The organism is Chryseobacterium sp. SSA4.19 (assembly GCF_022601875.1).
Lineage (GTDB): Bacteria > Bacteroidota > Bacteroidia > Flavobacteriales > Weeksellaceae > Chryseobacterium.
The window spans coordinates 57,672-115,342 of sequence record NZ_JAKVIP010000015.1; the positions used below are offsets into that span (position 1 = coordinate 57,672).

Genomic DNA, 57,671 nt, shown 5'->3' on the forward strand with positions numbered 1-57,671 from the left:
CAGACCTCTAAGTTCTTTACCGTTTATTCCGCTGTTTCCTACCGGAAAAGCATATCCGCCGGTAAGATCCAGCAGACCGAAAAGGGTAAACCCTACTTTCGGAGCAATATATTTATTGGTAGCTTCCGCTCCCATCAGAAAATAATAAGAATGATAGAAGTCTACATTCTTCTGAAAATTCAACAGAATATCGGTTGAAACTTTCGGCATGATCGCAAATTCTGAATTCACTGAACCCATCATGGCTGAACCTCCCAAACGGTAAATCACGTTATCATTGCTCAGGAAAAGCAACTTCCCCCCCACTTCACCAAAACTCTGATTCTGATAGGTATAGCCTGCACTTATCATTTTGTGCATGGTGAGCTGCGCTTTGGTAAAATTTCCAAGGAAAAGCAGGATAAGAATGGTTATGGTGAATGTCGCGTTCTTCATCTTCTATTTATTTATATGTAAAATTAAAAAAAACTGCCTTACCAGAAAGATAAAGCAGCTAATATTATAATGGCAGACAAAATTAAATCCCGAAAGCGGTTTTAATTTCGTCTACTTTGTCCAGCTTTTCCCATGTGAAGAACTCAAGGTTTTTTAAGGTAAGCTCCTTTTTCTGACCTTTGTTAAAAGTTTTGTCAGCTATATAGCTTTCTCTGCCCATATGTCCGTAAGAAGCCGTTTCCTGATAGATCGGATTTCTCAGTTTCAGATTCTGCTCAATGGCATAAGGTCTCAAATCGAAAATAGAAGTTACTTTTCTGGCGATTTCCCCGTCATTAAGCTCAACTTTTGAAGTTCCATACGTGTTGATGTACAAGCCACATGGCTCGGCCACCCCGATTGCATAAGAAACCTGTACCAAAACTTCATCAGCCACTCCTGCAGCTACCAGGTTTTTAGCGATATGCCTTGTTGCATACGCCGCACTGCGGTCTACTTTTGACGGATCTTTTCCTGAAAATGCACCCCCTCCGTGAGCTCCTTTTCCTCCATAGGTATCTACGATAATTTTTCTTCCCGTAAGACCTGTATCTCCGTGAGGTCCACCGATAACAAATTTACCGGTTGGGTTGATATGATAGGTAATCTGATCATTAAACAATGCTTTAATCTCTTCAGGCTGCTTGGCAACAACTCTTGGGATTACGATATTCTTAATATCTTCACGGATTTTATTGAGCATTTCTTCCTCTGCACCAAAATCATCGTGCTGTGTAGAAACGACAATAGAATCGATTCTTACCGGCTTATGGTCGTCAGAATATTCAATAGTCACCTGGCTTTTTGCATCCGGACGAAGATATTTAATATCCGTATTTTCTCTTCTGATCGCAGAAAGCTCCTTAAGAATAGTATGGGCAAGGTCTAAAGCCAGCGGCATATAATTAGCCGTTTCATTAGTGGCATATCCAAACATCATTCCCTGGTCTCCTGCGCCCTGAGCATTTGCTTTCGCTTCAAAAGATTCGTCGGTTACTGCTCTGTCAACTCCCTGGTTGATATCCGGAGACTGCTCATGAATTGCAGAAATTACCCCACACGAATCACCATTGAACATATACTCTCCTTTGGTGTATCCAATCCCGTTGATCACTTCCCTTGCAATAGTCTGCACATCAAGATAAGCATCAGACTTCACTTCACCGGCCAATACCACCTGCCCGGTAGTAACCAAGGTTTCACAGGCTACTTTAGAAGACTGGTCATATGCTAAAAAATGATCGATTAATGCATCGGAAATCTGATCGGCAATTTTATCCGGATGTCCTTCTGAAACGGATTCAGATGTAAATAAATAAGACATATTATTCTATTTGTTTTAAATTAGAATTTACGAAGAAAGCGGAAATACTGCCGAAAGGTCTAAAAAAGAAATACTGTTTTAGCATTTTTTTATAGAGGTTGCAATCAGGTCAAATTTCCTCGTTCGTAAACGTCGACAAATTTAAGTACTATTTTTTTAATACTCAAAGTTTTTGTCTACTAATTATAATTTCCTGAAATTCGCTGCATATCAGCTTTTAACGTAAAAGAATTATTGTGGCTTTATGCTTACAAATTCTTTCGGGTTTTCATGATAATTTAATTTTTTCTCTAATGAAGCTCTGATAGAATGAGACAATTCATCAATAATTTTCTGCTTGAATGTCGGCTTATAATAAATGATGCTGATTTCCCGGTATGGAAAAGGTTTTTTAAACCTGAAAACATTTTTCTTCTGTATTTCAGAAAGCTGGCTTAAAGCAAGCTCTGGCAAGATACTTATTCCGCCCACTTTATCAACCATATGTACCAAAGTCTGGATATTGGACGCCAGAAAATCCAGGTTCTTAGGCTTCAGTGTGTTTTCTTTCAGGTGGCATATGTTTTCAAACTGATTTCTCAGGCAATTTCCTTCTTCAAGCAACCACACTTTTTCAACGTTCAGGTCTTCCGGAACAACGTACGAGTTCTTCTTATTCGCTTCTGTATCAGAGCTGTAAATCATAAGTTCTTCATTGAACAGGAAATCCTGATAAAACTCATCTGCAGAATCATAAGGTGTAGAAATGATTCCGGCATCTAATTCACCGGCTTTTAAAGCTTTGATAATATTATCGGTAGTCATTTCTTTCACATTCATCTGGATTTTCGGATTATCTTCCAGGAACTTAAAAATTTCAGTCGGTAAAATAAAAGATGAAACCGTAGGGATAATTCCTACATTGATGGTTCCTCCCAAAATATTATTTAACAGATTGGCTTTATTTCTCAATTCATTCACGGCCTCTATTATGACTTTAGCCTGATCAATAATCTGGAGCCCGACATCGGTAGTGCGTATCGGATGTGTTGTTCTGTCAAAAACTTTTACATCCAGTTCATCTTCGAATTTCTGTATCATTGCACTTAATGTAGGCTGGGTAATGAAGCAGGCCTGTGCAGCTTTACCAAAATGTTTGTACTTATCTACAGCGATAAGATATTCCAATTGCTGAATGTTCATCTGATTAATATTATCTATTACAAAGATATGATGTTTTTGCTTTCAGCAATTAAAATTTCAGGTAAATTTGATAATTAGTACCTTTACATGATTGAATATAATTAATACATCATTGACACAAATATAACCCTATGGATTCCAATAAATTAACATTAAGCAACGGAGCTCCCTACTTTGAACACCAGGACTCACAAACGGTTGGTCCCAGAGGACCGGTTTTGCTGCAGGATTTTATCTTACAGGAAAATCTCGCTCACTTCGTAAGGGAAAGAATACCGGAAAGAGTGGTACATGCCCATGGAAGCGGAGCGTACGGAACTTTTACTATAACTCACGATATCAGTCAGTACACAAAAGCTAAATTATTTTCAAAAATAGGGAATTCATGCAGGATGTTTGCCCGATTTTCTACTGTAGGCGGAGAAAGGGGAAGTGCAGATACGGCAAGAGATCCAAGGGGTTTTGCTTTAAAATTCTATACGGAAGACGGAAACTGGGATCTGGTAGGTAATAACACGCCTGTTTTTTTTATTAAAGATGCTAAAAAATTCCCGGATTTCATCCACACCCAGAAAAGAGTTCCGAAAACAAATCTTAAAAGCGCTACCATGATGTGGGATTTTTGGAGCTTTAATCCGGAATCACTTCATCAGGTGCTTATATTAATGTCAGACAGAGGGACGCCTTACGGCTACAGGCATATGCATGGTTTTGGCTCCCATACTTTCTCCATGATTAACGATAAAAATGAAAGGGTCTGGGTAAAATTCCATTTTAAAACAAAACAGGGAATCAGGAACTTTACCGATGAGGAAGCGACTAAAATGGCCGGTGAAAACCCTGATTTCGCACAGGAAGATCTCTGCAGTTCTATTGAAGAAGGCAATTTTCCGAAATGGACGATGTACATCCAGGTAATGACAGAAGATCAGGCCAGAGATTTCAGATGGAATCCTTTCGATATTACAAAAGTATGGTTCCAGGGAGATTTCCCGTTGATAGAGGTCGGGGAAATGGAACTTAATGAAATACCTGCCAATTATTTTGCGCATGTAGAGCAATCTATTTTTTCACCCAGCAACCTGATCAACGGAATTAGTTTTTCTCCGGATAAAATGCTTCAGGGAAGATTATTTTCGTATCCTGACGCTCACCGGTACAGGGTCGGCGTTAATGCTCACCTTCTTGAAGTCAACCGATGCCCTTTTGCAGTCAATAACTATCAGCGGGACGGCTTTATGGCAGACTCAAGCTACTATCAGGACAAGCCCAACTATCATCCGAACAGTTTTGACGATATCAAACCTGATCCTTCCTATAAAAGCTTTGAATATGAACTGGACAGTGCACATGTTGCCAGCTATAACAGGAATGAGAATGATGATGACCATTATACACAGCCCGGCCTGCTCTATTCAAAAGCCATGGGCCCTGAAGAAAGACAGCAGCTTGTAAAAAATATAGTAGGCAGCATGAATAAAATTACAGGACCGAAAAAAGATGAAATTATTAACCGGCAACTGTGCCATTTCTTCAGAGCTAACATTGAACTTGGTATGAAAGTGGCAACCCAGCTGAATGTAGTTATTGATGCCAATATGATGAATCATCCTAAATAATCATATCAATTCATAATTTCAGTTAAAAGGAAAAAAGATCACTATTTTTTCCTTTTTTATTGCAAAAAATTTATAATTTGCATGGAATAATATTTTAAAGTGGAAATGAGTTACGAAAATATATTATTAAACAGGGAAGATAAAATATCGACCATCACTATAAACAGGCCTGAAAGCTTAAATGCATTAAATGCAAAAACAATTCAGGAGATAAGTACCGCTTTAGACGAATTAAATTCTGATTCATCCTGCAAAGTCATTATTCTTACAGGAAGCGGAGAAAAGTCTTTTGTTGCCGGAGCAGACATTAAAGAATTCAGTGATTTTGGACAGGAAAAGGCAGAAGAACTTGCACGAAACGGACAAAATACCTTATTTAATAAGATAGAAAATATGGCTAAGCCTGTCATTGCAGCTGTTAACGGCTTTGCATTAGGCGGCGGTCTTGAACTGGCTATGGCATGCCACATCAGATATGCATCTGAAAACGCCAGGCTTGGTCTTCCAGAAGTAACATTGGGGCTCATCCCAGGCTACGGCGGGACGCAAAGGCTTCCAAAGCTTGTAGGAAAAGGAATGGCCAACGAAATGATCTTCTCTGCCAAAATGGTTCCTGCCCAACGGGCAAAAGAAATCGGATTGGTAAATGAAATCTATCCTATTGAAGAATTAATAACCAAGACAAAAGAACTTGCCAACACAATTGCCAACAACTCACCTATGGCCATTGCAAAAGCGATTAATGCTGTTAACCTATCAGATACGGATCAAGGTTTTGAAACCGAAATCAGATATTTCGGAGAGCTTTTTGATCTGGATGATAAAAAAGAAGGAGTTTCTGCGTTCTTAGAAAAAAGAAAGCCTAAATTCTAACTGTTACCTTAATACAAATTATTTCGAAAATCAATGCTGCGGTATGAATAAGTTTGACAAAGCTTATCTTAAAATGGCTCAGGAATGGGCAAAACTTTCCTACTGTAAACGAAAGCAGGTAGGAGCTCTTATCGTAAAAGATAGGATGATTATTTCAGATGGTTATAATGGTACTCCCTCAGGATTTGAAAACTGCTGTGAGGACAGTGAAGGCAAAACGCACTGGTATGTGCTGCATGCGGAAGCCAATGCTATTTTAAAGCTCTCGGCATCCACCCAGTCTGCCAAAGGTGCAACGCTGTATTTAACACTGTCGCCCTGCAAGGAATGCAGCAAACTTATTCTGCAGGCAGGAATTGCCCGGCTGGTCTATATCAATGAATATTCAGACGATGACGGAATATCCTTTTTAAAAAATCACCATATTGAAATAGTACAGATTTCGGATTGTGAACTAAAAAAATAACACACACCATGACATGGGATGAAAAAATTAAGGATTTTGAAATCTTTCTTCGTTTCGAAAGAAATTTTTCAGAAAACACTCTTGATGCCTATATCAGAGACATCAGAAAATTAAAGGAATATGCGGAAGAAGACCTGGGAAATATCGGCCCGGATACCATTGGATATGAAAACCTGCAGGAATACATCTTCAATCTTTCCAAACAAAAATTCAGCGAACGATCTCAAGCAAGATGGATTTCTTCCATCAAAGCCTTTTTCAGATACCTGATGGAGGATGAGTATCGCGAGGATAATCCGGCTGCCCTGCTTGAAGGTCCTAAGCTCGGACTTTATCTTCCGGATACTTTAAGCCTGCCTGACATCAACAAAATTATTGATGTTATCGAACTTGATACGGACCTTGGAAAAAGGAACCACTGTATTATTGAGGTTCTGTATGGCTGTGGTCTCCGGGTTTCAGAACTTATAGAGCTTAAAATCTCGAATATTAATTTCAATGAACATTATATTAAAGTGTTCGGAAAGGGAAACAAAACCCGTTTTGTTCCTTTGGCCGGCTACACAGCTGAATTGTTACAGAATTACATCCGGGATACCCGTTCCAAAAACAAGATTAATAAGAAACATGAAGACACGCTTTTTCTCAACAGCAGAGGAACATCAATGTCACGGGTGATCGTGTTTTTAATTATAAAAGAACTAACGGATAAAGCCGGGGTAAGCAAAAAAATTTCCCCGCACACTTTCAGGCACTCCTTTGCTACACATTTGCTGCAAAACGGAGCTGATCTGCGTTACATCCAGGAAATGCTGGGGCATTCAAGCATAACGACGACAGAAATTTACACGCATCTGAAAACGGAGGAGCTTCGGGATGTTATCCTGAGTTACCACCCGAGAAATATCAATGTATCACTCAATGAAAATACTGAAATACTGCCCTAACTGCGGCAAAGAGTCTTTACACTGGAACGGCGAAAAGAAATGGAGTTGTCCCATTTGTAATTTCAGTCTGTATAACAATGTTGCCGGTGCAGTAGCCGTAGTGATCAGACATCAAGAGGAAATTTATCTTACCCGTAGAGTGAAAGATCCTAAAAAAGGAAAACTTGATCTTGCAGGAGGATTTGTAGATCCGAAGGAGAGTGCTGAAGAAGCCTGTAAAAGAGAGCTTTTTGAAGAACTGCAGCTTACCGTTGATATTTCAAAATTAAAGTATCTGACCAGCCTCCCCAATGTATACGAATATAAAGAGATTGATTATAATACGATTGATCTTTTTTATGAGTACATCGTTCCGGAAAAATTTGAAGTCAGTCTTGAAGCATCTGAAATCTCAGAAACGGTGTGGATTGCTTTAAAAAATTTGAATTTGGAAGACCTCGCTTTTGATTCCCAGAAAACGTTTTTTGAAGCTTATCTCAAAAATATGTAATACTAAAAAAACCTGATGAAATCATCAGGTTTTTACTTGGAGTTAATATACCTTAGATTTCAGTAGTTCACCAAAATATTTTATTAATAATGCCCTTTCAGCATCAGAAAGATTCGCTTCCTTATGGTATACGATATATCCGGGAATCGGCATTGTTTTATTCTGCAGCGTCTGAATGGATTTATCCAGCATGCTTTCTTTAAGCTCTTTATTGTAGGTATTCCAGACAGAAAAATTCATATGCTCACGACCCTCATTAACATGGCTTTTTACGGACCAGGAAGCCGGCGCAACATATGCGTATTCCGGATAAACCGTTTCATCCGAATGGCAGTCATAACAGGCTCCTTTTAATAACTGAACAACTTTATCCGGTGTTTTGTTAACATCAATAAAGTTTACTTTATGATCAATGGGCTTATTCACTTTATCTGTAGGAATAAACTGTATCAAAGCAAAGCCTATCAAACTCCAGAAAAGTATTTTTTTAAACGTTTTCATAGGCTTACCTCGTAGGTGTCAGCAAAGCATTATTCCCGTTTACATTCAGATTCTTAGGCTGCTCATCTGTTGGCGTCGGATTGCTGTTTGTTTTCGGAACGCTGAGTTTTGAGGTATCGAGTACCCTTGTATCTTTGAGATCCCATTCTTCATTACTGTCCCAGAGCGGTCTTACGACAGTAACTTTATAATAGATATATGAATCTTCTGCAAAGATATCATTCTGAAAATCTGCTTCATCCCAGTATTTGTTTTCATTGTTATCCACCAGAATCTTTACGATATACTCTCCCGGTTTCAGGATATCAAACTTGACGTCGCTTCCTTTTGTATATTTCTGATATAAAACTTTATCTGAGCTGTCAACCAACTGAATCCAATAGCTTGAACTTGGGGCATTCTGCAGTTTAAATGTCAGGCTACCGTAATTCTCCACTCTATCTGCTTCAAAATCAAATCGCTTTGACTGATAATTTTTAGCATAGAAAGATGAAACCGTTTCTTTCGGAACAATCAGCTGATATTTTTTACCCGAAATATAATCTGCTTTCATCAGGATCTGATAAGGATTGGTTTCTGAAATTTTCGCTGTAAACGGCACTGTATTTAAAGTATCACCTGCTATCCTAAAGATCCATTTATCGGTATTGATTTTGTCCAGATAATAATTTGAGGTTATTTTAAAATCCTCTCTCGGAGGAAGCAGTCCGCCGCCATTATCACTATTGACATCCATTGTATTCTTCGCATTATAACGGTAAAATAAAGATGCGTTGTAGAGCGTATCTTTTTTATTGTCTGCATTATATCCGAATTTCAGGTTTTCAGCTCCGTTTTGACCCAGGTTGCTTTTTACCGCATCGAACCATATCCTTACCGTATCTGATTTGGGCGTATGAGTGACCTTATAATCATTCAGCTTCTCATTTTGTGACTGAACTTTTACCGTATTGGGTTTCCCTTCGAAAGTCATCATCACACCTCCGGCAGCCTCTTTCATTTCTAAATATTTCACCGGCCTTTTAGAAGAGTATAATTTTAAGTTCAATCCTGAAATTGATTTTTCAACTATCACAAGGTCTTTCTGAAACCCAACTTTCTCTTTGCCGGCATCGTATATTGAATTTCCATTCTCATCTTCAAAAGCAATAATCTTATACTCTCCCGGAGACAAGTAATTAAGTTCATAATAGCCGTCATCGTCCACCTTGGTCATATAGTAAGGTTTCTGTTTGTAATCGATAGTATCTTTTGCTTTGTATAATCCAACCACGAATTTATTTTCCCCGGCTTTTTTGATCGATAAGGCGTCCTTAACCTCTCCGCTTATATAGAGGTCATCAATCTTTTCTCCGGTAGAGAAGGCAAAATTGAAATACCGTAAAATATTCGTTTCGTTGTTATCTGCAATCGCGTTTCCGAAATTAAAGTTATAAGTGGTATTCGCCTGCAAAGTATCCGTCCATTGAATGAGAATAAATTTATTGGCGATATTGGCAGGAATAATCCGTTTGATATTCTTAATCGGCGGAGAAATATTCAGATTTTTATTGATGTCTTTTAATGTGATATATTCATCAAAATCAAGGCGTAACTCTTTAATGTCTCTCGGAACATTAATTCGGGTCGTATCAATATTGGACCCTAAAAATTTAGGTGCCAACGTATCTTTCGCGCCTCCTACAGGCGATCCGACTCTTGCGCAGGACTGCAGAAGGAAACCGATAACGATTAATAGAAGAAATCTTTTCATGAATAGGTTTACGCAAAAATAAACATTATTCTCCATAAACTTCACTATGTCCGCTCAATGTATCCTTGCCATCTTTCATGATGCTGTGAAGCTTGTCTGTCTGGGGAGGAAAATTTTCAAACAATCCGGATAAAGCCAGAGCTGTATATACTTTACCGGAATATCTGTTTCCGATAGCAACAATGGTTACTTTTGATTTCAGCAAGTGGGCAAAAACAGAATTGGTTCCATGCCACCAGCCGTTGTGATACGTTAATTTCTCACCATTGTCAAAAATTTTCATCCTGAAGCCTAATCCGTAATTATTCATTCCTGCTTTCTCATTGCTGTATGGTGTAAATACCATCTGCATCAATTCAGGCTTTAAAAAATCTTTCGAGAACATCGCTTTGGAAAAATTGTATAAATCTCTTGGTGTCGTATATACATTTTTGTCTCCGTAAATCAGATCCAATCTGTCTAAAGGATACAGCCTGTTGCCTCCGTAATAAAATGACTGGGAAGCAGTAGGAATATCTTTTTCCTGAAAAATAAAGGTATTTTTCATTTTCAGCGGTTCAAAAATCATTTCCTTCATCGCCTGAGGAAAAGGCACTTTGGTTACTTTTTCAATAAGCAGTCCCAACAGCGCAAAATTAGTGTTGCAGTACATAAACCCTGTATCCGTATCTCTTGCCAGATCAGGCTTATATTTAATGATCATGTTCAGAATATCTTGATTGGTAATGAACACTTTAGAAAGCTCTGCAGGTACCGGTTGTATTTTTGTAATAAAATATTCGTACTTCGGAAGGCCGCTTCTTTGATCAAGTAAAGTCTGAACCGTAACATTCGGATAAGGAAATCCTGGAAAATATTGTGTTAAATGATCAGACAACTTTACCTTTCCAGCTTCAACCAGCTTCATCATAGCCATTGCCGTTAACGTTTTGGAAACAGAAGCTACGTGGAGCGGTGTATTTTTATCAATTGGGTTCTGATGGCCTTCTCTGGCAAAGCCTCTGTAATTTTCGTATAGGATGTCATCTCCCTTTGCTACCAAAATGCCGCCACTCAGATCACTTCCTTCCCAAACTTTTTTATAGTACTGATCAATATAGCGTACCAATGATGCCTTATCAGGAATCTGACTCTCGCCTTTTGTAAATACTTTAGTTAAATCTACATTTCCATAATTCGGAATATTGGTGGTTTTTTCTGCTACAAGATCCTGATTTTGGGATTCTTTTTTACAGGAAACAAAGAATAAAATGGTAGTTAAAAAAAGTATAAAAGCGTGCTTATTCATGAGAGTACAAAAATGAGCGGCAATTTAATGAAAGTCATAATAAATACTAACTTCCGATAGCAAATTATGAATTATTTAACATAAAATATAGCTGGGCAAATCCAAGCTGCACAGCCTATAGCTTTATAACAAGATCATTAAGCACACTTGAAGCTTCTTCAAGTATAAAACATTGAAATTTACTCACTAAAACGGCCTGTAATTTTATCCACAATCACCTGCGCAAGCTTTTCTTTGCTTTGATGGGTCCAGCCAGCAATATGTGGTGTAACGATTACTTTTTCAGAATCCAGTAGATACTTCAGCTCTTCATTTTCTGTTTCCAGATTTTCAAACGATGATTTCTCATATTCCAAAACATCCAGGCATGCTCCTTTCACCTTACCAGACCGAATTGCGTTAACTAAACTTTTAGTTTCTACATTTTTTCCCCTTGCCGTATTGACAAGATAGAAATCATTTTTCATGTCAGAAATAAAAGATTCATTAATTAAATAGGATGTTGCCTCTGTTAAAGGAATATGAAGGCTCAAGACCTCAGCTTTTTCTTTTAATTCCTCTAAAGAAACCTGTGCCGCATATTCATCAGAAAGCCCAGGCAGAATATCATAAAAGATAACAGTACAGCCGAAACCGGAAAGTCTTTTAGCAGTTGCTTTTCCCATGTTCCCGTAACCGATCAGCCCAACCGTTTTCCCCAGCAGCTCATCGCCTCTGTTCTCCTCCCGTAGCCAGATTCCGTTTTTCACTTCCCGGGAAGCGATGAACAGCCTGTTCATTAAAACCAATAACATTCCGACCACATGCTCCGCTACTGAATCTCTGTTTCCTTCGGGAGAATTAATCAGATGAATCCCTAATTTTTCAGCTGAGGGAATATCAATATTTTCCATTCCTGCTCCTACTCTTGCAATGAATTTCAGATTTTTAGCTTTCTCCAGAAAATTCCTGTCCAGAGGAATACGGCTTCTGATAATAACACCTTCATAATTCTCAATTTTATTGCAAATTTCATCGTATGATGAGGTAAAATCCTCCTCCAGAATAAAGTTTTTTTTCAAAAGCTGATCGGTAATAAGCGGGTGGTTTTTATCTAAAAGCAAAATTCTCATCGAAGGCATAATTCTTATATTTGTTGATGCAAAGGTAAGGGCAAAGATTTAGAAACGGTTTTTACAGAATAAAATTTTTCAGTTTAATTGAATGAAATTACACACCTTTATTTTCGGTATTTCAGTAGTATTGATATTTTCCTATGCTGTATTTTTAGGGATTAAATTCCCGTCAGTTCCGGAAACTATTCCAATACATTATTCTTCTGAAGGAGCGGATGGATTCGGGAATAAAATATTTCTGTGGTTTGAAGCAGGGATCAATGCATTTATTTTATGCATTATCGGATTCTTAATATTTTATCCTCAAAAAATGGTTAGAAAAGATGATCATTATCTTGAATCCTCAGCAGAAACTGCAGTAAAAAACCGGCAGGTATTTCTGTCGGTCTTATCTTTAATAGTCACATTGCTTTTATGTATCCTTACTTTAAAAGAAATTATTTAGGTTCCTGGAAAAGCTTTTTTAATTCTACAGAATCCAGGGGTTTCATTCTTCCTGAAAGAATCAATGATAACTCTTTTCTTCTTAAAGCAGCTGCAAATCTTTCTTTCTCAATCTCTGTTTCAGGCTCCATATCGGGAATCGGAATAGGCCTATTGAATTCGTCTACCGCTACAAAAGTATAAATTCCTTTATTGGTCTGGATTTTTTTATGGTTAATCGGATCATCCAGCCAGACATCTACATAAATTTCCATAGAGGTTGAAAAAGCTCTGGAAACTTTAGATTCCATGACAACAATCCCGCCTTCCGGGATCGGGTGATCAAAAGAAACGTGGTTTACAGACGCCGTTACGACTCTTCTTTCGCAGTGTCTTGTTGCAGAGATGGATGCACAACGGTCCATTCTCGCCAAAAGCTCCCCTCCGAAAAGGTTTCTCAGTTGATTGGTATCATTGGGAAGTACAATATTGGTCATGATCGTCAGGGATTCTGACGCTTTTTTTATTTTTGTCATTTCTTCTTAGTGTTATTTTGGGAAACCGGTTTTACTCCGGCTTTTTCTGCAGCGGGCATTACAGGATTCTGTACGGAGTCCTTTTTTAAAGAATCTGCCGTTATCGGAGTATGCACCTGTACCTTTATTGTATCTTTTTCAATCATGTGGTTTTTCGTCTGTACAGGAGTATTTATTTTATCAAAAGATTTTTCCCCGAAGAGAAGCTCCTGCTGGGTATAGGCCACATACAGAATGCCTAAAACGGGAATAATAATCAGAATAATCCAAAGTACGGATTTATTAAACCGATAATTCTTCTTGCCCTTTACAGAAACTTCAGGTTTCGTGTCTTTACTGTTAATATCTGATATCCTGATTTCTTCCAGACCGTAAAAGTCAGGATGGTCAGACTGAAGTCTGTTTCCTTTAAAATGAGTTTCACCGTCCTCAATAAATATAGTTCCCAATCCCTGAATATCCAGGGTCTGTTCCGCCTGAAGTTTTTTCTTCCAAAAATCGGTCTGGATCTGGAGATCCGTTTTCGATGCTTCAAGAGTCATCCGTTTCTCGCCTCCGATGAAAGATGCCAGCTCATCAGACTTCACTTCATAATCCGGTTTATACACAATGGTACTTGCAGGAGGAAGAATACTTCCGTTTTCGGAATTGATAATTGCTTTGGAATTTTCCAGAGCAAAAATGCCAAAACCGGGAACAGCGACTGTTCCAAACTGTTTTAAATATTCTAAAATGTAAGCTGAGGTATTCATTTGGTCGCAAATTTATAACTTTTTCATGACTTTTCAGAAGATTTGTTTCTTTATGAATATCTGTTAAAACATAAGTTATGAAGGGTAAACCGAAGAGCTGATGCCTTCAATAAAAAAGGCTGCAGAGCAGCCTAATCTAACTTTACTTTTACTATAATTGTTTAAATATAGTCTTCATCATTACTGAATTTTCCAGCTGATCCCAAACATAAAATTTGTCCCTGCCTGTGAAAAATAAGAAGGTGAACCTTCCCATACCGATCCGTTATTAACATATTTTCTATTGAGAATATTGTTAACCAAAAGTTTTAAAGCGATATCATTATTTTTAATTTTAAACTGATACTGCGCATTAAAATCCATTAGAAAATAATCTTTGAGCTGCAGGTTTTCATCTTCTGAATTGTCCAGATACTGTTTCCCGACATACTGATTCATCAAAGCAAACTGGAAATGGTTATCCGGATTGAATTTTACGCCCAGATTTGCAATCAGATCAGGTGAAAAAGAAATCTGTGTATTTCCGAGATCTTTTACGCCTGCTTCATTTTCTATTTTAAAATCTAAATTTCTGTTATTGCTGAAACTTACATTTCCGTTAAGTTCCCACTGTTTTGAAAGTTTCGCCAAAGCTCCCAACTCAATCCCGCTTCTGTAGCTTTTCCCTGAATTGGTTCTGATGAAAGCTCCGACATTGCTAAGTTCACCGTTTAAAACCAACTGATTAACATAATACATGTAATATAAATTTGCCGTCAACGACACGATTCCGAACTGTCTTTCAAAACCGGCTTCAAAATCATGCAGTTTTTCTGCTTTTACATTATTATTGGCTAATAAATCCTCTCTGTTAGGCTCCCGATGCGCATGGGCATAAGAAATAAATAATTTCCCTTTTGGAAGTCTGTAATTAACTCCGGCTTTTGGATTAAAAAACAGCCAGGTTTTATCCAAGTTTGCTCCTTCACCATCTCCTGCCTGGATTATTTTGGTATTATAATCAATATTCCTCAGCTGTAGATCACCGAAAAACTCAAATTCATTGACCTTTACCAAAGCTTTTGCAAATCCTGCCGTTTCATTTTTCACAGAACGGCTCCTGTAATATTCATGCTCATCAATCTGAGGCAAGAAAACACCTGTTACATTTCCGTAATGTCTCCCGTAATATTGATTGGCGACTACACCGAAATTAAGATCAACCGCTCCCAATTTTCCGTACAGAGTAGAAATAACACCGTAAAAATCATTATTCAGCCATTTTTTTCTGATAAAATCAGAATATTCTTCACTTCCAATATCAGGCAAATTGTACCTCATGAATGGCTCACCCTGTTTGTAATTTTCATAATATCCTTTTCCTTTTGTGTAGTGTAAAGTTGTTTCCAAATTCCATCTGTCACTGAATTTCTGTTCCCAAAGCAACTGGTAATGATTTTGTTTATAATTGTCCGTTTCATTATCATAAAAACCAACAATATTTTCAAAAGCGGCATCATAAATGGCCCCAGAAAAATTAAATCTCGGATTGGTTTCAAGTGTTTTCCTATCGATACCGTTCCAGGCCTGGTATGTTTTTTCTTTACCACCGAAAGCCATCAGCCGGATTCTTGTTTTCCCCTCCTCATACAAAGCGGTGAAATTATAAGAATTCAGTTTTGAAAATGCCCTGTCGATATACCCGTCGGAATTGATATGTGTATATCTCGCCATCACAGAGAGACGGTTTCCGAGGAACTTCCCAGAACCTATTTCTGCAGAGTATTTATACGTATTGAATGAACCGTAGTTGTCATCTGTCTTAAAATAAAATTTTTCTTCCGGATTCTTTGAAAGAACATTGATACTGGCTCCAAAAGCTGCTGCTCCATTATTGGAAGTCCCTACTCCTCTCTGAATTACAATCTGTGATGCAGAACTTGTAAGATCCGAAACATTAACAAAGAAAGTACCCTGACTTTCGGAATCATTATACGGAACACCGTTCATCATGACATTGATGGCACTTCCTGCTACCCCACGAATTCTAAAACCTGTATATCCTACGCCATTTCCCGCATCAGAGGTTGAAATAATAGACGTTTGGTTTTTAAGTAAAACGGGTAAATCCTGTCCGAGATTACGGCTGTCAATATCTTTGGCAACATTGAGGATTTCTTTGGCAACGGGAAGTCTTCTGGTGAAATTAACGGCTTCAATTTCGTTTATCTGTAAAGAATCGGTTGTCTGTGCCTGTAGAAAAGCAAATGAGCCTACAGTAAGTCCTAAAAAAAATAATCCTTTCATTCTATAAATTTTAAAATTTAATGAATAAAAGGGGCGGATTAAAATAATGTAACCATGTGGTAATTTAACAGTCTAATAATGAGAATTGGTATATTGCTACACTTTTATATCGGTACATTTTAAATTCCCTAAACAGCATTACCCGTTCCAGGTTCATTGGGTATAATCTCAGCTTGTTAAAGCACCCCTTTATTTCAGCCGCGAAAATACAAAATTTTCATGAGATGCAATACATCTTTAGCTGATGTTAATACGTCTTATTGTGATCATCTATATAATAATAATTCTTTCCGTCTTTTGAAACATCAAACATCTTCCCCAACTTCCAGCTGAAATTACGCTTTATATCCTCATATTCAAATGGAATTATGATGTTGTTATTTTTATCAATTATTCCGAAACTATCATTTTTGGAAGCAATAATCATAGGATTGGCAACATCATCACCTTCAAGAATATATAGGTATTCATACTGGGGATAAATTTTGAACTGCTTGTAATCCTGTGGATCTTTGAAGACGGATTTTTCCATGATTCCGTAAAAACCGTTCAGGACATAAGCCTGAAACAGCTGCTGGGTATATTCTTTATGCACACATTTTCCCAAGTCTGCCTTCTTAAACTGATAGACTCTTCTTCCCTTTTGATCAATCCTGTAGGATATTTCATTTTTTTCTACCGTGGCATATTCTGCAGTTCCAAATTTCCTTAGTTTTTCATTCGGAGAATTAAGAAGGTTACAGTCTTCGTAGAAGAAAACGGCAATATGATATTCCGGCTGGATGATAAATTTCCCTTTTTGATTGACATATCCGAAATTCCCGGCTTTCTTTTTAGGAATTAAAGCAGGCAGATCCTTGTTAACGACAGGAAACTCAATACTCTTTTTATTCTGAACCATTGCATTTCCAACAGTAGTTTTCAGCGTGTTCTTAACAAACGGTTTTCTGACAGTCCTTGTCTGAGAGCAGATAAAAACCGAAACGAATAGACCTATTAACTGAATTCCTTTTTTCATATTCATCATTTGGCTGCAAAAATACGCCAAAATAGAAATTATAAAACACATATTTATAAAGAATCTAAATAATTTAGCTTACATAAAATATTAAAAATTTGTAATTTTGGGAACAATTTTTAATTGTTTGATAATTCTAAAACATTTTTAAGATATGACATTTGATATCGATATGATCAAAAAAGTGTACGAGCGTTACCCTGAAAGAATTGCAGCAGCAAGACAGATCGTGGGAAAACCTCTTACCTTATCAGAAAAAATATTATACACTCACCTTTGGGAAGGAAATGCTACAAAAGCACATGAAAGAGGAAATTCTTATGTGGACTTCGCACCGGACCGAGTGGCTATGCAGGATGCTACTGCACAGATGGCACTTTTACAGTTTATGCAGGCCGGGAAAGCTAAAGTAGCAGTTCCTTCAACGGCCCATGCGGATCACCTGATCCAGGCAAAAGTAGGTGCTGATAAAGATTTACAGGAAGGTATCAATAAGAACTCTGAGGTTTTCAATTTCCTGAGTTCTGTTTGCGATAAATACGGAATCGGTTTCTGGAAGCCTGGTGCCGGTATTATTCACCAGGTAGTACTGGAAAACTATGCATTCCCTGGAGGAATGATGATCGGGACTGACTCTCATACAGTAAATGCCGGAGGTTTAGGAATGGTAGCCATTGGTGTAGGAGGTGCTGATGCGGTAGATGTAATGGCAGGAATGGCCTGGGAACTTAAAATGCCAAAATTAATCGGTGTAAAGTTAACGGGTAAAATGTCCGGATGGACTTCTGCAAAAGACGTTATCCTTAAAGTGGCTGGAATTCTTACCGTGAAGGGAGGAACAGGATGCATCGTAGAATATTTCGGAGAAGGAGCTGAATCTCTTTCAGCAACCGGTAAAGGTACGATCTGTAATATGGGTGCTGAAATCGGGGCTACGACTTCTACTTTCGGATATGATGATTCTATGAGAAGATATCTGGCTGCTACAGGCAGACAGGATGTAGTGGAGGCAGCAGACAAAATTGCTGAACATTTAACGGGTGATGCTGAAGTATATGCCAACCCTGAGCAATATTTTGACCAATTAATCGAAATCAACCTTTCTGAACTGGCACCTCACCTGAACGGACCTTTCACTCCGGATTTGGCAACTCCTGTTTCTGAATTCAGAGCTAAAGCAGAAGCAAACGGATGGCCTTTAGAAGTGGAATGGGCATTAATCGGTTCTTGTACCAACTCTTCATATGAAGATTTATCAAGAGCAGCTTCTATTGTAGAAGATGCGGTAGCCAAAGGAGTAAAACCTAAAGCAATCCTGGGGATCAATCCAGGTTCAGAACAGGTAAAATATACTGCTGAGAGAGACGGTTTTTTAGATTCTTTCAGAAAATTTGAAAACGCAAGGATTTTTACCAATGCCTGCGGACCTTGTATCGGACAATGGGACAGAGAAGGGGCTGAAAAAGGAGAGAAAAACTCTATCATCCACTCTTTCAACCGAAACTTTGCGAAAAGAGCAGACGGAAACCCAAACACACACGCATTCGTAGCTTCACCGGAAATGGTAGCGGCTGTTGCCATCTCAGGAAGACTGGATTTCAACCCGATCACTGACACTTTAACCGCTGAAAACGGTGAACAGATAAAACTTGATGAGCCTAAAGGTTCTGAATTACCGGCTAAAGGATTTGCTGTAGAAGATGCAGGATATCAGGCGCCTTCAGCAGACGGTTCTTCAGTAGTCGTAAATGTAAGCCCAACTTCAGACCGACTTCAGCTACTGGAAGAATTCCCGGCCTGGGACGGAAAAAATATTGAAGGAGCAAGAGTTTTAATCAAGGCTTTCGGAAAATGTACAACTGACCATATTTCTATGGCCGGGCCATGGTTGAAATACAGAGGTCACCTTGACAATATTTCAAACAATATGCTGATCGGAGCTGTTAATGCCTATAACATGGAAACGAACAACGTGAAAAACCTTCTGACAGGTGAACACGGTGAAGTTCCTGCCGTACAGAGAGCATATAAAGCTGCAGGAGTACCGACTATCGTTGTAGGAGACCAGAACTACGGTGAAGGTTCTTCCAGAGAACACGCCGCTATGGAGCCGAGACATCTGGGTGTAAAAGCTGTATTGGTAAAATCATTCGCAAGGATCCACGAAACGAACCTTAAGAAACAAGGGATGTTAGGATTAACATTTGCCAATGAGGGAGATTATGATAAAATCCAGGAAGATGACACGGTAAACTTCTTAGATTTAGATCAGTTTGCTCCTGAAAAGCAGCTGACTTTAGAATTTGTTCATGCGGACGGAACTAAAGATATCATCATGGCCAACCATACTTATAACAATCAGCAGATTGACTGGTTTAAAGCTGGTTCAGCACTCAACCTGATTAAGCAACAGGAGAATTAATTGTTAGATTAATTAATCATAGAAAAGCAGTTTCATTTTGAAACTGCTTTTTACTTTATTTTAGTCAAAAGGTTCACCCTGTAACTTTCTCCTATGGGAATTTCATGATGGGTAATCAAATTTACTTTTCTTGGTGCTATCTCTTTGATTTTATTCAAATTGATAATAAAAGATTTATGGATTCTTGCGAAAGAGCCTTCCGGAAGCTGCTGTTCCAGTGATTTCAAGGTATCCAATACAATATATTCCTTTTCAACAGTTCTGATGTTTACATAATCTTTAATACTTTCAACAAACAGGACATCTTCAAAATCAATTCTATACTGCCGTCCGGAAGATTTTACAAAAAAATGAGAATCTTCTTTTTTATCTTCATTAACAGCAAAACGCTCCCAGGCTTTTTCAGCACTTTTGTAAAAACGTTCAAAAGAAACGGGCTTAAGAAGATAATCTATAATATGATATTCATATCCTTCCAGAGCATATTCCGAATAAGCAGTCGTCAAAATATACCTCAGTTTATTCCCCAAAATATTCATAAAATTGATACCTGTCAATTCAGGCATCTGGATATCCAGAAAGACCAGATCACATTCATTCTTTTGAATATAATCCAGAGCTTCAATCGGGTTTTCTGTTGAGAAAACCAGTTCCAGAAAAGAAACCTTCTGCACGTAGCTTTCCAGCAGCGAAATGGCCAGCGGCTCATCATCAACTATGATGCATTTAATTTTATTCATCCCGTAAATCAATTTTTAAATCTACAACAAATTCCGATTCCGAGTCTTTGATATTTAACTCATATTTTTTCGGATAAAGAATCTCAAGTCTTTTTTTAACATTATCAATTCCGATTCCGGATATTGTATCTTTTACTCTTTGATTTTTAAAATTGTGAAGATAAAAATGAAGCAATTTATGTTCATCTGAAATCTTCAGTAGAAATCCTTTATTCCTAAAATCTCCATGCTTGAAGGCATTTTCTACGAAAGGAACTAATAGCATGGGCGAAATAGGCAGTGCAGGATGACTGATATTTCTTTCAGTAATCAATAATTCGGGATTTTTAATCCTCAGCTTTTCAAGGGCTGTCAGACTGTCAATATAACCAATTTCCTTTTCTAAAGAAATAAAGTTTTCTTCAAGGTCCTTTGTGCTGAATCTCAACAGCTTGCTCAATTCTTCTATGGCCGGCAATGCTTTATCAGATTTCTGATACACCAAAGAATAAATGTTATTTAAGGAATTAAAAATAAAATGAGGGTTGATCTGGGTTTTTAAAGCCTGGATTTTTGCCTGGTTTCTTTCTAATTCCAGTTCTTTTTTTTCGGCTTCTATTACTCCAAACCTTTCCAAGAGCCATAATATACCGGAAATAAAGACAATGACACTGCCATTATAAATATTATCAAAAAAATAATAAGCAATCCCGGTGTCCTTTCTATAATTGCTGAATCCAAAAGTCAATGGAAGGAAAACCTCTTCTATCAAATAACGCAAAGTCGCAAAACAAACAATTGAAAATAAAAAAACCAAAACAGCAGTATAAAGCTTTTTGAAATTGAAGATCCTGGGAATAATAAAAAGATAACAAATATAAAAAGTACTGATTCCAACAAGGAAATAAGTAATATTAAGCGTCTGATGAATGTAAAAATTATCTCCCTTTACAAAAAATATTTGTGGGGCAATAACATTACCAGTAAAGTTGAAACTCCAGTATATAATCTGAAGCCAAATAATCTGTTTTTTTTTCATTTTCAAATGTAAGCTTCTTCATTTTTCATTTCCTAATGATTTCCGACAAATGCCCGTTTTTTATCGATGAAACTATTTGATCGAATAAAAATCGGTTAATGTCGAAATGCTATTCCATAGATTTCACCATATATCTACCTTTGAATCATTCAAAATAAATTAACTAACAAATAAAATAAGTATGAAAACATTTATTTACAGCTTACTGGCATGCTTCTGCAATTTTGTTTCTGCACAGAAAAAACCATCGGAGTATTTCAATAACCCTAAGACCAAAGTTCTCGTTGTCGGGTCATTCCATTTTGATTACCCTAATCTTGATGCCCATAAGACAGAAAAAGGAGATCAGGTTGATGTCCTGTCACCGAAAACTGCACAGGAAGTAAAAGAGCTTACTGACTACATCAAGAAATTTAAACCTACAAAAATAGCTATAGAGGCTTGGCCGGAATGGAATGCCAATCAGAAATTAAAAGAATACAAAGATGGGAAGTATAAAGACAAAAGGGATGAACGCTACCAGATTGCCATGCGGATCGCAAAAGAGCTCAACCTTACTGAATTATACAGTATTGATGCAAATTCTATTTTAGATGATCTTGAAGAAAAATTCGGGAAGACAGACTCTGTGTATTTTAAAAACATGAGTGCAGACTATGATTTTTTAAGTGATGATCCAATTTCAAAACAGTATAATGTCTTTTTTAAAAATTCCGAACGAAAAAACTTCAAATCTATTTTAGAGCTTTTTAAATTCATGAACAGTAAAGAATACCATCAATATGAGTATGGTGCTTATCTTACCGGAGATTTCAAATTAAGAGATCACGATGGGGCGGATATGCTTGCTTTGTATTGGTATAACAGAAATCTGAGAATGTTCCGCAATATCCAGAATATTCCCCGTAATACAGAAGACAGAATACTTATTATTGCAGGAAATGGTCATGCATCAGTGTTAAGACAGCTGTTCACTTCTTCCCCTGAATTTGATTATGTTGAATTCGATAGTCTAAAATAAGAAAAAAAGCTTTGTAACAAAATTTCGTTTTTTGCGTCTAACTGAATAGCAGTACATCATATTATGAAGAAAATTATACTCGTTCTATTTGGGTTAGGCTCAACATTTACTTACGCACAAGAGAAAAGCAGCAACCCGGTAAAAGAAAAAGAAATTGAAGGCGTTGTACTCACTAAAACGAAAAAAGCCGTTGAACAAAAGGCAGACCGTACCATTTTCGATTTTTCCGAACAGCCGCAGCTGAATAACGGTAATGTGCTGGAAGGAATTAAAAAACTTCCCGGATTGGTTTCCACTGATATTGCAGGCATGATGTATCAGGGAAAAGTTCTCGACGTTTATCTGAATGGAAGGCCTTTAAATATTACTTCAAACGAGCTGAATTCTTTTCTGGAAGGAATGCCTGCCAATTCCGTAGACCGGATTGAAGTGATCACCCAGCCCGGCGCAGAGTTTCCCGCTACTTCCGGTGGAGCGATTATGAATATTATTACGAATAAAAATGCCAATAAATATTTAACGGCAACGTATTCCGGAAACTATTCTTTTACGAATTATGATAAATTCAGAAGCAGGACCAGCAATTCCCTGAACTTAAATGCCAGAAATAAAATTTTCGGATGGCAGCTGAATGTAGGACAGAATTACCGTGAAAGTATGCTGAATTCAAATCAAGGAGAGGGCTTATTAATAAGCAATACCGATAGAATTGGTAGAGGATATTTTGCAAAATCAGGTATGACCTTTGATCTTGGACAGGACAGATTATTGTTGAATTATGATATTTATCACAATAATAATGACAATTATACACTGAGTAACGGTTTTGCAGATCTGCCTTACAAAAATATTAAAGACAGTATAAGAGAAGGAAATTTTAAGGCCTTTGACGCCGCACATACTTTGAATACAAGACAGGAAGCAGTAGTGACCTATCAGAAACGATTTGCAGATAAAGTTCAGAAACTTGATTTCCAGTTTGGATATACAAAATCAACCAGTACATTCGATCAGGACAATATTTTCAGAGATATTATCTATCGTAGTCCTGATGAAGATATAGCACCCATCTCCAACGGAAATGTTTTGAATAATACCTCTGATATGAAAATTGCCAACTTTAAAGTTGATTATTCCCAACCTTTAAAGATATTGGATGGCGGAAAAGTGAGCTTAGGAGGTTTGTATGAAAATCAGAATTTTGATACGGAAAGCAGAGGTTTGACCAATCTGGAATATAAAAGGCAGACAACGTCAACCTATTTAGAATTTCAGGCTAAGCTTAAAAAATTTGATTTCATTTTAGGAACCCGTGCAGAAAATTATGATATTTCAGGAGTGACCAGAATTATTGACAGTACAAAAACTGTTGTGCAGAAAGATTTAATTCCTTTTAATAAGTTTAAATTATTTCCGAATGCGAGCGTTCAGTATAATTTAATGAACCAGGTTTATATTGCTGCTAACTATAATAAAAAGATAAGCCTGCCGAGTATTTCCGCATTAAACCCCAATAATACCACGTTCCAGGGACCTAATACCCAGGTAACGGGTAACCCGAACCTTCAGCCTACCATCTTTGACAATTATGAATTGAAGATTTCTGCATTTGATTATGCATTTATTGGATACAGTGTAAGTTCTGCAAAAAATCAGGTGGCACAGATTATCAGGAAAAACGGGAAAAATCTTTATAATGAGCAGATCAATATCTCGAACATGAGAATTCATAACTTTAATCTTGGACTGCCTGTTCCATTTATGATTTTCAGCAAACCGCTGAGCGAGATTATGAAATTTAACTTTAATCCTGATAAAATTAATTTCATGTACCTGTATGCCGGCTATCAGAAGCATGATATTGATAACCTGAATAATAACGGGTTTTGGATCTTTAATGCCATGGCACAGGTCATTTTACCAAAAGATATTAAACTGACCGCGAATTACAGCTACTTAACTCCAAAAGCCGGATATTTCTACTTCACTGCAGAAAAACCATTTAACAATAATGTTGATATTACCATAACGAAAAAATTCCTGGATAACCGCCTGACGGTTTCTGTTTTTGCAAATGATATTTTCAATGGACAGGTGATGCAGGTACGCTCAAACCCACCGGGAGGAGGTGAAAGTGTGGTCTTAAGAACTAAATATGACAGTCGAAATTTCGGATTATCTATTAATTACAAAATCCCTACAAAAAATAAACTGGCCAAAGAAGATTCAAGTATTCTGAACCAGACCAAGAAAGAAGAAACCGGGGGCGTTATGCAGCAGGGACAATAACTTTTCTACTTATCAAAAAAATCGAGTCAACAAAATATTTTGTTGACTTATTTTTTTGTGTAATGTGATTAAAAATCAATCGTCTGGAACTTCCATGATAAAACGTCAATTAAAGTTAACGTATTCACGGGCAAAGCAATGCCTGTTATCATATGCAATGCAAGATGAGCCATCATACTTCCCACCATTCCCGGCAGAGGTCCCAAAACGCCCAGACTGTCACAATCAGGAAGGTTTTCATTAAAAGGCGGTTCCGGAAAGATATCCCTCAGATTCCTGCTGCCGTTATAATTAAAAACAGCAACCTGGCCTGAAAATCCCAAGATACTTCCATAAATCAAAGGTTTATTGAGAGCTATACAAGTATCATTGATCAGATATCGGGTAGAAAAATTATCAGAACCATCGATAATAATATCAAATTGCGAAAGGATTTCTTCAGCGTTTTCAGCAGTAATTTTGCTTTCAATTCCCATGAAATGAACCTGGTGATTTATTTTTTTTACAAACTGCTTGGCGCTTTCCACTTTAGAAAGCCCTACTGTATCTTCATTATGGATGATCTGACGATTTAAATTGTGCAGTTCTACCTTATCAAATTCTGCTACTCCCAAAGTTCCGATTCCCGCCGCCGCCAGATATTGAACAACGGGGCTTCCCAATCCTCCTGCTCCCACTACCAAAATTTTTGAATTCATAATTTTCCGCTGCCCTTGCAATCCGATCTCGTCGATAAAAATCTGGCGGCTGTAACGGGCGAAAATATCTTTATCCTTCATATTGTTTAATTTTACAATCAATTCTTTTAAATTAAACCCCACTGTAGGCAGCGTCCCAATCTTTCATCACAGGGTCATAACCTGCTTTCCGGATTACCTTTTTAATTTCTTCCATACTCCTTTCGTCACTGGTTTCAAACTGTTCCAGAGATTCTTTGTCCACGGCATATCCTCCGGGATTGGTTTTAGAAGCTGCACTCATGGAAGTAGCTCCTAATGTAATGATATTATCCCTGAACTTCTCATTTTCCCTTGTTGATATGGAGATCTCAATATCATGGTTCCAGATCCGGTAAGCACAAATCAGTTGCAGTAAGTCTTTATCAGACATATTGAAATTAGGTTCAATGATACCTTCCGCAGGCCGGAGCCTTGGAAATGAAACTGAAAACCGACTCTTCCAGTATTGTTTCTGAAGATAATCGAGATGTAGCGCATTAAAGAAACTATCGACCCTCCAGTTTTCCAGTCCCAATAAAACACCTAACCCTATTTTATGGATTTCTGCCTGGCCGATTCTGTCGGGTGTTTCCAGTCGAAAATGGAAATTAGACTTCTTGCCTTTAGGATGGTATTCTTTATATACTTCCTCGTGGTAAGTTTCCTGATAGACCAAAACGGAATGCACTCCTTCCTTATGAAGCTGCCGGTATTCCTCAACCGATAAAGGCTGAACTTCAATAGAAATATTTGAAAAATGAGGTTTTAGCAGACGGATGGCATTTAAAAAATAGGATATCCCAACGGTTTTATTGGCTTCGCCGCTCACCAGCAGAACATGATGGACTCCAATCGACTTTAAAACAGATGCCTCGGTCATCAACTCCGTTTCAGAAAGTGTTTTTCTCTTAATCGGATTATCAAGGCTAAACCCACAGTACGTACATATATTCTGACATTCATTACTCAGGTATAACGGAGCATACAGCTGAATGGTTTTCCCGAAACGCTTCTGAGTGATCTGCTGCGCCATTTTGGCCATCACTTCCAGCTTTTGTGAAGCCGCCGGAGAGATCAGGTTTAAAAAATCTTCTGTTGTCTTATTTTTTTTTTGAAGACTTCTTTCAACATCGGACAAAGTTATTGTTTCAAGCTTTGCTTTTACTTCATCCCATTGGTATTTTTCAAAAAATTCTTTAAAACTCTTCATCGGTTTATTTTAATCAAATAAAAAAGAAGTCACCGGACTTGAGGCTTCCGCCTGTCCCACAACAGCTCCCAAACCGGATTCAAAAGCTCTTCTTCCGGCAATAACCCCTTCTTTAAAAGCCAACGCCATAAGGACCGGGTTTTCTGCCACTGCGATAGCCGTATTTACCAAAACTGCATCTGCTCCTATTTCCATTGCTTTTGCAGCGTCGGAAGGAGCACCAATACCTGCGTCTACCACAACCGGAACATTGCTTTGACTGATAATAATTTCCAGAAAATCCAGTGTTCTTAAACCTTTATTGGTTCCAATGGGTGCTCCAAGCGGCATTACAACTGCCGTACCTGCATTTTCCAGCCGTTTACACAGAACAGGATCTGCATGAATATAGGGCATTACGATAAATCCGAGTTTTGCCAGTTCTTCTGTGGCATACAAGGTTTCTACAGGATCCGGCAATAAATATTTGGGATCCGGATGGATTTCCAGCTTTACCCAGTTGGTTTCCAAAGCTTCTCTTGCCAACTGTGCTGCCAAAACAGCTTCTTTGGCGGTTCTTGCTCCTGAGGTATTAGGTAGGAGATGCGCTTGTGTCGGTTGTAAAGCCTGCAGCAAACCATCTTCCGGGGATTGGGAATCTACGCGTTTTAAAGCCATGGTTACCATTTCACTTCCTGAAGTGATAACAGAGTCGGTCATTTCTGTAAGACTGCCGAATTTTCCTGTTCCCAGAAACAGTCTTGATTCAAAAGTTCTGTCTGCTATTTTTAAAGGTTGATTTTTCATTGTAATACTGTTTTAAATTTTTTAATTACAGAAGGCTGATGGGTTATCTGCCCTGAAACAGCCACTCCGTAAATTCCAATCTGCTGTAAGAGCTCCACGTCATTGAGAATAACTCCGCCAATAGCGAATATTTTCGGGATTTGTATTGAGCCAGACTTTAATTCTTCTATGATGTTCTGATATCCTTTAAAGCCTAAAACCGGACTGAGCTGTTCTTTGGTGGAAGTAAATCTCAATGGCCCTAAACCGATATAATCACATGATTCAGTGATTCTCTGCAGAACATCTGAAAATGTATTTGCTGTGCCTCCAATGATTTTATGTCCGCCTAAAATATAGCGTGCTGCTTCTACAGAAGTATCCTGTAATCCAAGGTGAACACCGTCTGCATCCGTATCTTTTGCGATCTGAACATCATCATTAATGATACAGACCGTTTCATAGTTCAGACAAATCTGTCTTGTAGTTTCACAAAGCCGTCTGAATTCATTTCCAGGCGCATTTTTCCAGCGTACCTGTACCCATTTTACACCGTGATCAAGGGCTTTCTGAATATTCAGCTCCTGCTCTTCTCTTGTTGAACCTTGTGATATATATTGTACTTTTTCCATTATGTATTCTGGCTGAATCCTGACAAAGCCGTAGGATTATTTGTTTATTTTTAGTGTATAAGTTTGTCTTTTCCAAAGTCCGTTGCGTAAGAACATACAGCAGGATCCGGAATTTGAAAAGAGACAGGTTATTTAATTTTTAAGAATACAGCATCATTTTCTGTCTGCATTTCCTGAAACTCTCTACCGGTTTATTACTTTCCCAAACAGCACCCAGCAAAGCGGCGCCATCCGCCCCATTAGTAAAAGCTTTAGCAATGGTATTCTCATTAATTCCTCCCAAAGCAATCATCTTCACCTTTGAATTATTACGGCTTTTCATTTCACTTAAAACTGTACAATTTTGCCCGTATCCTTCTTTTGAAACACTCGGAAATGCAGGGCTGATAAATGCATATTCCCATTCCATGCTTAATTCGTTAAATGCGTGAATATCGTGAACCGACGTTGAAATGACCTTCCCCGTAAAAGATTGATATTCTTTATTTTGCCGTGCAGTTTCTTTAAAATGAAATCTCGACACATAAAAGTTTTCTGCCAGATCATGATGATTATGCAATACCAGCCGATGATGAAACTCTAGATCTATCTCCTTTATAAAATTCGCTATTTCATCTCGGTTCATCCACGGTTTTCTGACGTGAAGGAAATCCAGCCCTTCAAGAAATAATTCATTGATTATCCCAGTTTCATGATCAACCGCTTTTTCAGGCGTAATAACGATAATCATAAATAAATTTCTTTTCCTTTTTCGATGAACTCCTGCGATTTATCGAACATTCCCTGTTCTGCAGATTCACGGATTTCCTGGGTAATTTTCATCGAGCAGAATTTAGGTCCGCACATCGAACAGAAGTGGGCCACCTTTGCCCCGTCTGCCGGAAGCGTCTCATCATGATATGCCCTGGCGGTATCCGGATCCAAAGAAAGATTGAACTGGTCTTCCCATCTGAATTCAAACCTGGCTTTACTCAAAGCATTGTCCCTGTACTGTGCTCCCGGATGGCCTTTCGCTAAATCTGCCGCGTGAGCCGCCAGTTTATAGGTAATGACACCTACTTTTACATCTTCTTTATTCGGAAGTCCCAAGTGTTCTTTCGGGGTTACATAACAAAGCATTGCACAGCCAAACCAGCCGATCATTGCCGCTCCGATTCCTGAAGTAATATGATCATATCCTGGTGCAATATCCGTCGTTAAAGGGCCTAAAGTATAAAACGGCGCCTCATCACATACTTCCAGCTGTTTTTCCATATTTTCTTTGATCATGTGCATCGGGACATGACCAGGCCCTTCAATCATTACCTGGACATTATGCCTCCATGCAATTTTCGTCAACTCTCCTAACGTTTCCAGTTCGGCAAACTGCGCTTCATCATTGGCATCTGCAATTGATCCGGGACGAAGCCCATCCCCCAAAGAAAAAGCAACATCATATTTTTTCATAATTTCACAGATCTCTTCGAAATGGGTATATAAAAAATTTTCCTTATGATGATAAAGGCACCATTTTGCCATAATGGAGCCGCCTCTTGAAACAATTCCTGTAACTCTTCCGGCAGTCAGATGAATATACCTTAATAAAACTCCGGCATGAATAGTAAAATAAGATACGCCCTGCTCTGCCTGTTCAATCAAGGTGTCTTTAAAAATTTCCCAGGTAAGATTTTCTGCAACGCCTTTCACTTTTTCCAATGCCTGATAAATCGGAACGGTACCAATCGGAACCGGACTGTTCCGGATAATCCACTCTCTGGTTTCGTGAATGTTTTTCCCTGTAGACAGGTCCATAATCGTATCAGCTCCCCAACGGCAGGCCCAGACTGCTTTTTCAACCTCCTCTTCTATGCCTGACGAGACGGCGCTGTTCCCGATATTAGCATTGATCTTCACCAGGAAGTTCCGCCCGATAATCATCGGTTCGCTTTCAGGATGATTGATGTTGTTAGGAATAATGGCTCGCCCTGCTGCAATTTCATCCCGTACAAATTCAGGAGTAATTTTATTCTTTGGAGTTTTTGCCCCAAAACTGTTTCCCGGATGTTGGGAAGCCATATCTTTTGAAACAAAATCCAATTGATCAATCCTCTGATTTTCCCTGATGGCAACATATTCCATTTCCGGAGTAACAATCCCTTGTCTGGCATAATACAACTGAGTAACCTGTTTCCCGTCCTCTGCTACCTTAGGCAAATGGTTATAAGAGAACCTTAATACATCAAGTTTTGAATCGGCTAGTCGTGCTTTTCCGTAATCTGAAGTAATTCCTTCCAGAATCTTTACATCTCCTCTGTCAAGTATCCATTGTTCCCTGATTCTCGGAAGGCCTTTTTCAATATTGATTTCCGAATTTTCATCGGTATAAGGTCCGGATGTATCGTAAACGGTAACAGGCAGATTCTCTTCCAAATTTCCGTTGGTAAGTTTTGTCGGACTTAAGTGTATTTCGCGCATCGCTACATTAATGGGATGTATATTCCCTTCAATATAGATCTTCTTTGAGTTCGGAAACGGCGAACGTGTAATATTATGAGCCATAGGATATTTTTAACCGCCTTGGGTAGCGGTGATAATTAAAATTGAATCTTCGTTATTGAGAACGGTTCCCGGCCAGGATGACCGCGGAACAATACGGTTATTGAGGGCCACGGCAATTCCTTTTTTCTTTTCGGGTATTTCCATAGCCATTAATGCTTCCAGATTTTCGGGAAGTACATCAAAAGTTTTTTTGGTGTGGTTGATTGTGAGCGTCATTCCTAAATTTTTAAAATACTTTAGGAATGCCCGGCATGGTACAGTAGAATGTACAGCAAAGTCATTTCGCTTTTCCCTACGCTGGTATGGTCCAGATCAGGTTCAAAGGGTAAAATCTCAGCCTGTTTATGCAACAGACACCCCTAAAGTCTGGAGCGAAGTTAGATATTTTTTTTAAATGGGCAAAATTTTAATTTCACTGAAAAGAAAAAGCCATCTTTATTATGAGACGGCAATTGCTTTTATTTGACGGATTGATGTTATGAATCTCATTCTTCACAGGCTCTCCAAATGGCATCATTTTGAGGAACCGGTGCCGTAATCACAATGTTTTCTTTTGTTACAGGATGGATAAATTCCAGCTTCCGCGCATGAAGGTTGATTCCGCCATCAGGATTTGAGCGGGGCGCACCATATTTTAAGTCACCTTTAATGGGTACTCCTGTTTTTGACAGCTGGGCTCTGATCTGGTGATGCCTTCCGGTTTCCAGATCGATTTCCAGTAACAGGTAATTATCTAAGCTTTTAATGACATTATACGTAAGAATAGCCTCTTTGGCGCCATCCGTTACTTTTGTAAAAACAATAGCCTTATTGTTTTTTTCATTTTTCTGTAAATAATGGATCAGTCTTTGACTTTGAGGAATCATTTCCTTAGCCACGACTGCCCAATACGTTTTTTTAACCTCACGGTTTTTAACCATTTGTGTAAGGCGGGACAAGGCTTTGGAGGTTTTAGCGTAGATCACCAAGCCGGAAGTAGGCCTGTCGATACGATGGACCAAGCCGAGAAATACATTTCCAGGTTTGGCGTCTCTTTTTTTTATGAAATTCTTGATGGATTCCAGTAAAGATTCATCACCGGTCTTATCGCCCTGTACCAGCTGCCCGACTTTCTTATTGATCACCAGAAGGTGGTTGTCTTCATATACAATCTGTTCCTCCATAAATTACTGACGGTAAGTGGGCCTGTTGGTGAATGAAATAATAATCCCTCCCAGAAGGCCTAATGTTTTTATGCCTGAAATTTTCCATTCCACCGGGAAAAAAGCACCTACAATGCACAAAGCCGCGGCGGCATACATCCCATATACAAAGTTTTTATTGGTGAGTAAGGGTGCCTGAAACAGGAAGCTCACTCCTATCAGAACATAAAATACCCTGCGGGAAAGCAAATCGTTGATTTCAGGAGAAAACAGATTAAACCATCCTGCAGCAAGGCACAGCAATGCAATAATTGATAAAATCCCCTGAATAGCCTGTTGGTTCTTCATATCTTAATAACTTTCTTTTTCATTAGGGAAATCTACATTTTTCACATCTTGTACATACTGTGATACCGCTCCTGTAATTTCCGTATACAGATCAAGATATCTTCTCAAAAATTTCGGACTGAATCCCTGGTTCATTCCAACCATATCATGATATACCAAAACCTGTCCGTCACAATCAGCTCCCGCTCCTATCCCGATTGTCGGAATGGTAATAGCCTCCGTCACTTTTTTAGCAAGATCTGCAGGAATTTTCTCCAGAACAACCGCAAAACAGCCCAATTCTTCCAAAAGCTGTGCATCAGCGATTAATTTTTCAGCTTCAGCCTCTTCTTTAGCTCTTACTTTATAGGTCCCGAACTTGTAGATGGACTGAGGGGTCAATCCCAAGTGTCCCATTACAGGAATTCCTGCATTGATAATTTTTTTGATAGATTTGGAAATCTCTTTTCCGCCTTCAATCTTTACGGCATGGGCACCGCCTTCTTTCATCATTCTTACCGCAGACTCCAATGCTTTTTCAGGATTACTCTGATAAGTTCCGAATGGTAAATCAGCCACCACCAAAGCCCTGTCAGTTCCTCTGACCACACTTTGAGCATGGTAGATCATCTGGTCCAACGTAATAGGCAATGTTGTTTCGAAACCCGCCATTACATTCGCTGCAGAATCTCCGATTAAAACAGCATCAATTCCTCCTGCATCTACCATTTTGGCAGTTGTAAAATCATAAGCCGTAAGCATCGTTATTTTTTCCTTGTCGAATTTCATTTTACGCAAGGTTTCAGTGGTAACTTTTTTAATTTCAGAGTGAACAGACATAATGTATCTATTTTAAAAGTTAAAAAGTCGGCGCTGGGCCGACTTAAATTTTTGTATGATTTTTATAAAACTACGTGACCTAGCTTCATTAATTTGTCGTGGTTGAGAATTTTTATATTTCTTCCGTCTACTTCGATGAGCTGGTCTCCTTTAAATTCAGAGATGAGACGAATGGCACTTTCCGTAGCCGTACCGATGATATTGGCAATTTCTTCTCTTGTTAAGGAAATCTTGATGAACCCTTCGGGATCAACACCTAATTTCTGCTCCAGAAGCAATAAAATTTCCGCCAGCCTTTCCCTTACCGTTTTCTGGGCGAGAAAAGTAATGGTATTGGATGATTCTCCTAACTCATAAGAAATTTTCTGAAGCATAACGAAAGAAAGCTGAGGATCTATTTCCAGCAGATACATAAACACTTCGGCCGGTAAAAATGTAGCCTCAATATCTGTCATAGCTTCCGCTTTTGCCTGGAAGTTCTCTCCGCATAAAAGAGAACGGTAGCCGATAATGTCTCCTTCTTTGATAAACCTTAAAATCTGGTCTTTACCAAATGCTCCTGATTTTGATAATTTAGCCGCTCCTTTTTCCAAAACATACACGCCTTTCGGTGTTTCCCCATCTTCAAAAATGGTATCGTGTTTCTGAAAATTAAGCTTCTTTTTAGCGTTTATATATTTCTCAAAATCAGCGCTGGAAAGTCTTTCCTTAAATGATTTATCATTAAAAACCCTGGCAAACCTATCTTCGATGGCAATCTGTTGTCCCTGCGACATTTTACATGATATTTATCACAAAAATAGAACTTTTAAACTCGATAAACAAAAAAATTTGTTATAATTTTGTGATTCAATAATTTATGAAGGTGAGCGAGAACTGTTTTCATTGTGGCCAAGATATCGAAAAAGAAAGAATTGCATTCGATGAAAGAATATTCTGCTGCAACGGTTGTAAATCGGTCTATGAAATTCTGAATACCAATAATTTAGCTAATTTTTACCAACTTAATAAAAGAGCAGGCATCCGTCCCGGCGATGAGAACTCTTCCCAGTATGATTACCTGGATACACCTGAGATTTTTGACAAGGTAACAGATTTTTCTGAGGGAAACACCAGCCTGGTAACGTTCAGGATCCCTGTGATTCACTGTTCATCCTGCATATGGCTTTTGGAAAGCCTTCATACCCTTAATAAAAATATTAAATATTCCCAAGTCAATTTTACCAGGAAAACCCTGCAGGTTTCTTTCAACCATAATGACTTAAAATTAAGCGAATTAGCTAATTTTTTAACCAACTTAGGATACAAACCTGTTATCAGCCTTGAAACAGCTGACAAAAATGTAGAACATCTGGACAAATCTTTGCTTATAAAGTTTGCCATTGCCGCTTTTGCTTTTGGCAACGGTATGTTCTTGGCATTCCCTGAATATATCGGCGGTGAAGATTACTGGATGGATCATTACAAAGGGCTTTTCCGGGCTTTGATGTGTATCCTCGCAATTCCTGTGGTGGTGTATTCCGCTTCTGATTATTATAAATCTGCATGGTATGGTTTAAAAAATAAAATCGTCAATATTGATGTGCCTATCGTGCTGGGGATTATCGTACTTTTCGGGAGAAGCTTATACGAAGTAGCGACCGATTACGGCCCTGGATATTTTGATACCTTATGTGGTCTTTTATTTTTCATGCTGTTAGGGAAAATCTTCCAGAAAAGAACCTACAATGCATTATCGTACGACCGTGATTACAAATCTTTTTATCCAATTGCTGTAACCAAGGTTGATTTTGAGGGAAAACAGGAAAATATTTTATTATCGGAAATTAAAATCGGAGACCGGATTTTAGTCAGGAACCAGGAAATTATCCCTGTGGATGCTATCTTAATTAACGGCGAAGGAAACATCGACAACAGTTTTATTACAGGGGAAAGCGCAACCATCGGGAAGCAACCGGGTGATAAAATTTTCGCAGGAGGAAAACAGATCGGTTCTTCCCTGGAACTGGAGGTAATTAAAAATGTAGACCAGAGTTACTTAACACAACTTTGGAATAAGGAAGCATTCAAGAAGCATGAAACAGGACTTGACACTCTCACCAATAACGTCAGTAAATATTTCACCTTCATTATTTTAGGAATTGCACTTATTTCCGGTATTTACTGGTATTTTATTGATCTGGACAAAATGTTCCAGGTGATTTCCGCGATTCTTATTATTGCCTGTCCGTGTGCTCTTGCCTTATCTGCACCATTTACTTTTGGACACATCATGAGGATTTTAGGCAGGAATAAATTTTATGTAAAAGATACCCTTACGATTGAAAAAATTGCCAGATTAGACACAATTGTTTTTGATAAAACAGGTACCATTACCCATAGAAAGAAATCAAATATCAAATATGAAGGTTCTGAGATCCCGGAATTTGATCTTTTGAATATCAAGACTTTAGTAAAAAATTCTAACCATCCGCTATCCAAATCATTATACGATTTCATTGATGTTAATGACGATTATTTCCCTGTTGAACAATTCCGGGAGATTTCGGGAAAAGGATATGAAGCCAGCGTAAGAGGAAACCTATATAAAGTCGGATCAGCCCTTTATAACAACCAGGATCCTAAAAATCTTGAAACAGCAGTATACATCAGCAAAAATGATGAATTTTTAGGGAAGTTCATTTTTAAAAATGAATATCGTGAAAACCTTAAAAATTTATTCCTCAAACTTACAGGCTATAAAGTCTTTATACTGAGCGGAGACAATTCATCTGAAGAAAGCCAGCTGAAAGAGCTGATCCCGAACTACAAAGCCATGGCTTTCAATCAAAACCCGGAAGATAAGCTGAATTACATCCAGAATCTTCAGAATCAAGATATGAAAGTAGCCATGATCGGGGATGGCCTTAATGACGCTGGAGCTTTGAAACAAAGCAACGTGGGTATTGCTATCGCAGATGACACCAACAGCTTCACACCTTCCTCAGATGTCATTATGAATGGTGAAAAAGTGGTAATGCTTGACCGGTACCTTAACGTATGTAAGGGCTCAATCACTATTGTGAAAATGACATTTATAATCAGTTTTCTTTATAATATCGTCGGTTTAAGCTATGCGGTTACGGGACATATGCATCCTCTCTTTGCGGCACTGATTATGCCGGCGAGTTCAATCACTGTAGTTTCATTTACTACTTTTTCAACCTGGGTACTGGGAAGAAAATATTTCAAAAAACAGGCTTAAACAGGGCTTATTTAGACTGATTTTAAATTAGCCAAAAACCAGATTTCGTGATGAAAGTCATTATTTTTCATTAAATTTGAGACCCGAAAATAGGTTAATTTTGTTGGCTGATGGATATTCTTTATTTAATGATCCTTTGCAGCGTTTCTTTAGCTGCAGTCTTTCTGGTTGTGTTTATCATATATGCACGGAAAGGACAGTTTGAAGATGATGAATCTCCGGCTGTAAGAATCCTCTTTGACTCCGATGAAATCAAGGAAAAAGAAGCAACTGATAACGACAAAAGCAAAGATGAAATAGGAGAAAATAATAAAAATTGAAGAAAAAAGTGAATAGTTGATATGGAAACACAGAAGTTTAGTTATGACAACAGTATTGTCCGGGCATTCCTGTATGCGACCGTAGTTTTCGGGATCATAGGGTTTTTGTTCGGCCTTACAGCTGCATTAATGCTTTTCTATCCTGAACTTCCGGAATTTTTATTCGGAACGGATGACACCACCATTAGCAGTATGGGTGGGAGTATTCAGGGATTAATAAACACACATGGTGCATTTGGATTCGGAAGAATCAGGATGTTACACACTACTACTGTAATTTTTGCATTTGTAATGAACGTTGTATATGTAGGGGTGTATTACTCTTTACAGCGATTGTTAAAAACAAGGATGTACAGTGATACTTTGTCATGGATCCATTTCTGGACCTGGCAGATCATGATCATCGTGACGTATATAACCTTCTTTATGGGGATTAATACCTCAAAAGAATATGCAGAACACGAATGGCCGATTGATATTTTAATCACATTCTCATGGGTCATTTTCGGAGCCAATATGTTCCTGACCATTGCCAAGAGAAGAGTACGACATTTATATGTAGCCATCTGGTTCTATATCGGAACCTGGATTGCGGTAGCCATGCTGCATATCTTCAATAACCTTGAAGTTCCTTTATCTTTCACAGGCTGGAAATCTTATTCAGCATACGCAGGGGTAAAAGACGCGATTGTACAATGGTGGTACGGTCACAATGCAGTAGCATTTGTACTGACGACTCCGGTTTTAGGTTTGATGTATTATTTCTTACCAAAAGCCGCAGACCGACCGGTATTCTCTTATAAACTGTCTATCATTCACTTCTGGTCGTTAATTTTCGTATATATCTGGGCTGGTCCTCACCACCTTCAGTATACTGCTCTTCCTGCGTGGGCTCAGGCAGTGGGAACCGGGTTCTCGATCATGCTTATCGCACCGTCATGGGGAGGTATGTTAAATGGACTTCTTACGTTAAGAGGAGCCTGGGACAAAGTAAGGGAAAACCCAATCCTGAAGTTCTTCGTGGTAGCCGTTACCTGTTATGGGATGGCCACATTTGAAGGTCCGCTTTTAGCAACTAAAAACATTAACAAAATTGGTCACTTTACAGACTGGGTAATTGGTCACGTACATTTAGGTGCGTTAGGCTGGAACGGTTTCATGGCATTCGGTGTTATTTATTACCTGATCCCGATCTTATGGAGAACCAAATTATATTCGGTAAAACTGGCTAACTGGCATTTCTGGCTGGGAACTTTAGGAATTATCTTCTATGCGGTTCCTATGTATATCTCAGGATTTACACAAGGATTAATGTGGAAGCAGTTTAATCCGGACGGAACACTGGTTTGGAAAAATTGGCTGGATACCGTAACTGCAATTATTCCATATTTTAAAATGAGATTCTTCGGAGGGTTCCTTTATCTTTCAGGAGCTATTTTAATGGTGGTTAACCTGATTGCTACGGTAAGAAAAGGTTCATTCCAGAAAGAAGTACCGGCAGAAGCACCTGCATTGGCAAATATCAGCGGAAAACGTAAGGAAGGCGAGGGAACTCACCTTTGGTTAGAAAGAACTCCGGTATTATTGGGTATTTTATCTTTGTTTGCTATTTCAATAGGCAGTATGATAGAAATTATCCCTACACTGTCTCTTAAGAAGAGTGTTCCAACCATTTCAGCAGTAAAGCCTTATTCTCCACTTGAACTGGAAGGTAGAGATCTTTATATCAGAGAAGGATGTAACGCGTGTCACTCGCAAATGGTTAGACCGTTCAGAGATGAGATCGTACGTTTCAATGGTAAAAACGGACAGTATTCTAAAGCAGGAGAATTTGTTTATGACAGACCATTCCTTTGGGGTTCAAAAAGAACAGGTCCGGATTTGCATAGAGAAGGAGGTAAAAACCCAAGCTCATGGCATTACAAGCATATGTATAACCCAAGATCAACATCTGCCGGTTCTATTATGCCACGTTATCCATGGCTGATTGCTACCAACCTGGACCGCTCTAAAATGGTGGATAAAATGAAACTGATGAAGAGTGCGTTTGATATTCCTTATACCAAAGCTGAAATTGATTCTGCTAACTCATGGGCAGATAATCAGGCAACGAAAATCGTAAGGGATATATTCTCTGAAGCAACTGACTTAAAAGAGGCTTATGCAAAGAGACCTAAAGGAGAATTGGAGAAAAAAGAAATCGTAGCACTTATTTCTTATCTTCAAAGACTAGGAACGGATATTAAAACTACCGAAATAAAAACAGCAAGTAATAACTAATATTAAAAGGATCACATCATGATACCGCAGAATTTTAAAGACATATTATCCAATACCGATAATGCTGGATTTTACCAGACCTTGGCGCTGATATTCTTTCTGCTGTTCTTCGTAGGTTTGGTTATATATGTTTTCAGCAAGCCTAAAAAATATTACAAAGAAGAAGAAGAAGCTCCTCTGCAGGATGATGAAGATGATAATTTTAATCAAAAAAATTAACTTTTTATTATGAAACAAAGAACCCCGGTTATTGTAAACATTTTAATAATAATTGGACTTTTAATAGTTTTTTATTATCTGTTTGTACAAAGTTATGAGTTCCTTAGTTCACCTTATTTCTGGGGAACTGTAGTAATCGCTGGTATTCTGGCGTATATTCACAGTGCTATCGGAGATCTTATTGAAAATAATAAATTCAAAAGGCTATCTCCTGAGGAAAAGGCGGCTTATCTGGCTGAAAAAAGAACACCATATCTGGTAAGATTATACAGGGCTGCATTTAAAAAACAGTCTGCAGATGAAGAAAAAGATATTCTTATTGATCATGGTTTCGACGGAATTATGGAATTGGATAACCAGTTACCAAAATGGTGGTTAGGTTTATTCTACTTTGGGACCGTTTTTTGTATCGTTTATATTGCAGCATATTCTTTTACAGATTTTGCGCACCCTATTAACGAGTACGAGCAGGAATACAAGGAGCAGATTGCAGCAATTGATATTTATAATAAGACCCAACCGCCTGTAACAATTGAAACGGCAAAATATTCTGCCGATAATATTGCAGAGGGTAAAGAATTATTTAAAACCAACTGTGCATCTTGCCACAAAGAAGACGGTAGCGGAGGAATCGGTCCAAATCTTACAGATGCGTATTGGATCAACCAGCCTGAGAAAACTCTATTTAAAACGGTTTTCCATATGGACTGGAATGGTTCTCCTACCAATCCTGCCATGAGACCATTTGGTAAGAACGGGGAAGTTTCAGGAGCTGAAATAGAAAAAATTGCAGCTTATGTATATCATATTAATCAGGAGTTGCCTCCGGTAACACAGGATAAAGGTGGAGCCGCACCTCAGGGAACAGAGGCACATTGGGAAAAAGAATAATTTTAAATCAAAATTAATCATATGAAGAAAAACATAATTTGTTATTAGATAAAAAATAGTAACGAATTATGTTTTTTCTTTTTTAAATATTTACAAAATGTCAGACATAGAAGAAATAGAAGTACGCGGCGGACAGGGACAGGTTTTGGACCCTGAGACTTACAGAGATTCTATAGGAACTATGGATCAGTCCGGTAAAAGAAAATGGGTATATCCCAGAAAACCCAAGGGCAGATACACCAACTATAGATATCTTGTAAGCTGGATATTATTAATCATATATTTTACAGTACCATTTATCAAAATTAATGGTAATCCACTTATCTTATTTAATGTAATTGACAGGGAGTTTTTCATCTTTGGGCAGCCTTTCTATCCACAGGATTTTTTCATCCTTACGTTAGGAGCCATTGCCTCTTTGATTTTCATTATTGTATTTACGATCGCTTTCGGTAGAATTTTCTGTGGGTGGATTTGCCCTCAGACAATTTTCCTTGAAATGATTTTCCGTAAAATAGAATATGCCATTGAAGGAGACAGAAACCGGCAGATGAAATTAGACCGACAGGAATGGAACAGTGAAAAGATCTGGAAAAGAGGTTTAAAGTGGACAATTTATGTAATCATTTCACTGATCATTACCCACTTTATGCTGATGTATATTGTCGGATATAAAGAGATATTCAGGATTATATCCGAAGGACCATTTGCACATCCAACCAATTTTATTGTGATGATTCTGTTTACTTCCGCCTTCTATTTTGTATTTGCTTGGTTCAGAGAACAGGTTTGTACTTTGGTATGTCCTTACGGAAGATTACAGGGTGTTTTAATTGATAAAGATACCATCAATGTCTTTTATGATTTTAAAAGAGGAGAAAACCGCGCGAAATGGAGAAAAGGAGAAGACAGAAAAGCAGCTGGTAAGGGAGATTGTATAGACTGCCATCAGTGTGTGGTTGTTTGTCCTACAGGAATTGACATCAGAGATGGGCAGCAGTTGGAATGTGTTAACTGTACCGCATGTATTGATGCCTGTGATGAAGTTATGGACAAAGTAGGTCTTCCGAAAGGTCTGATCCGGTATGCATCGGAAAATGAGATTGAAAAGCAAACTGAATTTAAGTTTACGGGAAGAATGAAAGGCTTTGCCGTGATTCTCGCATTATTAGTCGGATTCTTAGGCTATCTTCTTTATAACCGTGGTGAAATGGAAGCTAAATTCATTAAACCGGCAGGAAGTACCTTCTTTGTAAGGGATGGAAACATTACCAATACTTACAACTATACCTTCCTGAATAAAACCAATGAGAAAAAGATGGTGACGATAAAGGTAATAGAGCCTAAACATGGAGAGGTAATTTACAGCGGATCAAGCAAAATTCCTGTAGAGAGAGATAAAATAACAAAAGGGACCATTAACATCAGTTTCCCGGAAAGTGAAATGAATCTTTCCAAGCAGAATATCACCATCGGGGTATATGACATGAAGGGAAAACTGGTCGACTCTTATCAGACTTACTTTGAAGGTCCATTTAAATTACAATTTTAATTTTTATAAATGAAAAACTTTAATTGGGGACACGGTATGGTAATCGCATTACTGGCGTTCATCATTTTCATATTGTCCATGCTCTTTCTTTTTCCGAACGGACAAAAGAATTCAGAGATGGTAACCGATAATTATTACGAAGAGGAGTTAAAATACCAGGATGTAATTGATGCTAAAGGAAGAGCTGATCAGTTGCAGGAAAAACCGGTATACAGTCAGGATAAAAGCGGGATTAAAATAACATTCCCAAAAGAATATGACAATTCCAATACAACGGTAAAATTTGTTTTAAACAGAACTGAAGACCAGAATCTGGATATCCATAAATCCGTACAGCTTGATGCCAATAAATCATTCCTGATTCCGTCACAGCTATTAAAAGAAGGAAACTATACATTAAGATTAAGCTGGACAAAGGATAAAAAAGACTACCGACTGGATTATGATGTGATATGGAAGTAGCACTTATTATATCTGCTGTTGCCCTGGGTTTCGCTTCCGGATTCCATTGCATTGGAATGTGCGGACCTATTGCCTTATCCATGGGACTTACTAAAAAGCAGGCTACCAATTTCTATCTTCAGAATCTGACCTACCAGTTTGGAAGAATTTTCACCTATTCGCTTTTGGGCGCCTTCTTGGGAATTATAGGTGAAGGATTTGAAATGGCCGGCTTCCAGAAATATCTGACTATTTCTGTTGGAATTTTACTGATTGTTATGGCTGTATTTTCTTTTGGAGGTAAAGATTTTGCTTCAAAGATTCCTTTCTTTTCTAAATTTTTATTTAAAGTAAAATCAAATTTAGGAAGGCTGCTTCAAAAAGCAGATTACCGCTCAAGGTTTACTACCGGACTTTTAAATGGATTTCTACCCTGCGGAATGGTGTATATGGCTTTGACGGCAAGCCTGGCAAGCGGAGGAATATGGCAGGGAGCCTTTTATATGGCTTTATTCGGTTTGGGAACACTCCCGTTTATGTTTGTAGTAGTTTTAGCCGGAAACCTAATGAATCAGGCTTTCAGGATAAAAGTCTTAAAAGCTATTCCTGTAGTGATGATTACTCTCGGAGGGTTATTTATTGTAAGAGGGCTTGAACTGGGCATTCCCTATATTTCCCCGAGAGCAGAAGCGATGAAAATTTCAAATGACAATCCGGGTGACTGCCATTTGCCGGGAGATCATAATACACACTCTCATAGCAAGGTTAATTGTCACTAGTAAATTATAAAATAAATAATACAAACAAAAACCACCGGAAGTTCCGGTGGTTTCTATTTAAACTTAAACTATTCAAATCTTAATTAATTATATCAAATCGTGCATACTCAGCGATTTTCTTTGGAAGCTTAATTCCTTCTTCCGTCTGGTTGTTTTCCAGCAGCGCCGCCATAATCCTTGGCAATGCCATTGCAGAACCGTTCAGAGTATGAACCAGCTGTGATTTTCCGTCTGCTTTATAGCGGCATTTTAGCCTGTTGGCCTGAAACGTTTCGAAGTTGGAAACAGAACTCACTTCTAACCACATCTCCTGGGCCGCGCTCCAAACTTCAAAATCATAGGTCATGGCAGAAGCAAAACCGGTATCACCGCCACACAGTCTCAATACTCTGTAAGGAAGCTCAAGATCCGTTAAAATTTCTTTGATATGTTCTACCATCTCTTCCAGAACAGCATAAGAATTTTCCGGTTTTTCTATTCTTACAATTTCCACTTTTTCAAACTGGTGAAGACGGTTAAGACCTCTTACATGAGCTCCATAGCTTCCCGCTTCCCTTCTGTAACATTGAGAAAATGCCGTATTTTTAATTGGCAAATCTTTTTCATCCAACAAAACATCACGGTAAAGATTGGTCACCGGAACCTCAGCCGTGGGAATTAAGTATAAATCATCTGCCTGGATATAATACATTTGGCCTTCCTTATCAGGGAGTTGTCCTGTTCCATAACCGGAAGCTTCATTTACCACGTGAGGGGGATTGACTTCCATATACCCTTTCTCAACATTTTTATCTAAGAAATACTGGACCAAAGCTCTCTGAAGCCTGGCTCCTTTTCCAAGATACACCGGAAATCCTGCACCGGCAATTTTTACTCCTAATTCAAAATCGATCAGGTTATATTTTTTAGCCAGTTCCCAGTGAGGAATCGCCCCTTCACCAAGACCTTCTACATCGTGGGATTGGTAGATGATTTCATTATCTTCTGCTGACGCACCGCTTTTTACCAATTCATTAGGAATGTTTGGAAGCTGGTAAAGGATATTAAGCAAATCTTTTTCTTTTACATCCAGCTGAGATTTCAATTGTGATGTCGACTCTTTAAATTGTGCAGTTTTAGATTTTGCAGATTCAGCTTCTTCTCTTTTTCCTTCTTTCATTAAAAGTCCGATCTCTTTGGAGATTTTATTGATTTCGGAAAGTTGAGAATCCAATTCAAACTGAATTTTTTTTCTTTCTTCATCAGTAGCAATAGCCTCGTCTACCAACTCAAGATTCTTGAATTTTCTTTTTTGAAGACCTTCTAAAACGCGCTCTTTGTTGTCGCGCAAAAAATTGACTTGTAACATTTTATTTAGATGTTAGTGATTAAAATATCAGCATTGAAATGCCAACAGTTTTGCAAATGTATAAATTATTTTACGATCGTCACTACGTTGGGGGCGTCATCCTGCTTGGTAAATCTCAGCGTATCATTGTAATAGACTTTTGAGACCTCAAAAACGGCCGGCGTCATGCGGTATTGAATTTCCAGTTTATCATTGATGGTATCCAAAATGGTATTATTTAACCTTTTGACAAGCGAAAGTGTAATGACTGAACGATAGGTTTTATTATCAGGGTTAAGCGTATCGAGCCCTACTCTTCGTGCGCCTGCAATATATTCTATAAAGAGTGTAGAATCCCCTGTGGCTTTCAGTGAGCTGCTGACCGGTGAAAGATCTTTTATCCCATTCACATCATTCATGGAATAGGTAAAATACGAGACATCTTTTTTATTATGGAAAAGATCACGTCCCGTTCCGTTTTTCATATAAATATTTAAAATCTGATCAACCCTACGTACATCCTCATCATCTGTTTTACAGCTCAGAAATGCACAAAAAATGACCAGAAATCCAAAAATAATATTTCTCATTTCCAACAAAGATAAAACTTATTTTAATTGTATTGCCGATTTACATAACCTTTAGAATGATTACTTCCATATTTTGCATTTAATATAGAAACGATGAATTTATTTCTTTAAAATTTTTTTAGCTAATCGGTGCACCTCGGCTTTGGATAATATAAAATCATGAATATGAAATTCTGTGATCTGGTAAAATCTCCAGAATAACAAACCGGATGAAAGGCAATATGAAACCGAAGTAATGATACATGCCCCACGGATTCCCCATTTCGGAATGACAAAAAATGAAGAAATGACTGTAAAAATAAGGCCGATCATAGCCTTTACATTTAAAATCCTCAGTTTATTGATTCCTGCGAAATAATACCCGATAATATTACTTACGGCAATTGCCAAAATTCCGGGAGAAAGATATAAAACGATTTCTTTCGTCTGGCTGAAATCTTTCCCAAAAACCATAGCATACAGTTGGGAAGGAATTATCAGCATGACTATGATAAACAGCAAGGTAATCAAGAAACTGATCCTCAAAGAAATTTTGGTTTTTTCAATGGCCTCATTACAATTCCGATTATTGACAATATCTGCATACAATACAATGGAAAGGCTACGGCTTACCGTCCAGATGGCTTCAGAAAATGCAATCCCCACAGAAAAAACGCCTACACTTACCATACCCTTAAAATATTCAAGAAAATAGAACGACAGCCTGTTGTTTAAGAACTGGAGAAAAGCACTCAATTGAGTTTTCCAGCCATAATTAAATAATTTGCTGCCTGTTTTTTTAGAAAATGAAATTTGCTTTACATTACAGCGTTTAAGAACCTGGAAAGCGCTCATTAAAAACAAAATTCCAAAGCAGCCAATCTGGGCCATAAAATAAGCATTAACAGAAGTTATTCTGATGAGATAAACAATAATGATAATAAATATGATATGGATAATCTGCTGTAAAACCGTATATAGGTTAAACATTTTAATATTCTGCTGCCCGACAAATAAATTTACATTGGCAGCAAGAAGTGAAGATAAAACAGAAAGTACGACCAGATAACCTGAATATTCTGAGGCATGATTGAAACTGAAAAGCAAAGGCACTGAAATTCCCACTATAACAGACCAGAGATAGGCAAAAGGTAAGATTTCTTCAGTTCTGTATTTAGAGGCAAAGTAACTCATACTGCTTCCTACAAAAATATTCGCAAAGAAGCTGATGATCGTAAGGTCTGCAATTACGATCGAGATGACTCCTTTTCCCTCACTTCCCCACATATTCGTAGAATAGATGACCAGGCCGAAATTTAACAGTAAAATCAGAAACCGGGAAATGAATGTCTTCAGAATCGTTTTTTGCTTCATCTCTGTAATATAGAATTTTTAACGAAGCTTATAAATGATTCTTTAATACCATCCCAATTGTATTTTTTTTCATATTCTGTTCTGGCATTGTGAGCATGCTCCGTATATAAAGCAGGATGTTCAATATAACCTAAAACTTTATCTGCAATAGCTTCAGAATCTTCAGGATCAACAAGATATCCGAACTTTGACACATCAACATGCTGTCTTGTTGCTTTAAGATCCGTATAAATAACAGGTTTACCTGAAGCAGCATAATAAAACAGTTTAATAGGGAGGCAATGATGGTTTTCGTAATTCATTGCTCTTAAATCAAAACAAATATCTGCATCAGCATATGCTTCTGTAAAGGTTTCAAAAGAAGCAGGCTTTGTCACCGTCATATTTTTAAATTGATATTCTGATAGTAGTCCTGCAAAATATAGCTCATCTTTTTGTTTTCTTGCTCCTCCAATTAAAACAATGGAAATGTCAAGGTCAGGCTGTCTGTTTCTTACTGCATCAACCGCGGAAAAAAAATGACCGATTCCTTTTTCCTCAGAAAACTGACCGGTATAGCACAGAGTAATCTTATTTTTTTCCAGCTCTTTAATATTCTGATGAATGTAAATATCATCAGGATAATAAGGCAAAACTATAGATTTCTTTAAAGGAAAAAAATAAGCCAGCGGAAATTTTTTGGTGTTCTCACCAAAAATATAATGGATGCTCAAAAATCCCGCATACAACTGAATTAAAAAAAACTTAACCGCCTCGAAAAGATTAAAGGGAAATGAAAACTTTTCTACCATTCTCATGGAAGGGTACCACTCCGTAATATCATATATTACAGCTGCTTTAGTCGTTTTCTGAATTTTCCTTGTTGAAATAACGGCTAGCGGCTCGGAACAGATTATGCAGTGAGGCTGAAAAGCATCACATATGTTTTCAAAAATTGCTTTCTTTTCTTGTGTATTCTTATCTAATACCTCATACGCTTCGATTTCAATACCGTTAATAGTTCCTTGAAAATCAGAAGAAAGACTGGCTATTTTTACTTGATAGCCACAATCCTTTAATGCTTTCGCCTGATGATAAAAAATCCGGTCATCATCGTAACGGTGTGCAGTGGTCAAAAATAGAATTTTATGCATTACCAATCAAAGGATCAAAACTTTTATAAATATTAAGTAAAGCAAAAAAAGCGGACTGCTCCACTTTTAACTTTATTACATAATAGCGATTACTTAATACCTGCCGCCCAACTTCTCTCAAAAGGCAAAAGAAAATTACCAATAAATTCTAAGTACGTATTTTTTGAGAAATCAAATACCTGAATGTCTTTAGCAATTTTACCGTTTCTTACCTTATTTTTAAAATCGATAAGCTTTAATGTTTTTACTTCCCCATTTTCTATGAAACAGGCTTTCATCCTGTCGAATAAGCCAAGCTGATATTCCTCATCGATTTCCCTTATTACTTTGCCTAACGCATCAATACTGCATCCGGAAGCCATTTCTTTCTCTTCATCTACGCAAATAATAATAAACTGGTTTTTCTCAATTTTAAAGGATGATGAAAGTGGTTTGCCGTGTGCCGCCCAGGTTGAAAGAAAATCAAAAAGCTTCTCGGTAATTATTTTTGCTTCTTTCGTTTCCAAAGGTCTGGATGCCGGATATATGATCACTCTATAATCGTTGGTTTCTACGATGTTTGACTCTTCAATCTTCATTGTTGATAATTTAAAGCATAAAATTACGCAATTTTCCTGAGTTTGAAACCATTGTATTTTCTACTGGCCGCCCACAAGAACACGATAAAAAGCATGATGATAAGCCCGAAGAAAAATCTTAATCCTGAAGCATGGGGAAAGAATAAAAATTTAATATAAATATTAACGAAAATTAGCATGGAACAAATCCTTATCCATCGGTCTTTTGAACAATAGAATGTCAATCCTAAAAGGCTAACAGAGATGAACGTTATTCTTTTAAAATAGATGACTTTCCCTAAAAGAATCTCAAAATATTCTTTTAACGTGAAATCAGGAGGTTGTACAGAAATAAAATGACGCCTGTAAATAAAGCTATCATAAAAGAGATGCTTCCAACCCGGATAATGACAGATCTTCATGATAACCATATAGATAGTAACAAGAACAATTCCCTGAATAATAACATTTAAGCTCAGCTTTCTTGATTGATAATATTCATATATCCCTTTTACACCTAAATAACTTAATGTGAATGGAATATAATCAGGTCTTGTAAAAGTTATAACAAACAGAATCAGGAACATAATCCACTGATTCCACTTTCGGAGCAGCCCGATCATAAAAACCAGCAAAAACTGAAAAATGAACATATCCGGTGTTGCTATTCTGGCCATATAATTTATGGGCGGCAAAAGCATTAATCCGATAGTTATAATGCCTGCCAGAAAATAATTCCCTGGAAAAATAATTTTAGAAATATAAAAGAACAACAGTCCCGAAATGAAATAAGAAATTATGCTTAACAGCAATACTGATTTTGGAGGACTAAAGCCAAATTCATACAATAGTAATATAGCCAGATTATAACCGGCCTTAATCTGAAAATACGGCAATTGTTCACTAAATGCCCGGGTATTCCCAGCGAAAGCCTGACGTGCTTTATCCGGAGGCGTGAGGATACCAAGAATATCTTTATATTGGAGTTCAGGTCCTTCTTTTTCTATCTCAGCATATGTAAGCGTGCGTACTTTATCAGGATCGTTAGGATATTTTAAAGTGTACAAACATCCGATGTAGCCGGGCATATCCCAGTCAAAGATCCTGTTTTTATAGTTCCGGAAACTGAGAAGAGTGACAACAGTAAGAACAATAAAAAAGCAACACATCCATTTTGCTTTCATGGAATAATTATCAGTTAAAAAGAATTATTCTAATATTATAAATCTTCTGCTTCCGCTAAAAGTTCCACAATATCCTTTACAGCAACCTCTGTGTTTTTATTGAAATGCTTTACGCCATCTGTCAGCATCGTATTGCAGAAAGGGCAGCCTGTTGCAATCACTTTAGGCTCAAAAGCCAATGCTTCTTCCGTTCTTTCGATGTTAATATCTTTGTTCCCTTTTTCCGGTTCCTTAAACATCTGTGCACCTCCGGCACCACAACAAAGGCCATTAGTCCGGCATCGCTTCATTTCTACCAGTTCCGCATCGAGTTTTTCCAACAGCATTCTCGGCGCTTCATATTCATTGTTTGCCCTTCCCAAGTAGCATGGATCATGAAAGGTAATTTTTTTACCTTTAAAAGCACCACCTTCTATCTTCAGGCGCCCTTCCTCCATTAACGTCTTAAGAAACTGGGTATGGTGCACCACCTCATAATTTCCTCCTAAGCTTGGATATTCATTCTTCAATGTATTAAAGCAATGCGGGCAAGCGGTAACGATTTTCTTTACTTCATATGCATTAAGAACTTCTATATTGGTCAAAGCCATCATCTGGAAAACAAATTCGTTCCCGGCACGCTTAGCGGGATCGCCGGTACAGCTCTCTTCCTGTCCTAAAACAGCAAATTCAACCCCGATCTTATTGAGTATCTTACAGAATGCTTTGGTAATTTTTTTAGCACGGTCATCAAAACTTCCAGCACAGCCTACCCAAAACAGAACTTCGGGTGATTTTCCTTCGGCAGCATATTCTGCCATTGTTTTTATAGAGAATTCCATTGTAATTTACTGTTGAATAAGGTTATTTTCTTGATTTTCTTTTGCCTCCGGACTCTTTTCCCGTTTTTTCGTAACAAATAAAAAAGTTATTAAAAATAAGATAATGGGCAGTATATAATTGGAGTAAGTAAAGGTTGTATTAAATCCATTATCGATTTGTTCATTCCCATTCCCAAAATTCTCAATGAAAATAAAGATTAATATTAAAATCCAGGTTGGAATAAAAAATATCTTACCTCTGGCGCCTAATTTATAAGTGATTACTAATAAGAGGAACACACCATAAGAAATAATAATATTTTTGTTATGCATTGACAGGTTAAGTCCGCTAATAAAATTCCAAAATCCGAGCTTATAGAAGAAAAATCCAAATAACCCAACAGTGACAGCCTGAATCAATGCTCCAAAATTAAAAATAATAAACATATACAATTTTTAATTAATCATTTGCCCATTTCAGACGGTCTGCCTGGTTATACTGCCAGGGAGCTGCATTATTTTCCACATTCGTCATCATCAGATTTAGTTCCTGTGGTGCAGCAGATTGCTCCATTACAAGGAATCTTCTCATATCAAAAATAATGGAAAGCGGATCTAACAATACAGGACATGCTTCTGTACACGCATTACAGGTAGTACACGCCCAAAGCTCTTCTTTTGTAATATAATCGTTCAGAAGCTTCTTCCCGTCATCTTCAAATTTGCTATTCTTATCAATATTTCTTCCTACTTCTTCCAGCCGGTCTCTTGTTTTCATTAAAATCAATCTCGGAGACAACTTTTTGCCGGTGATATTGGCAGGACATACAGCCGTACAACGACCACATTCAGTACAAGAATAGGCATTTAATAATTGAACCTGATTCAGATCAAATACATCTTCAGCTCCGAATTTTGAAGAGACTTCCGCATCACCTTCTGCAGGAGCTGCATATGGGTCTGCATTAGGATCCATCATTAACTTAATTTCTTTGGTAACTGACTCCAGGTTATTAAATTTCCCTTTTTTCTCAAGATTGGCAAACCATGTACTTGGAAAAGCTAAGATAATATGTAAATGTTTAGAATAATACAAGTAATTCATAAAGAACAGAATACCTACGAAATGGAACCACCATGCAGCACGCTCTGTAAATATTAAAAATCCGTTATCAAAACTGAAAATTTCTAAAAACGGAACAAAGACCATCTGACTGATAGGAAAAGACCCTGCCTGGTGGAAACCTTCTGCACCTCTCATCTGTAAAATAGAATCTGAAGCATTCATAGTAAAGAATGCCATCATTAAGGCAAATTCAATAATCAGAATCCAGTTTGCATCCTGTTTAGGCCATCCGAAAAGTTCTTTCATCGTTAACCTCTTAACCCCATAGAAATTCCTGCGGATAAAAAATATAACCACTCCAATAATTACCAGTAATGCAAGAATCTCTAAAGTTGCAGTAAATGCACCGTAAAAGCCATTTCCAAAAATGGAAAAAAGAAATCTGTGAGTTCCGAAAATACCGTCAATAATAATTTCAATAAGCTCTATATTGATGATAATAAATCCTACATAAACGAAAAGGTGTAAAATTCCGGCAATTGGCCGTTTTACCATTTTGCTTTGTCCCATAGCGACTCTTGCCATGGTTTCCCAGCGCTCCCCTTTTCGGTCGGTCCGGTTAATTTCCCTTCCTAATCTGATGTTTCTATAGATTTTCTGCAGGCTTTTTGCAAACAGCCCGAAACCGGCTATTAATAAAATAAGAAAAATAATAGTACTGATATATTGCATATCGTATGGGTTATTCTTTAGAGTTCTTGCCAAATACCGAAAAGTTTATATATCGCTTCGGATTTGCTTTTACATCTTCAATTAATGAATTGAGGTTAGTAGATGCAGCGTTCAGATTATTATACAGTTCCTCATCTTTCATAATTTTACCTAAACTTCCCTGCCCGTTATTGACACCGTCTACTACATTATTAAGTTTGCTAACAGTTGCGTCCAGGTTTGCAATGGTCGCATTGAGTTTTTTAGTATCGATACTTTCTGCTAAATTCCCGTACTTGTCTAAAGTAACTTTCCCGCTTTGCATGGTAAGACTTGCATCATCAAGGACTTTCTGAAGTTTCGGGTCATTATGGCCTACCAGAGAATTCACGCTTCCCGCAGTGGTCTGCAATGCTGACACGGTTTTATTAAGGTTAGCCAATAGTAATCTTATTTCCTCCCTGTTCTGTGCATTGACTACCTGATTAGCACTTGACATCAAAGAATCTACACGGTAAAGCACCGTCTGCAACTGATCTTTTACCGGACCTACCTGAGAAGAAAGGCTTCCTAAAGTTCCCAGTTTAAAAGCTCCTTTTAAAGTATCCCCATCTTTGGCAGTTGGTCCACCATACATCAGATTGATTCTCATTTCTTTTCCGGACATTAATCCAGGTTCAAAAATCTCCAAGGTTGAATTTTTTGAAAATTCAAAATTATTGTCAACGGTTATTTTTACAAGAAAATCAATTTTACCATCTTTGGCAGTATGAGGGATAATCTTATCTACCTGCCCAACTTTCAGACCATTGATAGACACAGGAGAAGACTGTGCCAGACCTTCAACATTATCGTATTGTGCGTAAAATATATTATCGGTGGTAAAAAGGCTTCTGCCTTTCATGAACTGAAACAGTATCACAAAGCCCACAATGGCTAAAAGTGCGATTACACCAGCTTTTAATTCTTTACTGAACTTCACTTTCTAAATTTTTCTAATGAGCAAATATACTACATTTAAATTAATGTTTTTTCTAAATGCCCAGTGTTAAACACAAGAAAAGCGGCAAAAACTTTGCCGCTTTTCTATCTTTATAATAATTATTTTTTTTATTACTGCTGAGAACCTAATTTGTTCCAGATTTCAATTCTGTAATCATCGATATCAGCATTATCCTGAAGACTCTTTAACCAAGCCTGTCCGAACATCCCTCCGTTTCTCTGCGTAACAGATTCTGTAAATTGTTTAAGATCTCCGGGTTGCTTGTTTATTGTTTCATTCTTCTTGATCAGAACATATACACCGGTACCGCCTTCAACAGGATTAGAAAGCTTACCTTTCTGAACTCCGAATGCCGCACCTGCAACTTTAGGCTCCATAGATCCTGCTACTGAAGGATTTAATAAATTAACCTGCGCCGACTGTTTTGTCGTTCCAAATTGCTTGGCAATCTGATCCAGATTTTCTGCTTTACCGATTTTCTCAGAAATCTGTTTTGCCGCTAATTTATTTTTTACGACAACTTCAATCTGATCTCTTACCGATTCAGGATCTGCGCTTCCTTTTGCCTGCTTACCATTTAAGTAAACCACCACTTTATCTCCTGTTCCGTCTACGGTAAATAATTCAGTATCGCCTTTTTCTCTCTTTTTATCAAAAGCCCATGCCAGGATTTCCGGATCTTTTTCTGTCCCTAAACCTTGAAGCTGACCGTCAAATCTCTTAGCCTGTTTTGGATTAGAGAACTGATAGTTTGCTTTCTTTGCAATATTTACGAAATCATTAAAGGATTTCCCCTGAACCTGCTGAACAAATCGGCTTGCTTTCTTGTTTACCTCCGCTTCCGTTGCATCAGAAGGCTTCACCGCTTTTACCAGATTAGCCACTTTATAGCTCATGGCTCCCGGTTTTTTATCTTCAATATTAATGATATGATATCCGAACTGAGTTTCTACTACACCAGTAGCCCCCTTAGGATTGTTTGCTAAATACGTTAAGAATTCAGGAACAAATGGCGTTTCAGGAGTAGTCCATCCTAAGCTTCCACCTTGAGCAGCAGAACTTGGGTCATTGGATAATTTAAGGAATTCTGTAAATTTACCAGGATTTGCTTTTACTACAGCTCCAATAGAATCGGCCAGTTTTTTAGCCTGTTCTTTGGATCTTGTAACACCTTCTCCCGCAGGGCTTCCTTTGAAAGCAATCAGGATGTGTCTTGACAATGTAGAATCTGAAGTCTTTTTATCTAAAAGTTTGGACACTACATAGAAGTTCTGTTCTTTATAAGGACCGAAAGTCTGCCCGATGGCAGCAGATGGAACCTGTGCCTGAATAGTCTGTGGCAACTGATTCGGCTTCATATATTGAGGATTGTAAGGCATATCAGAATTTGCCATAACGAACATGGAATCGTTCTTTGTATTCTGGAAATTTTCAGTGCCTCCGCTCGCATCAGTTCCTCCGGAAAATAATTTATTGATTTCTTTCTGCGCTGCAGCATCATCCGCCGCACTTGGCTGAGAAGGGAAATAGACTACACCAATATTTCTGCTTTCTTCAGCTTTGAACATGATAGGATGCTGCTTGATATAGTTTGCCAGATCTTCAGTAGTAACTTTGATATTGTTTTTTTGAAGATAAGTTGCATAATCAATTTTTACAAAGTCAATATCAGCTAATTGATCTCTTTGCTTCATTAATTCTTCAGCTTCTTTTTTACCTGTGGTAATCCCTGTGGAGATGTTTGCGAACACCTGTCTCGCCATCAATCTGTATTCAATAGATTTTCTGGTTTTCAACCATTGGTTATACCCTTCAGGAGAAGCGGCTTTCATCTCTTCTATCTGTTTTTTAAGCTCCTGGGTCTTAAAATTACCTTTCTCATCGAAAAACTGCTTCTGCTGGGCAAACATCTGATCATACTGGATCTGGTTCCAGAAATAATCTTCCGTCATTTCAAAGCCCATTTTCTCGAATTGCTGTTTAATCAGTTTCGACTGTACAAGCAGCTGCCAGGCCTGCTCTTCAAGACCTGTTTTTGGCTGACCCTGTTGATCTGCCTGCTGTTGTAATACGAAAAGCTGATCATTAAACTCCTCACGGGTAATTTTCTCGCCATTTACTTTTCCTAAAACATCAGGATTTTTACCAAAAACCTTATCAATACTTTCGGGGTTTACAAGGAACGCCAAAAGCGCCAATGCAATTACTCCCATCAAAAGCCAAGGCCTACTCCTAATTTGTCCTAAAATTGCCATTATATAAATTATAGTTTTTTATCAGTGTGCGAAAATACACATTTTTAAGAAATTACGGAAATCGAAGTTCTTTTTTTAATTTTTTAAATTTTAAATTTCCAAAAAAAGGAAATTTTGACCTTTTTTTTTGCAGAAAAGCAAATGGCATAAGTCTTGTGCAACCTTAGCCCTCATGATATTTTATCTTTATTATCAAACATATGATAAAATTTCACGTTAACGAATTAAAACGACAATGACAATTTGTCATTTGATTACTATGACAGAATTTGAAGATATTAGTTTAGAAGAAATGATAAGTGACGGATTTGATATTGTAGCTGAAGAAATCAGTCTTTCTGACCTTTCGGAGACAGAGAAAAATTCCGGCCAAAAAATATTTCCTATCCTTCCTGTAAGAAATATGGTCATGTTTCCCAATGTGGTCATGCCTATTACGGCAGGAAGAAAAACCTCCATCCAGCTTTTAGAAGAAGCCCAGAGCAATGGTGACCTGATCGGTATTGTAAGCCAGAAGAATTCAGACCTTGAACAGCCCGCTGAAAAAGATATGTATCTGACAGGCACCCTAGCCAAAATTATTAAAATTATTAAGCTTCCCGAAGGCAATATTACGGCCATTACAAAGGGATTTCACAGATTTAAGATTAAAAAAATTGTTGAAACCCAGCCATATTTTAAAGCGGAAATTTCAAAATTAAAAGAAACAAGGCCTAAGAATCAAGAGGAATATGAAGCTTTACTGGAAAATGTAAAAGATCTGGCTTTAAAGATTATTGAGCTTGATCCCAATATCCCGAATGCAGCTAATTTTGCTATAAAAAACATCAATAATAATGATGATCTTCTGAATTTCATCTGTACAAATGCCAATTTCCCTTCTTCTCAGAAACAGAAGCTTCTGGAGGAAAAAAACCTAATGGAAAGGGCCAACAAGTGCTATGAAATGATGCATGAAGATTTCAGAAAACTGGAACTTAGAAATCAGATTCACCAGAAGACCTCCAAAGATCTTGACAAGCAGCAAAGAGAATATTTTCTTAACCAGCAGATCAGAACCATTCAGGAAGAACTCGGTGGCGGGCCTGAAAACGATGTGGAGGAACTGATTGTAAAAGCGAGAAAAAAGAAATGGAATGAAGAAGTAGAAGAACACTTCCAGAAAGAAATCAACAGATTACAACGTCAAAATCCAAATTCTCCGGACTATAATGTTCAGAGAAATTACCTGGATTTTTTTACGGATCTCCCATGGGATACTTTTACCAAAGATACTTTTGACATTGAAAAAGCTCAAAAGATTTTGGATAAAGCCCATTTCGGACTGGAAGATATTAAGAAAAGGATTTTGGAACACATGGCGGTTCTGAAACTTAAAAACAACATGAAATCTCCCATTCTATTATTGGTAGGACCTCCGGGAGTCGGAAAAACCTCATTGGGCAAATCTGTTGCTGACGCATTGGGAAGAAAATATGTCCGCGTTTCATTGGGCGGACTTCACGATGAGAGCGAAATCCGCGGCCATAGAAAAACGTATATCGGGGCAATGGCAGGAAGGATTCTGCAGTCCATTAAAAAATCAGGGACATCCAATCCAGTAATTGTTCTGGATGAAATTGATAAAGTAGGAAAGGGAATGCATGGAGACCCGAGTTCCGCACTTCTTGAGGTGCTTGATCCTGAACAGAATAAATCATTTTACGATAACTTCCTGGAGATGGGTTATGACTTATCTAAAGTGATGTTTATCGCAACAGCCAATTCTTTATCTACCATTCAGACCCCATTACTGGACAGAATGGAGATTATTCAAATTTCAGGATATACCCTGGAAGAAAAAAGTGAAATTGCGAAAAGGCATTTGATAAAGAAACAGCAGGAAGAAAATGGTTTGGATTCAAAATCCTTTAAACTCGGGAATGCTGAATTAAAACATATTATAGAAGCCCATACTTCAGAAAGCGGTGTAAGGACTTTGGAAAAAAGAATTGCTGCGGTGGCCCGCTGGGTGGCCTTACAGACAGCTCTTGTAAAAGAGTATGATTCGAAAATATCAGTCGGGAAAATTGATGAGATCCTTGGTGTCCCAAGACCGAAAAGCCTTTCTGAACTTACCGATGTTCCTGGCGTAGTAACAGGCCTTGCCTGGACAAGTGTAGGCGGAGATATTTTATTTATCGAAAGTATTACCAGCAATGGAAAAGGCACACTGACCATGACCGGAAACCTGGGAACCGTCATGAAAGAATCTGCTACAATTGCTTTAGAATACATCAAGGCGAAACATGATGAATTGGGACTTGCGCAGGATGATCTTGAAAAGAAAAACATCCACGTCCATGTTCCTGAAGGAGCAACTCCGAAAGACGGTCCGTCTGCAGGGATTGCTATGCTTACTTCAATGGTATCTTCCTTTAAAAATAAAAAGGTAAAACCGCATCTTGCCATGACCGGTGAGATCACATTAAGAGGAAAAGTGCTTCCTGTGGGCGGAATTAAAGAAAAACTTCTGGCGGCAACAAGAGCTGGAATCAAAGAAGTTATTCTTTGTGAGGCCAACAGAAAAGATGTAGAAGAAATCAAAAAGGATTACCTGAAAGATCTTACGGTTTATTATGTAAACTGGATGAACGAAGTTCTCGAACTGGCTATTGAAAAATAATTCATATCACAAGATTCTTCACATAAACACGTCTCAGATCAAGGCGTGTTTTTTACTTTTAGACAGTCTGTTAGCATTTTAAAAATGTGGCATAGAATTTTCTAAGGTCTTGAAGAAATCAGCGAATTAAATTTAATCTTTTTCGAAGGGTTTTATTATTTTTACATAACATTGAAAATTATGAATCTACTTCGGCTTCCTTTTCTTGTCAAACTTACGCTTGTTACCATATCTATTCTGGGAATCGGTTATCTTTTAGCATTGGGACAAAGCATCTTAGCCCCTTTTTTTCTGGCTTTTTTAATGGCCATGCTTTTTCTTCCTGCGGCTAATTTTATGGAACAGAAACTAAGGTTCACAAGATCATTCTCTACCATTACATCAGTTTTAATAATGTTGATGATGTTAACGGGAATGGTTTATTTCTTTGGATCACAGCTATCGGATTTCAGTAAAGATATTCCGCATCTCAGAGTTCAGTTTACTTCTGTTTTCAATGATCTCCAGCATTGGGTTTCAAAAACTTTTCATGTTAGAATTGATGAACAATTGACCTATCTGGATCAAGGACTGAGCAAACTTCTTTCTTCT

At 37.8% G+C, this 57,671-nt stretch carries 54 protein-coding genes and 2 riboswitches (2 of these 56 cut by a window edge); of the genes, 19 read left to right on the top strand and 35 right to left on the bottom strand.

Going from position 1 to position 57,671, the window contains the following annotated elements; all coding sequences use genetic code 11:
- From MKJ01_RS11955 to MKJ01_RS11965, 3 genes are all read right to left on the bottom strand, one after another.
- Positions 1 to 435 carry the 5' portion of a hypothetical protein gene (locus MKJ01_RS11955; protein ID WP_241614218.1) on the bottom strand. 57 nt of this gene lie to the left of the window's left edge, so the window shows 435 of its 492 coding nt (coding positions 1–435); its start codon is at positions 433 to 435; its stop codon lies off the left edge, out of view.
- An 82-nt stretch (positions 436 to 517) separates the two neighbouring features.
- Positions 518 to 1,798 (bottom strand): methionine adenosyltransferase, encoded by a 1,281-nt coding sequence (gene metK / locus MKJ01_RS11960; RefSeq protein ID WP_241614217.1) that lies wholly within the window; start codon positions 1,796 to 1,798, stop codon positions 518 to 520.
- Between the two features lie 231 nt (positions 1,799 to 2,029).
- Positions 2,030 to 2,980, bottom strand: coding sequence for a LysR substrate-binding domain-containing protein (locus tag MKJ01_RS11965; protein ID WP_241614216.1), 951 nt, complete (start codon positions 2,978 to 2,980; stop codon positions 2,030 to 2,032).
- Between the two features lie 131 nt (positions 2,981 to 3,111).
- Here MKJ01_RS11965 and MKJ01_RS11970 point away from each other — a divergent pair, with 131 nt between their 5' ends.
- The 5 genes from MKJ01_RS11970 to MKJ01_RS11990 all read left to right on the top strand — a co-directional run bounded on the left by MKJ01_RS11970 (position 3,112) and on the right by MKJ01_RS11990 (position 7,375).
- Complete coding sequence (locus MKJ01_RS11970; protein WP_241614215.1) at positions 3,112 to 4,599, top strand: catalase; 1,488 nt, start codon at positions 3,112 to 3,114, stop codon at positions 4,597 to 4,599.
- A 105-nt stretch (positions 4,600 to 4,704) separates the two neighbouring features.
- Entirely contained in the window at positions 4,705 to 5,472 is a 768-nt protein-coding gene (locus MKJ01_RS11975; protein ID WP_241614214.1) for an enoyl-CoA hydratase/isomerase family protein, read from the top strand.
- Positions 5,473 to 5,515: 43 nt separating this feature from the next.
- On the top strand, positions 5,516 to 5,938 hold the full coding sequence (locus MKJ01_RS11980) for a dCMP deaminase family protein (RefSeq protein ID WP_241614213.1): 423 nt from the start codon (positions 5,516 to 5,518) through the stop codon (positions 5,936 to 5,938).
- 8 nt (positions 5,939 to 5,946) lie between these two features.
- Positions 5,947 to 6,885, top strand: coding sequence for a site-specific tyrosine recombinase XerD (xerD, locus tag MKJ01_RS11985; RefSeq protein ID WP_241614212.1), 939 nt, complete (start codon positions 5,947 to 5,949; stop codon positions 6,883 to 6,885).
- On the top strand, positions 6,860 to 7,375 hold the full coding sequence (locus tag MKJ01_RS11990; RefSeq protein ID WP_241614211.1) for an NUDIX domain-containing protein: 516 nt from the start codon (positions 6,860 to 6,862) through the stop codon (positions 7,373 to 7,375). Before xerD ends, MKJ01_RS11990 begins: the two co-directional genes overlap by 26 nt.
- 42 nt (positions 7,376 to 7,417) lie before the next feature.
- Here MKJ01_RS11990 and MKJ01_RS11995 read toward each other — a convergent pair whose 3' ends face one another.
- From MKJ01_RS11995 to MKJ01_RS12010, 4 genes are all read right to left on the bottom strand, one after another.
- Positions 7,418 to 7,876 carry a heme-binding domain-containing protein gene (locus tag MKJ01_RS11995; RefSeq protein ID WP_241614210.1) on the bottom strand — a complete coding sequence of 153 codons (459 nt, stop codon included), beginning with the start codon at positions 7,874 to 7,876 and terminating at the stop codon, positions 7,418 to 7,420.
- A 4-nt stretch (positions 7,877 to 7,880) separates the two neighbouring features.
- On the bottom strand, positions 7,881 to 9,629 hold the full coding sequence (locus MKJ01_RS12000) for an Ig-like domain-containing protein (RefSeq protein ID WP_241614209.1): 1,749 nt from the start codon (positions 9,627 to 9,629) through the stop codon (positions 7,881 to 7,883).
- Positions 9,630 to 9,654: 25 nt separating this feature from the next.
- Complete coding sequence (locus MKJ01_RS12005) at positions 9,655 to 10,917, bottom strand: serine hydrolase (protein ID WP_241614208.1); 1,263 nt, start codon at positions 10,915 to 10,917, stop codon at positions 9,655 to 9,657.
- A 179-nt stretch (positions 10,918 to 11,096) separates the two neighbouring features.
- Complete coding sequence (locus tag MKJ01_RS12010; protein WP_241614207.1) at positions 11,097 to 12,029, bottom strand: 2-hydroxyacid dehydrogenase; 933 nt, start codon at positions 12,027 to 12,029, stop codon at positions 11,097 to 11,099.
- Positions 12,030 to 12,120: 91 nt separating this feature from the next.
- Here MKJ01_RS12010 and MKJ01_RS12015 point away from each other — a divergent pair, with 91 nt between their 5' ends.
- Complete coding sequence (locus MKJ01_RS12015; RefSeq protein ID WP_241614206.1) at positions 12,121 to 12,477, top strand: DUF1648 domain-containing protein; 357 nt, start codon at positions 12,121 to 12,123, stop codon at positions 12,475 to 12,477.
- On the opposite strand, the gene MKJ01_RS12020 is transcribed toward MKJ01_RS12015, so the two are convergent.
- The 4 genes from MKJ01_RS12020 to MKJ01_RS12035 form a co-directional block, all read right to left on the bottom strand.
- Positions 12,470 to 12,991: an acyl-CoA thioesterase gene (locus MKJ01_RS12020; RefSeq protein ID WP_241614205.1), complete on the bottom strand. Its 522-nt coding sequence runs from the start codon at positions 12,989 to 12,991 to the stop codon at positions 12,470 to 12,472. The two genes, MKJ01_RS12015 and MKJ01_RS12020, sit on opposite strands and share 8 nt — an antisense overlap.
- Complete coding sequence (locus tag MKJ01_RS12025) at positions 12,988 to 13,743, bottom strand: hypothetical protein (protein ID WP_241614204.1); 756 nt, start codon at positions 13,741 to 13,743, stop codon at positions 12,988 to 12,990. Before MKJ01_RS12025 ends, MKJ01_RS12020 begins: the two co-directional genes overlap by 4 nt.
- A gap of 180 nt (positions 13,744 to 13,923) precedes the next feature.
- Positions 13,924 to 16,029, bottom strand: coding sequence for a TonB-dependent receptor (locus tag MKJ01_RS12030; RefSeq protein WP_241614203.1), 2,106 nt, complete (start codon positions 16,027 to 16,029; stop codon positions 13,924 to 13,926).
- A gap of 108 nt (positions 16,030 to 16,137) precedes the next feature.
- Positions 16,138 to 16,228, bottom strand: a riboswitch (TPP riboswitch).
- 48 nt (positions 16,229 to 16,276) lie between these two features.
- Entirely contained in the window at positions 16,277 to 17,047 is a 771-nt protein-coding gene (locus MKJ01_RS12035; protein WP_241614202.1) for a WG repeat-containing protein, read from the bottom strand.
- A gap of 154 nt (positions 17,048 to 17,201) precedes the next feature.
- Here MKJ01_RS12035 and MKJ01_RS12040 point away from each other — a divergent pair, with 154 nt between their 5' ends.
- Positions 17,202 to 19,469, top strand: coding sequence for an aconitate hydratase (locus MKJ01_RS12040; protein ID WP_241614201.1), 2,268 nt, complete (start codon positions 17,202 to 17,204; stop codon positions 19,467 to 19,469).
- A gap of 50 nt (positions 19,470 to 19,519) precedes the next feature.
- Here the strand turns inward: MKJ01_RS12040 and MKJ01_RS12045 are convergent, their stop codons facing one another.
- Entirely contained in the window at positions 19,520 to 20,209 is a 690-nt protein-coding gene (locus tag MKJ01_RS12045; RefSeq protein WP_241614200.1) for a LytTR family DNA-binding domain-containing protein, read from the bottom strand.
- Positions 20,202 to 21,227 (bottom strand): sensor histidine kinase, encoded by a 1,026-nt coding sequence (locus MKJ01_RS12050; RefSeq protein WP_241614199.1) that lies wholly within the window; start codon positions 21,225 to 21,227, stop codon positions 20,202 to 20,204. Before MKJ01_RS12050 ends, MKJ01_RS12045 begins: the two co-directional genes overlap by 8 nt.
- A 181-nt stretch (positions 21,228 to 21,408) precedes the next feature.
- On the opposite strand from MKJ01_RS12050, the gene MKJ01_RS12055 reads away from it, so the two are divergent.
- Positions 21,409 to 22,248: a DUF5694 domain-containing protein gene (locus MKJ01_RS12055; RefSeq protein WP_241614198.1), complete on the top strand. Its 840-nt coding sequence runs from the start codon at positions 21,409 to 21,411 to the stop codon at positions 22,246 to 22,248.
- A gap of 63 nt (positions 22,249 to 22,311) precedes the next feature.
- Complete coding sequence (locus tag MKJ01_RS12060; protein ID WP_241614197.1) at positions 22,312 to 24,537, top strand: outer membrane beta-barrel family protein; 2,226 nt, start codon at positions 22,312 to 22,314, stop codon at positions 24,535 to 24,537.
- Positions 24,538 to 24,605: 68 nt separating this feature from the next.
- Here MKJ01_RS12060 and MKJ01_RS12065 read toward each other — a convergent pair whose 3' ends face one another.
- From MKJ01_RS12065 to MKJ01_RS12115, 11 genes are all read right to left on the bottom strand, one after another.
- The gene (locus MKJ01_RS12065; protein ID WP_241614196.1) at positions 24,606 to 25,316 is read right to left on the bottom strand and encodes a HesA/MoeB/ThiF family protein; all 711 of its coding nucleotides are present in this window, start codon (positions 25,314 to 25,316) and stop codon (positions 24,606 to 24,608) included.
- 31 nt (positions 25,317 to 25,347) lie between these two features.
- Complete coding sequence (thiH, locus tag MKJ01_RS12070) at positions 25,348 to 26,466, bottom strand: 2-iminoacetate synthase ThiH (protein ID WP_241614195.1); 1,119 nt, start codon at positions 26,464 to 26,466, stop codon at positions 25,348 to 25,350.
- Positions 26,467 to 26,475: 9 nt separating this feature from the next.
- Positions 26,476 to 27,252, bottom strand: a complete 777-nt coding sequence (locus MKJ01_RS12075) for a thiazole synthase (RefSeq protein ID WP_241614194.1) — start codon at positions 27,250 to 27,252, stop codon at positions 26,476 to 26,478.
- Entirely contained in the window at positions 27,249 to 27,863 is a 615-nt protein-coding gene (locus MKJ01_RS12080) for a thiamine phosphate synthase (RefSeq protein WP_241614193.1), read from the bottom strand. Before MKJ01_RS12080 ends, MKJ01_RS12075 begins: the two co-directional genes overlap by 4 nt.
- 139 nt (positions 27,864 to 28,002) lie before the next feature.
- A complete protein-coding gene (locus tag MKJ01_RS12085) occupies positions 28,003 to 28,593 on the bottom strand; it encodes a thiamine phosphate synthase (protein ID WP_241614192.1) in 591 nt (196 codons plus the stop codon).
- Complete coding sequence (thiC, locus tag MKJ01_RS12090) at positions 28,590 to 30,401, bottom strand: phosphomethylpyrimidine synthase ThiC (protein WP_241614191.1); 1,812 nt, start codon at positions 30,399 to 30,401, stop codon at positions 28,590 to 28,592. Before thiC ends, MKJ01_RS12085 begins: the two co-directional genes overlap by 4 nt.
- 9 nt (positions 30,402 to 30,410) lie before the next feature.
- Complete coding sequence (gene thiS, locus MKJ01_RS12095; RefSeq protein WP_241614190.1) at positions 30,411 to 30,617, bottom strand: sulfur carrier protein ThiS; 207 nt, start codon at positions 30,615 to 30,617, stop codon at positions 30,411 to 30,413.
- Positions 30,618 to 30,673: 56 nt separating this feature from the next.
- A riboswitch (TPP riboswitch) is annotated at positions 30,674 to 30,772 on the bottom strand.
- A gap of 114 nt (positions 30,773 to 30,886) precedes the next feature.
- Entirely contained in the window at positions 30,887 to 31,564 is a 678-nt protein-coding gene (locus tag MKJ01_RS12100) for an RluA family pseudouridine synthase (RefSeq protein ID WP_241614189.1), read from the bottom strand.
- Between the two features lie 3 nt (positions 31,565 to 31,567).
- Entirely contained in the window at positions 31,568 to 31,891 is a 324-nt protein-coding gene (locus tag MKJ01_RS12105) for a hypothetical protein (protein ID WP_241614188.1), read from the bottom strand.
- A gap of 3 nt (positions 31,892 to 31,894) precedes the next feature.
- On the bottom strand, positions 31,895 to 32,710 hold the full coding sequence (gene panB / locus MKJ01_RS12110) for a 3-methyl-2-oxobutanoate hydroxymethyltransferase (RefSeq protein WP_241614187.1): 816 nt from the start codon (positions 32,708 to 32,710) through the stop codon (positions 31,895 to 31,897).
- 62 nt (positions 32,711 to 32,772) lie between these two features.
- Complete coding sequence (locus MKJ01_RS12115) at positions 32,773 to 33,486, bottom strand: Crp/Fnr family transcriptional regulator (protein WP_241614186.1); 714 nt, start codon at positions 33,484 to 33,486, stop codon at positions 32,773 to 32,775.
- 89 nt (positions 33,487 to 33,575) lie between these two features.
- Between MKJ01_RS12115 and MKJ01_RS12120 the strand changes: the two genes are divergently transcribed.
- The 8 genes from MKJ01_RS12120 (at position 33,576) to MKJ01_RS12155 (ending at position 42,436) form a co-directional block, all read left to right on the top strand.
- Positions 33,576 to 35,954: a heavy metal translocating P-type ATPase metal-binding domain-containing protein gene (locus MKJ01_RS12120; RefSeq protein WP_241632619.1), complete on the top strand. Its 2,379-nt coding sequence runs from the start codon at positions 33,576 to 33,578 to the stop codon at positions 35,952 to 35,954.
- 110 nt (positions 35,955 to 36,064) lie between these two features.
- Positions 36,065 to 36,274 carry a cbb3-type cytochrome oxidase assembly protein CcoS gene (gene ccoS / locus MKJ01_RS12125; RefSeq protein WP_241614184.1) on the top strand — a complete coding sequence of 70 codons (210 nt, stop codon included), beginning with the start codon at positions 36,065 to 36,067 and terminating at the stop codon, positions 36,272 to 36,274.
- A gap of 21 nt (positions 36,275 to 36,295) precedes the next feature.
- On the top strand, positions 36,296 to 38,554 hold the full coding sequence (gene ccoN / locus MKJ01_RS12130) for a cytochrome-c oxidase, cbb3-type subunit I (protein ID WP_241614183.1): 2,259 nt from the start codon (positions 36,296 to 36,298) through the stop codon (positions 38,552 to 38,554).
- An 18-nt stretch (positions 38,555 to 38,572) separates the two neighbouring features.
- Positions 38,573 to 38,773 (top strand): CcoQ/FixQ family Cbb3-type cytochrome c oxidase assembly chaperone, encoded by a 201-nt coding sequence (locus MKJ01_RS12135; protein WP_241614182.1) that lies wholly within the window; start codon positions 38,573 to 38,575, stop codon positions 38,771 to 38,773.
- A gap of 9 nt (positions 38,774 to 38,782) precedes the next feature.
- Entirely contained in the window at positions 38,783 to 39,664 is an 882-nt protein-coding gene (locus MKJ01_RS12140; protein ID WP_241614181.1) for a cbb3-type cytochrome c oxidase N-terminal domain-containing protein, read from the top strand.
- A 97-nt stretch (positions 39,665 to 39,761) separates the two neighbouring features.
- Positions 39,762 to 41,216 (top strand): cytochrome c oxidase accessory protein CcoG, encoded by a 1,455-nt coding sequence (gene ccoG, locus MKJ01_RS12145; RefSeq protein WP_241614180.1) that lies wholly within the window; start codon positions 39,762 to 39,764, stop codon positions 41,214 to 41,216.
- A gap of 9 nt (positions 41,217 to 41,225) precedes the next feature.
- Entirely contained in the window at positions 41,226 to 41,678 is a 453-nt protein-coding gene (locus tag MKJ01_RS12150) for a FixH family protein (RefSeq protein WP_241614179.1), read from the top strand.
- A complete protein-coding gene (locus tag MKJ01_RS12155; RefSeq protein WP_241614178.1) occupies positions 41,669 to 42,436 on the top strand; it encodes a sulfite exporter TauE/SafE family protein in 768 nt (255 codons plus the stop codon). Before MKJ01_RS12150 ends, MKJ01_RS12155 begins: the two co-directional genes overlap by 10 nt.
- 79 nt (positions 42,437 to 42,515) lie before the next feature.
- On the opposite strand, the gene serS is transcribed toward MKJ01_RS12155, so the two are convergent.
- From serS to MKJ01_RS12210, 11 genes are all read right to left on the bottom strand, one after another.
- Positions 42,516 to 43,784: a serine--tRNA ligase gene (gene serS, locus MKJ01_RS12160; protein ID WP_241614177.1), complete on the bottom strand. Its 1,269-nt coding sequence runs from the start codon at positions 43,782 to 43,784 to the stop codon at positions 42,516 to 42,518.
- A gap of 65 nt (positions 43,785 to 43,849) precedes the next feature.
- Positions 43,850 to 44,353, bottom strand: coding sequence for a hypothetical protein (locus MKJ01_RS12165; RefSeq protein ID WP_241632621.1), 504 nt, complete (start codon positions 44,351 to 44,353; stop codon positions 43,850 to 43,852).
- 99 nt (positions 44,354 to 44,452) lie between these two features.
- Positions 44,453 to 45,706: a polysaccharide biosynthesis C-terminal domain-containing protein gene (locus MKJ01_RS12170; RefSeq protein ID WP_241614175.1), complete on the bottom strand. Its 1,254-nt coding sequence runs from the start codon at positions 45,704 to 45,706 to the stop codon at positions 44,453 to 44,455.
- Complete coding sequence (locus tag MKJ01_RS12175; protein ID WP_241614174.1) at positions 45,703 to 46,821, bottom strand: glycosyltransferase family 4 protein; 1,119 nt, start codon at positions 46,819 to 46,821, stop codon at positions 45,703 to 45,705. Before MKJ01_RS12175 ends, MKJ01_RS12170 begins: the two co-directional genes overlap by 4 nt.
- 107 nt (positions 46,822 to 46,928) lie before the next feature.
- A complete protein-coding gene (locus tag MKJ01_RS12180) occupies positions 46,929 to 47,417 on the bottom strand; it encodes a hypothetical protein (RefSeq protein ID WP_241614173.1) in 489 nt (162 codons plus the stop codon).
- 23 nt (positions 47,418 to 47,440) lie between these two features.
- Positions 47,441 to 48,580 carry a hypothetical protein gene (locus MKJ01_RS12185; RefSeq protein WP_241614172.1) on the bottom strand — a complete coding sequence of 380 codons (1,140 nt, stop codon included), beginning with the start codon at positions 48,578 to 48,580 and terminating at the stop codon, positions 47,441 to 47,443.
- 35 nt (positions 48,581 to 48,615) lie between these two features.
- The gene (locus tag MKJ01_RS12190) at positions 48,616 to 49,401 is read right to left on the bottom strand and encodes a (Fe-S)-binding protein (RefSeq protein ID WP_241614171.1); all 786 of its coding nucleotides are present in this window, start codon (positions 49,399 to 49,401) and stop codon (positions 48,616 to 48,618) included.
- Between the two features lie 6 nt (positions 49,402 to 49,407).
- Positions 49,408 to 49,827 (bottom strand): hypothetical protein, encoded by a 420-nt coding sequence (locus tag MKJ01_RS12195; protein ID WP_241614170.1) that lies wholly within the window; start codon positions 49,825 to 49,827, stop codon positions 49,408 to 49,410.
- Between the two features lie 13 nt (positions 49,828 to 49,840).
- Positions 49,841 to 51,178, bottom strand: coding sequence for a (Fe-S)-binding protein (locus MKJ01_RS12200; RefSeq protein WP_241632625.1), 1,338 nt, complete (start codon positions 51,176 to 51,178; stop codon positions 49,841 to 49,843).
- A 10-nt stretch (positions 51,179 to 51,188) separates the two neighbouring features.
- A complete protein-coding gene (locus MKJ01_RS12205) occupies positions 51,189 to 52,139 on the bottom strand; it encodes an MlaD family protein (protein ID WP_241614168.1) in 951 nt (316 codons plus the stop codon).
- 131 nt (positions 52,140 to 52,270) lie between these two features.
- Positions 52,271 to 54,415: a peptidylprolyl isomerase gene (locus MKJ01_RS12210; RefSeq protein WP_241614167.1), complete on the bottom strand. Its 2,145-nt coding sequence runs from the start codon at positions 54,413 to 54,415 to the stop codon at positions 52,271 to 52,273.
- Positions 54,416 to 54,674: 259 nt separating this feature from the next.
- Here MKJ01_RS12210 and lon point away from each other — a divergent pair, with 259 nt between their 5' ends.
- Together lon and MKJ01_RS12220 are read left to right on the top strand one after the other, a co-directional pair.
- Positions 54,675 to 57,080: an endopeptidase La gene (gene lon, locus MKJ01_RS12215; RefSeq protein ID WP_241614166.1), complete on the top strand. Its 2,406-nt coding sequence runs from the start codon at positions 54,675 to 54,677 to the stop codon at positions 57,078 to 57,080.
- 180 nt (positions 57,081 to 57,260) lie between these two features.
- On the top strand, positions 57,261 to 57,671 hold the 5' end (the start) of the coding sequence (locus MKJ01_RS12220; RefSeq protein WP_241614165.1) for an AI-2E family transporter. 702 nt of this gene lie beyond the right edge of the window; 411 of the gene's 1,113 nt are visible here — the first part of the coding sequence; it begins with the start codon at positions 57,261 to 57,263; the stop codon falls past the right edge of the window.

Bases quoted from the DNA above. Each gene is read 5' to 3' on its own strand.
- MKJ01_RS12060 (WP_241614197.1), top strand. From the start codon at position 22,312: ATGAAGAAAATTATACTCGTTCTATTTGGGTTAGGCTCAACATTTACT.
- panB (WP_241614187.1), bottom strand. From the start codon at position 32,710: ATGTCTGTTCACTCTGAAATTAAAAAAGTTACCACTGAAACCTTGCGT.
- ccoS (WP_241614184.1), top strand. From the start codon at position 36,065: ATGGATATTCTTTATTTAATGATCCTTTGCAGCGTTTCTTTAGCTGCA.
- MKJ01_RS12055 (WP_241614198.1), top strand. From the start codon at position 21,409: ATGAAAACATTTATTTACAGCTTACTGGCATGCTTCTGCAATTTTGTT.
- MKJ01_RS12210 (WP_241614167.1), bottom strand. From the start codon at position 54,415: ATGGCAATTTTAGGACAAATTAGGAGTAGGCCTTGGCTTTTGATGGGA.
- MKJ01_RS12045 (WP_241614200.1), bottom strand. From the start codon at position 20,209: ATGAATAAAATTAAATGCATCATAGTTGATGATGAGCCGCTGGCCATT.
- MKJ01_RS11995 (WP_241614210.1), bottom strand. From the start codon at position 7,876: ATGAAAACGTTTAAAAAAATACTTTTCTGGAGTTTGATAGGCTTTGCT.
- MKJ01_RS12140 (WP_241614181.1), top strand. From the start codon at position 38,783: ATGAAACAAAGAACCCCGGTTATTGTAAACATTTTAATAATAATTGGA.
- MKJ01_RS11965 (WP_241614216.1), bottom strand. From the start codon at position 2,980: ATGAACATTCAGCAATTGGAATATCTTATCGCTGTAGATAAGTACAAA.
- thiS (WP_241614190.1), bottom strand. From the start codon at position 30,617: ATGACGCTCACAATCAACCACACCAAAAAAACTTTTGATGTACTTCCC.
- MKJ01_RS12185 (WP_241614172.1), bottom strand. From the start codon at position 48,580: ATGAAAGCAAAATGGATGTGTTGCTTTTTTATTGTTCTTACTGTTGTC.
- MKJ01_RS12135 (WP_241614182.1), top strand. From the start codon at position 38,573: ATGATACCGCAGAATTTTAAAGACATATTATCCAATACCGATAATGCT.
- MKJ01_RS12200 (WP_241632625.1), bottom strand. From the start codon at position 51,178: ATGCAATATATCAGTACTATTATTTTTCTTATTTTATTAATAGCCGGT.
- MKJ01_RS12085 (WP_241614192.1), bottom strand. From the start codon at position 28,593: ATGATTATCGTTATTACGCCTGAAAAAGCGGTTGATCATGAAACTGGG.
- MKJ01_RS12020 (WP_241614205.1), bottom strand. From the start codon at position 12,991: ATGACAAAAATAAAAAAAGCGTCAGAATCCCTGACGATCATGACCAAT.
- thiC (WP_241614191.1), bottom strand. From the start codon at position 30,401: ATGGCTCATAATATTACACGTTCGCCGTTTCCGAACTCAAAGAAGATC.
- MKJ01_RS12015 (WP_241614206.1), top strand. From the start codon at position 12,121: ATGAAATTACACACCTTTATTTTCGGTATTTCAGTAGTATTGATATTT.
- lon (WP_241614166.1), top strand. From the start codon at position 54,675: ATGACAGAATTTGAAGATATTAGTTTAGAAGAAATGATAAGTGACGGA.
- MKJ01_RS12030 (WP_241614203.1), bottom strand. From the start codon at position 16,029: ATGAAAGGATTATTTTTTTTAGGACTTACTGTAGGCTCATTTGCTTTT.
- MKJ01_RS12035 (WP_241614202.1), bottom strand. From the start codon at position 17,047: ATGAAAAAAGGAATTCAGTTAATAGGTCTATTCGTTTCGGTTTTTATC.
- MKJ01_RS12000 (WP_241614209.1), bottom strand. From the start codon at position 9,629: ATGAAAAGATTTCTTCTATTAATCGTTATCGGTTTCCTTCTGCAGTCC.
- ccoG (WP_241614180.1), top strand. From the start codon at position 39,762: ATGTCAGACATAGAAGAAATAGAAGTACGCGGCGGACAGGGACAGGTT.
- metK (WP_241614217.1), bottom strand. From the start codon at position 1,798: ATGTCTTATTTATTTACATCTGAATCCGTTTCAGAAGGACATCCGGAT.
- MKJ01_RS12025 (WP_241614204.1), bottom strand. From the start codon at position 13,743: ATGAATACCTCAGCTTACATTTTAGAATATTTAAAACAGTTTGGAACA.
- MKJ01_RS11990 (WP_241614211.1), top strand. From the start codon at position 6,860: ATGAAAATACTGAAATACTGCCCTAACTGCGGCAAAGAGTCTTTACAC.
- MKJ01_RS12075 (WP_241614194.1), bottom strand. From the start codon at position 27,252: ATGAAAAATCAACCTTTAAAAATAGCAGACAGAACTTTTGAATCAAGA.
- MKJ01_RS12010 (WP_241614207.1), bottom strand. From the start codon at position 12,029: ATGAGAATTTTGCTTTTAGATAAAAACCACCCGCTTATTACCGATCAG.
- MKJ01_RS12150 (WP_241614179.1), top strand. From the start codon at position 41,226: ATGAAAAACTTTAATTGGGGACACGGTATGGTAATCGCATTACTGGCG.
- MKJ01_RS12065 (WP_241614196.1), bottom strand. From the start codon at position 25,316: ATGAAGGATAAAGATATTTTCGCCCGTTACAGCCGCCAGATTTTTATC.
- MKJ01_RS12180 (WP_241614173.1), bottom strand. From the start codon at position 47,417: ATGAAGATTGAAGAGTCAAACATCGTAGAAACCAACGATTATAGAGTG.
- MKJ01_RS12155 (WP_241614178.1), top strand. From the start codon at position 41,669: ATGGAAGTAGCACTTATTATATCTGCTGTTGCCCTGGGTTTCGCTTCC.
- ccoN (WP_241614183.1), top strand. From the start codon at position 36,296: ATGGAAACACAGAAGTTTAGTTATGACAACAGTATTGTCCGGGCATTC.
- serS (WP_241614177.1), bottom strand. From the start codon at position 43,784: ATGTTACAAGTCAATTTTTTGCGCGACAACAAAGAGCGCGTTTTAGAA.
- thiH (WP_241614195.1), bottom strand. From the start codon at position 26,466: ATGAAGAGTTTTAAAGAATTTTTTGAAAAATACCAATGGGATGAAGTA.
- MKJ01_RS12080 (WP_241614193.1), bottom strand. From the start codon at position 27,863: ATGGAAAAAGTACAATATATATCACAAGGTTCAACAAGAGAAGAGCAG.
- MKJ01_RS12170 (WP_241614175.1), bottom strand. From the start codon at position 45,706: ATGAAGCAAAAAACGATTCTGAAGACATTCATTTCCCGGTTTCTGATT.
- MKJ01_RS12105 (WP_241614188.1), bottom strand. From the start codon at position 31,891: ATGAAGAACCAACAGGCTATTCAGGGGATTTTATCAATTATTGCATTG.
- MKJ01_RS12005 (WP_241614208.1), bottom strand. From the start codon at position 10,917: ATGAATAAGCACGCTTTTATACTTTTTTTAACTACCATTTTATTCTTT.
- MKJ01_RS12190 (WP_241614171.1), bottom strand. From the start codon at position 49,401: ATGGAATTCTCTATAAAAACAATGGCAGAATATGCTGCCGAAGGAAAA.
- MKJ01_RS11975 (WP_241614214.1), top strand. From the start codon at position 4,705: ATGAGTTACGAAAATATATTATTAAACAGGGAAGATAAAATATCGACC.
- MKJ01_RS12115 (WP_241614186.1), bottom strand. From the start codon at position 33,486: ATGTCGCAGGGACAACAGATTGCCATCGAAGATAGGTTTGCCAGGGTT.
- MKJ01_RS12100 (WP_241614189.1), bottom strand. From the start codon at position 31,564: ATGGAGGAACAGATTGTATATGAAGACAACCACCTTCTGGTGATCAAT.
- MKJ01_RS12050 (WP_241614199.1), bottom strand. From the start codon at position 21,227: ATGAAAAAAAAACAGATTATTTGGCTTCAGATTATATACTGGAGTTTC.
- xerD (WP_241614212.1), top strand. From the start codon at position 5,947: ATGACATGGGATGAAAAAATTAAGGATTTTGAAATCTTTCTTCGTTTC.
- MKJ01_RS12195 (WP_241614170.1), bottom strand. From the start codon at position 49,827: ATGTTTATTATTTTTAATTTTGGAGCATTGATTCAGGCTGTCACTGTT.
- MKJ01_RS12165 (WP_241632621.1), bottom strand. From the start codon at position 44,353: ATGAGAAATATTATTTTTGGATTTCTGGTCATTTTTTGTGCATTTCTG.
- MKJ01_RS11980 (WP_241614213.1), top strand. From the start codon at position 5,516: ATGAATAAGTTTGACAAAGCTTATCTTAAAATGGCTCAGGAATGGGCA.
- MKJ01_RS12040 (WP_241614201.1), top strand. From the start codon at position 17,202: ATGACATTTGATATCGATATGATCAAAAAAGTGTACGAGCGTTACCCT.
- MKJ01_RS11970 (WP_241614215.1), top strand. From the start codon at position 3,112: ATGGATTCCAATAAATTAACATTAAGCAACGGAGCTCCCTACTTTGAA.